Below are 45,611 nucleotides of genomic sequence, written 5' to 3'. Positions count from 1 at the left end.
GGTTAGAGGTTCGAATCCTCTCGGGCGTGTATCAAAACAAGCTCAGTGGTTTTTCAACCGGGGAGGGAAATGCCCCCTACGGGGCCACGAATCCGTCCCGTGTATCTCGCTCCGCGAGAAACGGGACCTTCGCCCTCGCGTAACTCGGGCTCGGCAGGTTAGAGGTTCGAATCCTCTCGGGCGTGCCACTTAAAACAGGTTTCAATATTGAACACTTGAACTCTTGAACACTTGAACGGGAGTTGTGGGGAGGAAGAGGGGGAGGTTCTGGGGTTCAATATTGAACACTTGAACATTTGAACGGGAGGTGGGAGGAGATGGGCCTCGGAAGGTTCAATATTGAACATTTGAACATTTGAACGGGAGGTGGGAGGAAATGGGGTCTGGGCCTTCAGGACTAGCAAAGAAGGCAGCCAAAGAGCTGCCAGCCAACGCTGTAATACTTGATGTCGGCGCAGGTGAGGGGAAAGACAGCATATTCTTTGCCAGCCTCGGGCATCAGGTCTCTGCAGTAGAAGCCTCTGTCAATGCAACAGAGACCATGAAAAAAAGGATTGCAAAGAAGAAGGACCTGGACGTAAAGATTATTGTTGATGATATTACGCAAATGAATTTTAAGCCGGATAGATACGACCTCATATTTGCAAACAACTCTCTTCAGTTCATGACGCGCACACAGAGGAATGAATTGTTTGACAAATTCAGGGCTTCAATCAAGAAGGGGGGCCTCATTGCAATCAGCCAATTTACCGTTGAGGAACCAGTCTGGAAGAGGTTGCAATCGAATAAGGACCATGCAATCGGCTTGTGCACGCTCAAGTTCAGAGACCAGGTCATGAACTTCGCACAGCTAGGTGAGTACAAACAACTATTCATAGAAGATCATATAATCCACCACTGGGAAGGCAGGGTTGAAACTGAGGGGCACCCTGGAGCTGAACAACCGCACTTCCACGAGATTGTGAGTGTAATAGCGAGGATCGTTGCCAAAACACAAACTGACCGGTGAACAAATGGAGTTACTGGAAAAAATCTCAAAACTAGCCATTGAACTCGATTGGGATGTGGCCTTTGCAGGAAAGTCAAGTGGCAATCATCACCTGGAAAGAGTCTCAAAGATAGCCGGACATCTTCTCAGTGAAGTGGGCGAAAAATGTGGCGACAGGTTTGTTGTTCTTGCAGGAGCGTGGCTTCACGGTGTCGGACTGATAAATGGAAACTGGGAGCACGCCTCAAGAGGAAAAACGGTAGCAGGCGCGCTACTCAGAAGCCTGGGCATAGAAGATGCAACAAGGGTAAGAATCGAACATTGCGTCGAGGCCCATGACCGGGGAATGGAAGGTAAGGGTGTGGAGGCAGGGACTGTCGAAGCTCAAATAGTACATGATGCGGATACGCTCGACAAGATAGGTCCACTTGGCGTGCTAAGGCATTCCTGGAAGATGTCGCTGGAACTTACCCCCGCCCAATTACTTACACATCTCCCAAAACACCTTGATGAGCGCAAGGAAAACCTCTATTTGGATGTCTCTAGACGGATTGCTGCCCCGTATGAAGGCGCCCTTCGGGACTTCTTCGCAGACGAAAAGGCCGCCCTGCGCATTCTTGATGTCATCAGCCAGTGTGCCAAAGATGGAATCCCTTCGGAAGATGTTGTCAAGCCTCTCCGAAGAGTCGCATCACAGCAGTTCCTAAAAGTCCTCAAGGGTCAGCTTCAACTGAAAATCCTCGAAACCAAACAACTCGGCTAGGATGCGCGGCGCAAGCCCTTCGATCCAGCTCAGGACAGGCGCCGCTACCCCAGACAAGAAGCTGTCAGCTTTCAGCTATCAGTTGGCAAAAGCAGATTCTTCGGCGCTCTGCGCCTCAGAATGACCCCGTAAGACCGAGGGCGATCCGGCTTGTGGGAGATTGCTTCGCGGCCTTCGGTCGCTCGCAATGACATGGCTTGTTTTGGGTGTCAGAGGGGAGGGGAATCGCTCGAGACAAGGGAAAGGCAGATCCTTCGTTCCACTCAGGATGAAATATGCCTCATCCCGCCTACGCTTCATATAGCTTCGGCGGGCTGGGCCTATTTCATTTTTTGATTCCCCGGGCGGAAGACTCAATGAACTTCACAAGATGTTTAATCTCAGCAGTCTGGGGGAATCCGTTCTTCAACTCATCCAGTGCCTGGGTAGTGTTGAGCTTTGAACGAAATAGAATCTTGAAGGCTTTTTTCAAAAGCCCGATATCTTCATTTGAATATCCCTGTCTCCTCAAACCAACAAGGTTAAGGGTCTTCACTCTTATTGGATAACCAGAAGCGCAGACAAAAGGAACAATATCCATCGTCACCCTGACCCCACCGCCTATGACAGACAGCTTCCCTATTCTGACAAACTGGTGTACAGGAACCAGACCGCTCACCAACACAAGGTCTTCCACAAGCACATGACCGCCGAGCTGCGCTGCATTGGCGATCACTGTACCGTTTCCAATCCGGCAATTGTGTGCAACATGGGCATAGGCCATGATAAAACAGCCATCGCCAACTACGGTCTCTTTGCCTTCGCCTGTGGCCCTGTGAATTGTGACATATTCTCTGATAATTGAGTTCTCACCTATCCTGCAAAATGATTTCTCGCCCTTATACTTTACATCCTGAGGCGGCCCACCTATCACAGCTCCATATCCGATCTTGCTTCCTCTTCCGACTTCAGTCCACCCTTCAAGACATGCTCGAGCCAAGATCTCGACATTGTCCCCGATAACAACATTCTCACCAATGATCGCATATGGACCCACGACTACTCCGGACCCCAGTGTGGCTCCAGGATGGACAACCGCGGTCTTATGAACAACTACGTCGCTCATTTATCAACCATCATTGCAGTGAGTGTGCCTTCACAAACAAGGTCTCTGCCCACAAAGGCCTGACCTTTAATAACACAAAGGTTCTTCTTATACTTAACCAAAGTCACAACAGACCTGAGTTGATCACCAGGCGTGACTGGCTTTCTAAACTTCACATCCGCTATTTTGGTGAAATAAACAATTTTTCCGTCCGATTGATCAACCTTGTGCAGAAGCAAGAAACCACCAACCTGCGCCATCGACTCCACGATAAGAACGCCCGGCATGATCGGATGTCCTGGAAAATGACCCGCAAAGAAAGGCTCGTTAATTGTCACATTCTTGGTCCCCACGACCCTGTTTTCTTCGAGCTCAAGTATTCTGTCCACAAGGAGAAATGGGTAGCGATGAGGCATTATCTTGAGAATGTCTGCTATTTCAAAGGCTGGTTTCAATCCACCGACCTCCTTTCTCAACTTCTTCAGAAACTGAACATTGTGAAGATGCCCGGACTTGAAAGCATAAATATCCGCGTGTAAAGGATAACCCAACATTGCAATGTTCCCAATCATATCGGCTATCTTATGCCTGGCGAACTCATCTTTGAACCTGAGAGGCTCTTTGTTGACCAAACCATTTTCACCGATCAAGATTGCATTTTCAAGACTACCGCCCTTGATGAGACCCTTTTTTCTCAGTGGCTTAACCCATTCATCAAAACTGTAGGTGCGAGCGGGTGCCAGTTCGTTCTGGAAGACTTCAGGGGTTATCTCGAAGCGCGCGTATTGGCTGAGCAGATGCGGATGATCATATTGAATACCGAACGTTATGGTAAGAGAGTCCGAAGGGAGTGCTGCTATGCACACTCCGTCTTTCTCATATTTGACAGGATGCTGGAGCGTCTTCGGGCTGCAGCTGTTTTTTTGATCAACCACGCCAGCATTGTTGAATGCCTCCATGAAGGGTTTGGCGCTTCCGTCCATTATGGGGATCTCAGGGCCATTTATCTCGACAATCATATTGTCGATCTCCATCCCGTAGGCGGCGCAAAGGAGGTGCTCGACAGTCAAAACCTCGGTGTCACCTTCTCTAATAGAAGTCTGATGGATGGTATAGTTGACACTGTCCAGAGTGGGTTTCAAACTTGGAGAACCCTTTAAGTCTGTCCTCTTGAATACTATGCCTTTGTCCGGTTTCGCTGGAAGAAATCGCACTTCAGAGGTCTTGCCGCTGTGAAGGCCAATCCCGGAACAGGCTGTCTCACCTGCTATCGTCTTCTGAGGTCTTTCCACCTTTTTGCTCCAGTTTCTCAATCCTTTTGTCAATTTTGTCCACCTTCTTGATCAGCGAAGGGAGTTTGTTCAGCGCGGCATAGCCTCTCATTGACCTGTTGTGGTCCCTGGCTGGATAGCCTGATATTTTCGAATCTGCTGGAAAGGACCTGGTCACACCGGCCTGTGCACCTATGAAAGCCCTGCTCCCGATCTTTATGTGGTGCACCAAGCCAGCCTGTCCACCGATTAGGACATTTTCGCCTATCTCAGTCGAACCTGCGATTCCCGCCTGGGCAACAACAAGGCAGTTTGAACCAATCGTCACATTGTGCGCTATGTGCACCAGATTGTCTATCTTTGTCCCCCTGCCAATACGGGTCCTACCCATTGTAGCCCTGTCTATTGCAGTGTTGGCACCTATCTCAACATCGTCCTCAACAACGACTGTACCCACCTGGGGTATCTTTCTGTGGCCAACTCCATCCCGTGCATAGCCAAAACCATCAGAGCCCAGCACCGCGTTGGCATGAACCACAACTCTGTCACCCAGGATCACACCTGAACAGATGGTAACATTTGGATGTATCACACAGTCTGACCCTATCTCTGCATCCGGGCCTATGTAGGCAAAAGGGTAGATGACAGTCCTATCACCAACCCTGGTATCATCACCGATGTATGCAAGTGTGGCAATGTGTGAGGACGGGGCTACCCGCGCCGTCTCGGCCACATGGGCTCCCTCTTCTATCCCAGGGCCTATCCTCTCGCGTTTGTAGAGAACCTCCATCGCCTTTGCCAGAGCCAACCTCGGGTTCTCCACCTCTATGAGGTTCTTGCCTTCCACATGAAAGCCTTTGGGCACTATTATGCATGACGCTCCTGAACGCTCGGCGGTTTTGAGGTACTGCTCTGAAGCAGCAAACGCAAGTACACCTTCTCCCGCACTATCAATCGGAGCAACCGAAACCACATCGGCATCAGGGTCGCCCCGAAGCTTCCCGTCCAGAATATGAGCCATCTCTTTCAGTTTCATTTTGCCCTGTACACGTTGGCAAGTCTTGAGGCAAGATCACCGACCATGGGAAGAAGGTCTTCCTGAGTCTCGCTGCGCGTAGTTTTCGCCTGCTCCGTGGTCAGCACATCTGCGGTCTTGACATCTAGCAGCTTTATCTCGACTTCAACGGTCGCCCCGAGTTTCGTAACTGTTCCAATCACTGCAACTTCAGCACCGGCAATCCTGCATACATCCACGGCCCTCTTCTCGTCCGCCTCTTCTTCCTTGTCAATCGCCTCCTGAATGAGTGCAGCGCTGAGGTTTCCCTCCCACAGCTCAAACATCCCCAACTTCACCAGCGCCTTTTCAAGAAGATCCGAGATCTGGCGGCCAAAGTTTCCTTCCATTGCTTGGGGACTCGTCTCCTTGAACTTGAAGACCGCAAGCTTGGCCTTCTCAGCCCCAACATGAATCACCTCTTTGTTCAGCTCCTCAAGCGCCCTATCGGTCAGATCGAGTCCTTCTCTTGAATAGACTATACTACTCTCATCAATGTCCAATATGAGATCGAATCCCTCCTCCTCTGCGAGCTTCTCGAGGATCTTGTCTATTTTGGTGACGAGAGGCTTTGTCAGTTCAATTTCCTTCCTGGCTGCCTTCCCATCCGGACCCCAGATTTCTGATATGAACGCTTCGTACTTCTGCTTCTTCTGCTCCAGCTCAGATCTCTTCCTCTCCTTCGCCTCCTCGCTGAGCATCAAAACCTGGTCCTTGAATTCCTCGGAGAGCCTATTAATCTCCTTCTTCATTTCCTCGGCCTTCTTGCGCCATTCATCTACTTCCTTCTGAAACTGCTTCTGCACGTCTGACGCGCCTACAAACTCTCTGAATATTCGGCCTGAACTGATATATCCTATCTTGGCTGCATCTGCAACAACCAGACTTGACAGAAAAACGAGCGAGGACAACAATGCAACTAAACTTCCTCTTAAATATGTCTTCCTCTTTCGTTTCACGCTTTTTCCCTTGTATGAATCCTACAGTGTGTCGGTCTAAAAGGCAGTTCCAATCTGGAAATGGGGCTCCCAGCCCGGGTAGCGCTTATCGAATCCATAGCCAAAATCAAAGCCCATAATGCCCATCATGGGAATCTCTATTCTAACACCAAAACCTGCACTCTTCTTCATATCATCTCTGCTGTCAAACTCTACCTCCCTCAAGCCTTCCCAGACATTGCCCGCGTCTGCAAAGAAGAGCCAGTAAACACCCTTGGTAAGGGGAATCTTATATTCAGCGTTTAGAACCAGCGCGATCTTCCCTCCCATAGGATTGAGGCCGGACTTGGGCCCTATGTCACGGCCCCAATCGCCATAGCCTCTGACGCCCCAATCTCCCACACCCCCAACAAAAAATCGCTCACTGATCGGAACGGCTTCGACTTCCTGATAACTGCCCACATATCCGCCCCGAGCCCTGAACATAATCACATTCTTCCACACGAGCGGATGGTACCATCTGCTCTCGGCTTCATACTTTTGATACCTTACCTGTCCTCCCAGGTAGCCGCCAGCAAACTCGCCGGAGATCATGTTTCTGGTTCCTATGGTTGCGTTGAAGAAACTGTCTCTGGTGTCTCTAACCAGAGTGAGCCTGGTTGTCGAGGCCCTTCTTTTCCCTTCCCAGTCCAAGAAGGCCTGGCTGGAGGTGGTGTCAACTATGTATTCTACGTCTTCCAGTCTATACATCCAGTAGCCCCTGGTGTATTCCGGCCAGGGAATGGATCTGGAGGCGGTTACAGCACCGCCTATCCGCTTCTCATCATAGCCGTCTCTTATCCGGGTAACATAGAAAAGGTCTGCGCCCACTGTGAGGGGAGTGTCGAAAAGCCAGGGTTCTGTGTATCCAACCTGAACATTCGTTTTTCTCCCACCCCGCTCCAGCTTTATGTAACTGCTTTCACCTCTGCCCATGAGGTTGGGCAACGACAGCGTCAAATATCCGGTCAACTGGTCCACCTGACTGTAGGCGACTCCCATACCTATCTGGCCTGCCATCTTCTCCGTGACCTTGAATATAAGATCTATGTCTCCCTCTTCATTCGACGGTCTGGAATCGATCAGTACGTCCTCAAAGAATCCCAGGTTGAAGACTGCCCTCTGGCTTTTGACCAAAAGAGAACGTTTGAAGATGTCTCCTGGCAGGATTCTTATCTCCCGCCTTATCACTTTCTCACGCGTCTTCATGTTACCTTCAATATCAATCTTCCTCACGTGCGCAGGATTGTTCTCAGTTACCTTGTAATGCACATCTATGATAGTGTCTGAGCGAACAGTCTCATCTGGTATGATGGACGCATAGATGTACCCTCCCTCCCCAAAAATGGAATACATCTCCATCAGAGATTTTTCCATCTTCTCAGAATCGTATATGTCTCCGGTTTTGTACTTCAGCGCCCTCTTCAGGAGATCTGTTCCGAAAACCTCATTCCCTTCAAGAGATATGTTGCCCACTCTGAACCTCTTACCTTCATCCATGGTGATAGTTATGTACATCCACTCTTTTGCGTCATCATACGTTATTTCATGCTCAGTAACCCTGCAATCCGCGTAGCCGCGCTTTCGATAGAACTCCACAATCCGATACAGATCCTCCTCAAACTCCTCCTCACTAAACGATGCAGACCTGTACCAGGTCTTCTCTCTGTTTTTCATGCTCCCTTCAACCTTATTGTCTGGAAAATGTTCGTTACCCAAAATCGTTATCTGCTTGATCCTCACCCTTTTCCCCTCATCTATCAAAAACTCCAGCTTTATCTGCTCGTCTTCAAGTGGGATCTGCCTGTCGGTCACTTCTGCCAGGAGATAGCTCTTATCCTGATAGGCATCCAGTATCCTCTTCTTCCAGAGCAGTATCCTCTGGGAAGATGCAATCTCCCCCTCCACCACCTTGGTCTCTTCCTCCAGTTTCTTATCCGATATTTTCTTATTTCCTGTGTATTTGACTGATGCAACGACGGGGAATTCCTTCACCCGAATTGTCACATCCACGCCGGCGGGCACCAGTGTGGTGTCGATATCCACGTCGGAAAAGAGGCCCAGTCTGTAAATCTTCTTGATGGCATCTCTGGTCACACCGAGCTTCAGCTCGCTACCACCAGTAATCCCGGAAGCAGAGATTATAAAATGGCCATCTGTGTTGGTGTTGCCAGCAACGGTGACGTTCACCACCTGTTGGCCAGAAGCCACCACACAGGGAAAAAGAAGAAAGAAAACGAATACTAACGTCTTGAAAATCCGCATCTTACACCAAACCTTGTTTGAGTTGCAATATATCAGATGGCCATTCCAGAGTCAACAGAAAAAGGCGGAACTCGCTTGCGCGTAAGCCTCCGCCTATCTTAGTTTTGGATAGTATTGTCACACTCAGTGGTTCTCGCCCAGCCTGCCGAGTCTGTCCGCATCCGTCGCGGCCATCTCTTCCTTGCAGACCGATTCGAACTTAAGCTTGCCCCCCTCTCCTCTGGTGATGTAAACACTCATGTTTACAACCAGCTTGCCCCTCAATATTTGTTCAGATAGAGGGTCCTCCAGAAGTTTCTGGATCGCTCTCCTTAGTGGCCTTGCGCCATAGGTTGGATCAAAACCCTCATCAATAAGGAGCTCCTTCGCATCATCAGCTAGAACGAGGTCAAGAGCTTTCTCTCTCACTCTCGACCTGACCTCGTTGAATAGAATGTCAACAATAAGCTTCATCTCCACTCTGCCAAGTGTCCTGAATATGACTGTCTCATCGATTCTGTTAAGGAACTCAGGATTGAAGGTTCTCTTCAACTCTGCCAGAAGCATCTTCTTCATCTTCTCGTATGTTTCCGCCTCATCGGCTTTCCCGAACCCTAGCGTGACGCCCTTCCTGATCTGCCTTGCACCAATGTTGGAAGTCATGATCAGGACAGAGTTTTTGAAGTTCACCTTCCTGCCGAAGGAGTCTGTTAACTGCCCATCTTCAAGAATCTGTAGAAGTATATTGAACACATCCGGATGTGCTTTCTCAATCTCATCCAGAAGAATTACGCTGTAGGGCTTCCTCCTCACCTTTTCCGTCAGCTGTCCCCCCTCGTCATATCCTACGTATCCGGGAGGAGCACCTATCAGTCTTGAAACAGAAAACTTCTCCATGTATTCGCTCATGTCCACTCTTACCAGTGCATTTTCATCGCTGAACAGAAAGGATGCCAGAGTTTTTGCCAGCTCAGTCTTCCCCACCCCGGTCGGTCCAAGGAATATGAACGATCCTATGGGACGTCTGGGGTCCGTCAAGCCTGCACGGCCTCTCCTGATCGCCCTCGATATGACTTTCAGGGCTTCATCCTGGCCAACAACTCTTTTCCTTAGCTCTGACTCCATGCGAAGCAACCTCTCCTGCTCCTTCTCTTCCAGCTTCACAAGAGGGACACCTGTCCACATGGATATCACCTGCCTCACATCTTCCTCAGTAACCTCACCAATCTCAAGTTTCAGCTTCTTTCCCCACTCCTTCTTCATCTTCTCTATTCTTGCCTCAGCGTTCTTCTGCTCGTCCCTGTACTTCGCTGCCGCCTCAAAGTCCTGGTTGGAAATCGCCTCCTCCTTCTTCCTTTTCAGGTCATCCAGTTTCTTCTCTTCTTCCTTGAAATCAGGTGAAGAAGGATACCTGCGTAGCTTCACCCTTGAGCCCGCTTCGTCAATCACGTCTATGGCTTTGTCAGGAAGATACCTGTCAGATATGTACCTGTCAGACAGTCTTGAGGAGGCCACGAGTGCTGCCTCTGTGTACTTCACCCTGTGGTGCACCTCGTACTTCTCGCGCAACCCTTGAAGGATTTCAATAGTCTCATCGACTGAAGGTGACTCTACAACTATAGTCTGGAACCTTCTCTCCAGAGCGCCATCTTTCTCAATGTGTTTCCTGTACTCTTCCATGGTTGTTGCCCCTATACACTGGACCTCACCTCGAGCCAGTGAGGGCTTGAGCATATTGCTGGCGTCAATAGCCCCTTCGGCAGCGCCGGCACCAACGATGGTATGAAGCTCATCTATGAATATGACAACGTTGGATGCTGTCTTTATCTCGTTAAGAACCGCCTTGAGCCTCTCCTCAAACTGCCCTCTGTACTTTGTGCCCGCGACAACAGCAGCCATGTCCAGAGCCAGAACCCTCTTATCAAGGAGTGCATCAGGTACACTTCCTGCGATGATCTTCTGGGCCAACCCCTCCACAATAGCGGTCTTCCCAACTCCTGGTTCTCCTATGAGAACGGGGTTGTTCTTTTTTCTCCTGCTCAATATCTGAACGACCCTTTCAATCTCCCCCTCTCTACCGATTATGGGGTCAAGCTTCCCCTCCTCTGCAAGTTTGGTAAGGTCCCTGCAGAAGAAGTCAAGAGCGGGGGTCTTGCTCTTCTTTGATTTCGGGGGTTGGAATGCTTCAAATGTACCTCCTAGAAGCCTCAACACCTCTTTCCTGACAGCCTCGAGGTCCACTCCCAGACTGGAAAGGACACCTGCTGCAACCCCATGCTTCTCTCTCAGCAGGCCAAGGAGAAGATGCTCTGTGCCTACGTAGTTGTGCCCGAGGGTCTTAGCCTCCTCCACAGCAAGCTCCAGGGCCTTCTTGGCGCTCTGGTTTAAGGGGATTTCTCCAATTGTCATGGTTGAGCCGCCGGCTTCCACAGAGTCCTCGACCGCCTGCCGAACAGATTCGAGGTCCAGCCCTAAGTTGGTAAGAACCATGGCAGCGACCCCTGTTCCTTCTCTTATCAGTCCAAGTAGAATGTGCTCGGTGCCTATATAGTCGTGCTGTAGCCTGACAGCCTCTTCTCTGGAGAGGTACATAACTCTTCTAACCCGCTCACTGAACCTCTCTTCCATATCTTAACCTCCAGTCACCATTCAAGAAAGCTTGTTTCTGACGTATTCAGCTCTTCTTACATCCCTTTCCTGCGGTTCCATCTCGCTGTCGAATATCTTTTGAAGGTGGGCCGGCTGAGTCAGCACCAGAAGCTCATTCAAATCCTTGGTGCTCACAGACCTCATGACTCCCAAGCCTACCCCCAATCTGACCGCTGAGCACAGGTTTATTATCTCATCAGAGGTTAGAGTTCTCGCATTCGCCAAGATCCCAAAAGCCCGCCAGATTTTGTCTTCTACCTCAAGCCTGGCACTCGCCACGAGCATCTCCCTCGCGTTCCTCTCGTATTCTATGATCTGTTTTGCCACCTTGTTCAAACCACTTATTATGTCTTCCTCACTCTTTCCCAGAGTCGTCTGGTTTGACACCTGAAAGAAGTTACCTTCTACTTCGCTCCCCTCGCCATAGAAACCTCTCACCGCGAGGCCAACCTGGCTCACTCCCCTCAAGACTTTGTCTATGTCTTTGGTGAGGACGAGACCAGGAAGATGAATCAGAACCGAAACTCTCAACCCGGTACCGGTATTGGTGGGGCAAGCCGTGAGGAAACCCCACTTCTCCGAGAAGGCGTAATCCAGTCTACTCTCTAAAGCATCATCCAAGTCACTGGCCAGTTCATATGCCCTCTCAACCTGCAGGCCAGATGCAAAAGCCTGTAGCCTCAGGTGGTCCTCCTCATTAATCATAAGGCTCAAGACCTCACCATGGCCCACTATCAGACCTCTGCTCTTTCCATCACCCGCCATCTCCAGGCTTATCAAATGCCTTTCGACAAGAAACTGGAGGTCCACAGGCAAAAGCCTTTTCACATCGACGTAGAAGCCGTCCTTCAGGTGAGAAGTCGCGTCTGCGGCAGACTTGCACCTGGAAATGATCTCCTTGAGGTCCTTCACTCTTGCCCGGTGAACAAAGGGGAAACTCGACAGGTTTCTGGCAAGTCTCACCCGGCTGGATAGGACTATCTCTGAAAACGGGCCCGTGGCCTCGAGCCACTTTGAACCAACCCCCACCAGACCATCAATTCTAGGATTTGGCATCATCAGTGTCCTTAGAACCCAGGCTCTCGTGAATTGCTCTCATCCTATCTCGTAGGCTGGCAGCATCCTCGAAGTTCTCGTCACGAATGGCAGCTTCAAGTCTCTTCTGAATACCGGCAAGTTCCCTCTTAAGCTCAGCCTTGGCTCCAGTCTTAAGGATGAGCTTACCTGCGTGTCTAGTTGAACCGTGGATTCTTCGTAGAAGTGGGTCAAGTCTGCCAGCAAATGAAGGGTAGCAGTCCGCACACCCGAGCTTTCCACCCCTCCTGAATTCAGCATAGGAAAGGTTACAGGTTTTGCACCGAATCTGAGTCTCTTTCTCAAGCTCATCTGCATCCAGACCTTCTGCAAGCCCTGCCAGAAAATCAGCAACCACGAATTTGGACTTAGAGAGCGGCTTAACCAGCCCCTTCCTGTCCGCACACTCGGCACAGAGATGAAGGTCAGTAACGTTCCCTCCAACTACCTCTGTATAATGTACAGTCGCCACCCTTTTTTTGCAAGAGTCACAGAGCAAATTATTCGCCCTCCTCAGTTTTTCCGCCCACCAGCCTGAGCACTCTATCGGCACTCTGTGCAAAGCTCAGATTGTGGGTGACTATCACGAATGTGAGCCCATTATCTCTGGACAGACTCCGGATTAGTGCGTGAAGCATCTCACTAGACTCAGAGTCGAGGTTGCCTGAAGGCTCGTCTGCAAGCACAAGCTTCGGTTCATTTATGAGCGCCCGCGCCACAGCCACACGCTGCCTTTCACCACCGGAAAGCTCATTAGGCCTGTGCCTCTCGCGGTCTATCAGGCCTACATCGCGGAGGGCCTTCCTCGCTTTTGCTACTGCAATCCGGGTGTCCATACCTCTTATTATGAGCGGCATCATCGCATTCTCAAGAGCACTAAACTCAGGAAGTAGATGATGAAACTGGAATATGAAGCCGATATTCTCGTTTCTGAATCTTGCCAGATCGCCGTCAGAGTGGTCAAATAGCTCAGTTGAGCCCAGCCTCACCCGTCCCTTGTCAGGCCTGTCAAGACTGCCAAGTATGTGCAGAAGAGTCGACTTACCGGAACCTGATGGCCCCACAATAGACAGTATCTCACCCTCGCCTGCTGTGAAGCTCACCCCTCTCAGGACGTGTAGATCTTCGTATTTGTTCCGAAAACTCTTATGAATATCTAATGCTTCAAGAACCATAAACTCAACACCTTACCAAATATGACGCCGTAGAAAATCTCATTCATAGCGAATGGCCTCCACAGGCGTAAGCTTGGATGCCCTCAATGCAGGGTAGATTGTAGCCAAAAAACTGATTCCAATTCCAGCAAGACAGACAACTACAAAATCACTCACCTCCATGTGAACAGGGAGTGTATCCAGAAAGTATACATCTGGCGGAAGAGAGATAAAGCGGTATTTTCCGAGCAACCATGATATCAGGAATCCTCCTAGAGCGCCCAGAGCAGTACCTGTGACGCCAATTATGAGACCATCGAGCATGAAAATACCCATGATTGTTCTTGCGGTCGCTCCCATTGATTTCAAGATTCCTATCTCTCTTGTCTTCTTTATCACCATCATGATCAAAGTACTAACAATATTGAATGCCGCAACAATAACTATGAGCGTTAGTATTACGAACATGAAGACCTTCTCAAGTTTCAGGGCTGCGAAAAGATTTCGGTTCAAGTCTATCCAATTCGTCGTTCTGTAAGGGTATCCAAGTTGGTTGGCGATATGGCGGCCCACCTGCGGAGCCTGGTAAACGTCGTCAAGCCTCAACTCTATCCCTGTAACCGCATCTTTCGTATTCAAAAACTCCTGTGCTGTCGATAAGGACATGTACACCAGCCCCGTATTGTACTCATACATCCCAGCGTCAAATAAACCTGCCACTCTCAGCTGCATCATCTTGGGAAACACTCCTACCGGTGTAACCGTCGCCCCAAAGGGAGAAGCCAGCGTCACCGTGTCACCGACGTGTGCTCTGATGTTGCTTGCCAGGTCGATGCCCAAGACAACTCCGGGTGGATCACCCCCAAGTTCGAAATCTCCATCCACAATGTCTCTGCTCACGTTAGCGGTCGACTTCTCGAGCTCAGGATCAAGACCCCTCACCACAACCCCATCTACATAGCTACCCATGCTTATCATCGCCTTGGTGTATATGAACGGAGCGGCAGAGACAACATGCTTGAACTGCACCACTTCAGGCAGGAGCTCTGCGTAGTCTTCAATTGGTTCGTTGAAGTATTTGAGGATGGCAACATGAGCATTCGTCCCCACTATTTTTTCCTTCAAGTCTTCCCTGAACCCGTTCATGGAGGATAGAACTGCAAGAATGGCCGCAACCCCAACAAAAATTCCACCAATCGAAAAAACCGTTATGGTGGAGAGAAAAACAGAGCCCGTTGACTTGAGATACCTCTTGGCAATGAAGAACTGAAATGACATTACTGACCGCCTTGGGGTCTGAGTTGCGGGAAGAGTATCACATCTCTGATTGAGCTCGTGTTGCAGATGAGCATTGCCAGCCTGTCGACTCCCAAACCCAGCCCACCAGTTGGAGGCATGCCGTACTCCAGGGCCATAAGGAAATCTTCGTCGAGCTGTTGAGCCTCCTCACTCCCCTCCCTCCTCATCTTCTGCTGTTCCTCGAACCTCAACCTCTGCTCCAGGGGATTGTTCAATTCACTGAAAGCATTACCAATCTCCACGCCGCAGATGACCGGTTCGAACCGCTCCACAAGATCAGCATCTCCCCTCTTTTCCTTGGCAAGAGGAGATATCTCCTTGGGGTAGTCAACAACGAAGGTAGGCTCAACTATCTTGGGCTGGACAACCTTGCCGAATATCGTATCAAGAAGCTTACCCAGCCTGGCATTTTCAGGAACGTCTATGCCCAATCGACTGCAGATTCCGGCCAGGTCCTCCAGATCCATTCCTCGAATGTCCTTTCCCAGTTCCTTGTTAATTCCATCGAAAAAGGAGAGCCTTGCCCAGGGTCGTTTGAAGTCCACCTCAGCCCCTTGATATTCCAGTTTCGTGCCTCCCTTCACCTCCAGAACTGCAGCCCCAATCATCTCTTCAAACAAATCCATGATGTCACTGTAATCGGCGTAAGCCTGGTAGGCCTCTAGCTGAAGGAATTCTGGATTGTGAAACGAATCTACACCCTCGTTGCGAAAATCCTTTCCGAACTCATAGACACGCTCGAGGCCTCCCACTATCAGCCTCTTCAGGTAGAGTTCATCCGCGATTCTCAGGTAGACATCAATATCCAGTGCTTTGTAGTGGGTTTTGAACGGGGTGGCAAACGCACCACCATACAGGGGTTGAAGTATGGGAGTCTCCACCTCAATAAACCCTTTGGAATCGAGCACGGACCTGATAGACCTGATAATCTTGTTCCGGTTTAGAAACACCTCTCTAGACTCCGGATTCATGATCAAGTCGAGATACCTGCGCCTGAGCCTCAGCTCCTTGTCTCTGAGCCCGTGCCACTTTTCCGGAAGCGGTCTAAGTGCTTTTGCCAGAAGGACAAACCCGTCGACATCTACTGTGGTTTCTCCGGTCTTCGTTTGAAAAGTACTTCCCTCCACGCCTAAGATGTCTCCAATATCAAAGAGCTTGAAGAGCGAGTAGGCCTCTTCGCCCAACCCGTCCCTTCTAAGGTAGATCTGAATCCTTCCGGTTCGGTCCATCAGGTGGGCAAAAGTAGTCTTCCCGTGCCTCCTGACGGACATTATCCTGCCTGCCAGACGGACCCTTGCCTCTGAGGCTTGCAGCTTGTCGGACTGCGCAAGAATCTCAGATGCTGTATGGGTAAGGGTAAAACTATACGGAAAGGGGTCGATGCCCCTCTCTTTCAGTTCCCTTAACTTTTCTATCCTTTTTTCTCTTTGGTCAAGGGTTTCCTCTGACAAACAACCCTCCAAGTGGTTATTATAGTAACACTTCTACCCCATGTCAACCCCAAACAGCCCGCAACCGTATGCTGCAGCAGATCTCAGCGAAAGAAGAAGCCATCAGCTCTTCTTCCTGGCCTTCTGAGCCCTTCCTTTTGCCCCGGTCATCCCCGTCTTGAGAAGATATGCCCTGATAAACCCGTCAATCTCCCCATCCATCACCGCCTCAACATTGCCCATCTGATGTCCTGTCCTATGGTCTTTCACCATGTTATACGGATGAAACACGTAACTCCTGATCTGGTTTCCCCAGCCTATATCAGTCTTCTCCTCTTCAACCTTGCTCAACTTCTTCAGTTCCTCCTCCTTGCGCATCTGGTAGAGTTTCGCCACCAGGATCTTCATTGCATTCTGCCTGTTCTGAAATTGGGAACGCTCCGTCTGGCAGGTGGCGACAAGGCCCGTTGGTATGTGTGTTAAGCGAACAGCAGTGTTTACCTTGTTCACATTCTGACCGCCCGGGCCCGAAGACCTGAAGGTGTCGAGCTTCACATCCGCATCCTTAATTTCCACCTCCACCTGTCTTTCTATCTCCGGATAGACGAAAACAGAGGCGAATGAGGTGTGCCTTCTGTGCGCAGCATCAAAAGGAGAAAGCCTTACCAGCCTGTGAATACCCCTTTCCGACTTCAAGTACCCGTAGGCATACTTGCCCTTCACCTCTATGGTTGCATCTTTCAGTCCAGCCTCTTCCCCTGGAGCATAATCGAGCACCTTGGTCTTGAAACCTCTCCTCTCTATCCACCGCGTGTACATTCTGAAGAGCATTTGGGCCCAGTCACAGGACTCTGTCCCTCCCGCTCCAGGGTGTATCGAAACTATTGCGTCGCGGCCATCATCCTGCCCACTCAGCATCAACCTCAGTTCCAGTTCAGAGATCTTGTTGTCTGCACTGTCTATCTCGGCCTGAAACTCAGCTTTCTCTTCTTCTGTGGAGATGTCCAGGAGTTCCTGCAAATCTCCTGTGCTCGCATCAAGCCTTTCCCATTCTTCAACCCATGTCTTCAGCTCGTTGAACCTCTTCAGCTTCTTCTGGGCAACCTCCTGATCATCCCAGAATTGAGGCGACTCCATTTGCTTGGACAGGGTCGCCATTTCCGATTCCATGGAATCCAGGTCAAAGATAACCTCGCAGATTAGCAAGCCGTTCCCTCAAAGACGAAACCTGCGATTTTAGGCCTTCTGCCATCTTTTCCTCCTCCACTTTGAGAAACTCCAGCCGGTCAAGCCGGCCCGCATACTGAGAAGAGCTCTCTTCCCTTTTTTCTCAGGTCTTCCAGGTCGCCGGAGTTGTCCACCACGAAATCTGCAAACCTTTTTCTCTCCTCATCCTTCAACTGGCAAGCCAGCCTTCTTCTGGCTGCATCCTCACTAATGCCGTCCTCTACCAGACGCCCTACTTTGAGGCTCTCAGGACAGGTGAGGACGATCAACTTGTCAAACCAGTCAGCTATCCCCCACTCAACTATGAGAGCTGCATCGACCACAACTATCTTTGATTCTTTGGCCCGTAGGTCTATCGCCTTTTTCAGTTCCTTCAACAGAGTGGGATGGACAATCCTGTTAAGCTTTTCAAGCTGGTCACGTCCCTGAAAGACCCTCTCACCCAGAAGCCTCCTATCCACGCATCCGGCTTCGTTCACAATTGTTTGACCAAATTCAGAAATCAATGCCTCCCTTATCTCTAGCCTATCCAGAATCTCCCAACCTATCCTGTCAGCCTCTATCAAAGCCGCTCCCCATTCCTTGAAGAAACCTGCCAGAGTCGTCTTGCCGCTCCCAATCGTTCCAGTAATACCAACTACCATAACCCTGTCCTTTGCACAAGAAATAAAAACCACTAATGGTGAGCATCGTACCACGTTGGACCCCACCCAGCATCAACCTCGATTGGCACGTCAAGTTCTAAAGCCGTCACCATCTTTTCCTTTGCCATGGAACAGATTTTCTCTATTTCTTCTTCAGGCACTTGCAGAAGGAGTTCATCGTGTATCTGGATAGTCATTTTCGCTCTGGAATTCATACCTGCCAGTTCCTTGTGTATATTGACCATCGCTAGCTTTATCATGTCTGCGGCGCTACCTTGAATGGGCGAGTTGATTGCAGCTCTTTCAGCAAACTCTCTGCGGCTGCGGTCTGTGGCCCTTATGTCCCTGATGTACCTCCTTCTCCCCATGAGTGTGGTTGTATATCCCTCTTCTCGAACAGAATCCAGATTTGAATCCTTCCACTTCTTCACTTTTGGCAGACTGGCGGAGTAGCCTTGTACAAACTCCATCGCTTCTTCTCTGCTGATTCCCAGACGCCGGGAGAGGCCATAGGCGCTCATCCCGTACAAAAGCCCATAGTTCACCATCTTGGCCGCATTTCTCATCTCGCCTGTTACAGCTTCTGGTTCCACTCCAAAAATGAGTGCAGCCGTCGCCCTGTGTATATCCTCACCTCTCACGTAAGCATCTTTCAGCTTTTCTTCCCCTGTGAGGTGCGCGAGTATCCTGAGTTCCACCTGGGAATAGTCCAGAGAGAGAAGCGCATATCCCTTGTCCGCAATGAACCCTTTCCTTACCTCTCTTCCCAGTTCTGTTCTCATCGGTATGTTCTGCAAATTGGGCTGGCTCGAGGAGAGCCTTCCCGTTGCTACCACAGTCTGATTGAAACTGGTATGAATCTTGCCCGTCTTATCGGATACAAGATGGGGAAGTGCATCCACATAGGTCGATTTGAGCTTGAAGAGCTCCCTGTAGTCCAGAACCCATCTGGGAAGTTCGTGCTCTGAGGACAAGTTTTCGAGCAGATCCTGCGAGGTAGAGTAACCCGTCTTAGTCTTTCTGCCGTAGGGTAACCCTAGCTTGTCGAACAATATGCCTGCCAACTGCTTGTTTGACCTGATGTTGAACTGCTCCCCGGCCAGATCGTAAATCTTTTTCTCTATTTTATTCAAAGCAGTGGAAAGGTTCTCAGACATCCGCAAAAAGAAATCCACATCTATGCGAACGCCTGCCTCTTCCATGTCGGCAAGTACAGCTATCAAAGGTGCCTCAACACGGTTGTATAAGTCGAGGAGGCCATCCTCCCTCAGTCTTCCCTCCAGGGATTCCTGTACCTTCAACACACCCTCCGCTCTCGAACACGCTGGAGGCACAGTCTCTTCACCAAAGAGTCCCGCATCTTCCTTCTTTGCAGCTTTCGTTTGGCTTTTCAACTCAGGAAGAGAAAGACCGTACTCTCCCTCTATCAAGTAGCCGAGGCTGTGGTCACGCCTCTCGGGATCCAGGAGGTAAGAGGCGACACAAGTATCGAATAGAGACCCTTCCATTCTGACTCCAAAACTCAAGAGATATCTCAAAACCCTCTTGAGATCATCCCCAACCTTAATACTCTCTGGAGATGACACCAGGTTCTTCAGCCATGTGAGTATCTCATCTGAGCTTTTCAGCAAAGAGTGCGTGATGTAGTAACATCGCCCATCACCAAAACTGACTGCAATACCATGGTGAACGTCTTTCGATGAACTGAGAACATACAGGCCGACGCTCCCTCCTTTCGGATCCAACTCCGGCAAACCCTCTGAACTACCCACCAGAACATACTCGACACTGAACTCAACCTGCACCTGCAACTTCTTCATGAGAGAGAAGAACTCCAGCCTCCTCAGCAAATCTCGCAGCTTGCTGGTGTCCTTCTTCTTCAAAGAGAAGGTGTCCATGTCAAGATCAACGGGGGTATCAACCTTTATGGTGACCAGCTCCTTGGAAAGAAGCGCCTGCTCACAACCTTCTTCGATTTTTTCCCTCAGACTCTTCTTTTCAATCTCAGGACTCCTCTCCACCAACTCTTCTACTGAACCGAAGGCATGAATCAATTTAGCAGCTCCCTTCACGCCTATCCCATCAATGCCGGGGACATTGTCAATCTTGTCACCGGCAAGCGCCAGAACGTCAACCACTCTTTCAGGGCGAACGCCGAATTTCTCCCTCACCTTGTCAATGTCATAGGTCACCGACTCAGCGCCCATCCTTCCTGGACTTATCACCTTTATTCTCTGGCCGACCAACTGAAGAAAATCCTTGTCAGAGGAAACGAGATAGACCGAATGACCCTTCGCAGCAGCCTCCTTAGCGAGAGTCCCCATGATGTCATCCGCCTCGAATCCATCCATTTCAACAATCGAGATCCCCAGTGCGCTTGTTAGCTCATGGATCATCGGGAGTTGGTTCCTCAGCTCCGGAGCCATCTTTTCTCTGGTCGCCTTGTATTCTGCAAATATCTTGTGTCTGAATGTTGGAGCCGACGTATCAAAACAGACCACCACGTGTGTGGGCTCGTACTCCTCCAGGATTTTCAGGAGCGAATTGGTGTAGCCAAACACCGCACTTGTGTTCTCACCTCTGGAGTTGAAGAGAGGATTCCTTATGAATGCGAAGTATGAACGGTGAACCAGTTCTGAACCGTCTATGAGAAATAACTTAGTTGCCATCTCATTACCTCTGCCCTGCCAGGAATTGAGAAACTACACCCCCACCAACACGAAGATCGAAAACGAAATACGTCCAGCTCGCCGTCGGCGGGATGGGACATATCTCGTCCTGCCTGTCCTTCGCACTCGGCTTCGCCAAGCATAAACTCCGTCGGAGGGAGCCCGTCAAGGGGAATAAAAGAGCGCGTGAGTTTTCGATCTTCGTTCTTAGTTCTGCGTTCTTCGATATTAACACGCTCCCTCTTACTCCCTCCCTCAAGGGACGGAGGTTGGTGGGTGGTGACTTCGCTTCCCCTCGACTTCCCTCGGGATTGAATATGCCGCGCTCTATCTTTGGATAGATCGGGCCTATTCAACTCGCAATGACAGACGGGTCCCCGTCAAAGGTGAGGAAGGGATCGGTTTCGTAATCAGCAATTCCTAATTTCCCCCAGTCCTCTGTACTCCGTACCCTGTACTTTACCTGTGTTCAGTCGCCTGGGTGTACAATCCACGCGAGTATATATAGTCCAGAACAGGTTCTGTGACCAGATATCTTATTGACAACCCAAGGTGCAACCGCTTTCTTATCTCTGTCGAAGAAACGTCAACCTGCCTGACATGGATCACACTCACTTTTCGAGCAAACTCCTCCGGCGTTTTCTTCCCGGTGAACCCCGGGCGCCTCATCGCGATTATGGTGCTCATCTTCACAATCTCTTCAGGCCTGTGCCAGCTCTCTATGGCGTTTGACTGGTCCGTCCCCATAAGAAGGTAAATCGTCTTGTTCTTTCCAAGTGTCTTTGAAACCTCTCTCAGAGTGTCAACCGTGTAGGACCTACCTTCCTTTCTTATTTCAATGTCGGAAGCTTCAAAGCCCGAATTGCCCTTTATGGCAAGCTTTACCATCTCCATTCTGTCCCGTGGGGAAGCCTCTGCCGTATCCTTGGTGGGGGGCACATTACAGGGAACGAAATAGACCTTTTCGAAATTCATCCTCACCCTCACATCTTCGGCAACGATGAGATGGCCTATGTGTATAGGGTCAAAAGCACCCCCGAAGATACATACGGAGCCTCTTCTCAACAAGAAACCTCACTTTTTGGTCTGGGATGTGTCTGACTCGCTTGAGCCAATCTTATCCTGCCACTTATTCAGGAGCCTCTTCGCCTCCTCGCTCCACCTGGTGTCAGGATATTCCAGGACCACCAGCTGGAAATAGAGTACGGCAGACTCATACACTCCAAGCTTGAGGTAGAGCTTGCCGTTCTCCAACTCCTTATGCGCGAGCCTGTCCCTGCACTCTCTGATTCTCTCCTTCGCCATGGAGCTAAACTCGCTCTCAGGGTATCTCACCAGGAATCTGGAAAAGGAGTCTATGGCCTTATGCGTTTCAGACTGATCGTGGTAGTAGGCGGGCATTTGCCTGTAATGTGTCATCCCTGTGTAGAAGAACGCATCATTGGCAAAAGGACTATCCGGATAGTTGACGGCAAGGTGCCTGAACTCGGCTTCAGCCTGTGTGTAGTCTTTCATCTTATAGTAGCACATTGCCAGCCGGAACTGTGCTTCATCCACTCTGGCAGAACCGGGATGTTCGAATGTTAGCCTTCTGAAACCATCGGCAGCCCGGGAGTATTTCCCCTTGTCAAAATCCCTCTTTGCCACAGCGAACTGATCTTCCGCATCAAGACGCACGAGCTGTTCCTTGGATGCACAACTCACCAAAGTCATACAGATGAGAAGAACCAGAAATATCCCGATCCTGCTCAGACTCTTATCCTCCCCGTCACAGAACCGATCAGCTTGGTCAGGATCGGTTCCGATCTATTGGCTGTGGCTATTATCTTCTCAAGATTCATTGGGCCCAGAGCATCTGGTAGACCCATGTCTGTAATAACCGAGAACCCAATCACTTTGATCCCCATATGTCTAGCGGCAATCACCTCTGGTACGGTGGACATCCCTACCACGTCTGCACCTATTATTCTCAGCATCCTGTACTCTGCGGCAGTTTCCAGATTGGGACCGCTCAGGGCGGCGTAGACACCTGTCTTTAGATCTATTCCCTCTTCAAGAGCAACCTTCACGGCGACCTGCGCCAGTTCCCCGTCATAGCAGTTGTACATGTCAGGAAACCTTGGACCGATCGACTCGTCGTTGAGACCAATGAGTGGGTTCTGCCCCAGAAGGTTTATATGGTCAGCAATAAGCATAATATCTCCGGCAGAGAAAAGTGGGTTGATGCCGCCGCAGGCGTTGGAGACTATAAGGACCTTAATGCCGAGAAGCTTCATCACTCTAATCGGGAGCACAATCTCCTGCATGGAGTAGCCCTCGTAGTAGTGGAATCTCCCTTGCATTGCCACGACCTTCTTTCCGGAAAGATTCCCGAAGATGAACCTTCCTGCATGGCTTTCAACCGTGGAAACAGGGAAGTTCGGTATGTCTTCGTATGAGACTTCGTTTACCGCCTTTATGTCTTCGGCCAGTCTGCCCAATCCTGTCCCCAGGATTATGCCTATGCCGGGCTTGAATTGAACCTTCTTCGAAAGCACCTGGAAAACTTCTCTTGCTGCCTTCATCCCCTCTACCATTTTTCTGAACCTCCGCTCGGCCTATCATAAGTCAGAGCAAACCCAAGTCAAGCAATTTCTCCGCTATCTGAACGGCGTTGGTAGCGGCACCTTTTCTAAGATTATCAGCCACAATCCACAGGTTCAGGCCGTGCGGTACAGAACGGTCCCGTCTTATCCTCCCCACATACACAAGGTCAGTGTCGGAAGCCTGTGATGGGAGAGGATAGGATTGAAGTTGCGGTTCATCGACAATCTTGATGCCAGCACAGGCAGACAGCAACCTCTTTGCTTCCTCAGGCCCTATCTCTTTCTCCGTCTCAATGTTGACAGATTCGCTGTGGGAAAACAGGACTGGTACGCGAACGCAAGTTGCAGTAATTTTCAGGTCCGGAAGCTCCATGATTTTCTGACTCTCCTTGATCATCTTCTCTTCTTCCTTCGTATGTCCATCCGTTGTGAAATCGTCGATCTGTGGAATTAAGTTCGAAATCATCCGATGAGGAAAGACCTCCGCTTCTGCGTTGGGACGCAGTGAATAAGGAGAATCTGAAACACGAGGCCTGTACCGCTCCATCTGGGCTGCAAGTTCTTCCAGTGCTTGTCTCCCCTTCCCCGATACTGACTGGTAGGTGGAGACAACAACCCGCCTGAGGGTAGAGTGGGTGTGAATCAGCCAGAGCACCACAACAAGCTGAATCGTTGAGCAGTTGGGGTTAGCAATAATCCCCTTGTGATCACGCAGCCTTTCTGAGTTCACCTCAGGCACAATCAGGGGTACATCCTCATCCATTCTGAAGGCACTGGAGTTGTCTATCGCTACAGCGCCAGCTTTGACTGCTGCGTTAACGTACTCCCTGCTAATCTCCGCCTCAGTGGCAAAAAGGGCAATATCAATCCCTTCAAGGTGAGCTGCGTCCAGTTCTACAATCTCGTGATAGTCTCCCTTGAATTTGAGTTTGGCTCCGGATGACCGTTCAGAGGCCAGGAGCAAGAGATCATCAACGGGGAAGTTCCGCTCTTCAAGAACCTTCCTCATCATCTCCCCGACAAGACCTGTCGCGCCTACTATTGCCACCCTCACTTTGAAACCTCCGATTGGAACAGCTCCTCACCGCCTTTTCTTGGAAGGAGATGAAGACTTCTGACTGTCCTTATCGAGCAGTTTGAACACCCTGGCCATACCATTCACTGCCTTGTCTACCACATCCTGACCAATCACACATGTCACCTTCAGTTCGCTTGTGGACACAGCCTCCACATGTGCGCCTTCTGTCTCGAGACAATCGAACATTTTCGTCAAGGTGTCGTTTGAGGAACCTACTCCCGGCCCCACAATGCTGACGGATGCTACATCATCCCTCCTGGTGAGGCCTTTCCCACCCAGCCTTCTGGAAATTGCGCTCAATATCTCATCACACGTTTTTATGTCCTCGTCAGCAACTATGAAGGATAGATCGCACCTCTCACGACCAGCTCCGTGGAAGAAGAACTTCAGGTGCACACCATTGTCGGTAAGAGTGGTCACTATCTGAGACATACTCCCCGGGCTTCTCGGCACATCCATCATGGTCAAAAGACCGATATGAACATCGCTAGTGACAGCCTTCACCAAAGCCCTCTCCATCTTCTTGCCCTCCCGGATAATGGTGCCTAAGTTCTTAGCGCGGCTCGAACTCACCACCAGCTTCAGATTGGTCTTTGCCGCAATCTCAACGGCACGCGGGTGGAGTACTGAAGCACCAAGGCTCGCAAGTTCAATCATCTCATCATAGGATACCTCTTCAAGCAATTTCGCACCGGCAACAACCGCAGGGTCAGCGGCAAAGACACCCTCCACATCCGTGAATATCTCGCAAAGGTCTGCACCGAGGGATGCTGCTATGGCAACCGCCGTGGTATCGGACCCGCCTCTCCCAAGGGTCGTCACCTCTTTTTCCTTGCTTACTCCCTGGAAGCCAGCAACAATGACCACTTTATCCTGTCTTAAGCCCTCAACTATTCTATCCCCCTTTATCTCCAGTATCTTCGCATCTGTATGGCGTGAATCGGTTATGATCCCGACCTGCGAGCCTGTAAACGATATTGCCTCATAACCCAGGTCATGTACAGCCATGGCCAAAAGGGCCATAGAGATACGTTCACCCGCAGTGAGAAGCATATCCAGCTCCCTCGTGGGTGGGGACTTCGAAATCCTCCTGGCTAGCCCATAAAGACGGTCAGTATCTCTGCCCATCGCTGAAACGACAACTATCACAGAATCCCCTTTCTCCCTTCGATCCACGATTCTCTTTGCCACGCTCTTTATCTTGGCCGGGGAAGCCAAGGATGTACCGCCATATTTCTGGACAATAAGACCCACGGCTCACCTCAGTCTGAGGACATCAAACATATCATAGAGCCCGGGATTCGCCTTGACCACGAATCTCACGGCAAGCAGGGCTCCCGAAGCGAAAGCCCCCCTAGACTGCGCGCAATGAGCAATCTTGAGCGTCTCACCCTCTCCTGCGAAGGTGAGCACATGCTCTCCAATAATCTCGCCCATTCTCAAGGACCTCACCTGTGGATCTTTTGAACCTGCATCTTTCAAGATTCGCATGAGTTTGCGAGCCGTTCCGCTCGGTGAATCCTTTTTCCACCTGTGGTGGGTCTCAACAATCGAAACATCGAACCCTTTCTCCAGGGCCCTTGCCACATCTGGGACAATCCTGAATAGAACATTCATTGCCGGTGACATGTTAGGGGAGAGAACAATCCCAATTCTTTCTGAAACATTTTCTATCAGGCCAAGAGTTTCTCCGCTCAGGTTGGTAGTTCCGACTACAAGAGGCTTGCCTCTTTCATCACTCATTTTTACGAGTTCATCAGTAAAAGCTGGACTGCTGAAATCGACCAGGCAGTCTGCATCCTCCATTGCAGAAGAGATATCTGAGACGATGGGCACACCTTCTAGCGCACTACCCACCTCTGGATGGCCCTTCTTCTCTATGCCGTATCTCACTTCCACGTCTTCAGCAGCATGAAAACAATCTATCACCGCACAACCCATTCTACCGGCAGCTCCGCAAAGCACAACCTTTATCTTTTCACTTTCCATGAATGTGAAGGACTCCGGAGTTAGGCATTCAGGAGGGTAAGGTGTTCACCCCTTCGTCCCCTCTTTCCCAATTAGACCATACCGAGCAAGTGCTCCCCTAAGGAGATGTTTGTTCTTTTCCGAGATTTCAGTAAGAGGCGATCTAGGTTTCCCAGCCGGCATCTTGAGAATATTCATTGCCGCCTTGACCGGGATAGGATTGGACTCAAGGAACATGGCCCTGCACAAAGGAAGAAGTCGCTCATGACCCTGTCTGGCCTCCCTCCCTTTTCCTGAAAGAAAGTCTCTAACCATGCGTGATACATCACCTGGCAGAACATTCGCTACAACGGAAATGACACCCGTCGCGCCCAGAGAAAGCAGGGGGAGGGTCAATACGTCATCCCCTGACAAGAGAACGAGCTGCCCTTTGCAGTCGTTTGCAATCTCACCGGCCTGTGCCAGGTTCCCGCTGGCTTCCTTGACAGCAACAACCTCCTCCAGTCGAGAAAGTCTCAGGACGGTCCCAGGTAAGAGGTTAACACCTGTCCTGCTCGGTACATTGTAGAGAACCATGGGAAATCCGGTCTCGAGGGCCACACTCCTATAGTGCGAGTAGAGACCTTCCTGGGTCGGCCTGTTGTAATAGGGCGTGACGACCAGTGCCGCTGTGGCTCCCAGTTCTCTCGCACGTTTGGTCATTTCAACCGTCTTCTTGGTTGAGTTTGTGCCTGTGCCGGCAATGACTGGCACCTCTCCTTTTGCCTCTTCAACAGTTATGGATACTACCGTTTCCCACTCCTTTTGACCGAGAGTGGGGCTCTCTCCAGTTGTTCCGCAGGGAACGAGTCCGGAAGTCCCGTTTTCAATCTGAAAACGGATATTCTTTCTCAGGCCTTCCTCATCTATCGATTCACCCTTGAAAGGTGTCACCAGCGCAACAAAAGACCCGCTGAACAAGTGGGATTACCTCTTCTTTCTATCTTCGATGGCTATGCGGATTGCCTGATCAATTCGGCCCACAAAGTGGAATTTGAGCCCTTCCCTAACCTCTGGTGGTATCTCCTGGAGATCTTTCTCGTTCTTGTCTGGAAGTATGACCTGTTTGATACCCGACCTTTTGGCAGCCAGTACCTTCTCCTTCACTCCTCCTATTGGGAGGACCTTTCCGCTTAGCGTCATCTCACCAGTCATCGCAATCGCAGGTTTCACTTTTCTATTACTGAGAAGGCTGGTAAGGGCGACAGCCATGGCGATTCCGGCTGATGGGCCGTCTTTGGGGGTGGAACCAGCGGGAACGTGGATATGGATGTCGAATTTCTCAAAGAAGGATTCATCAATCCCAAACTTGTGTGCTTCGGATCGTACGTAGGAAAGGGCAGCTTGCGCGGATTCCTTCATCACCTCTCCCAGATGGCCGGTCAGAGTAAGCGATTTGCGACCCCTCATCTTGCTGGCTTCGACAAATAGTATCTCCCCTCCTGACGGGGTCCAGGCGAGACCTGTGGCCACACCTACTTCTCCTGTCCTTGAAGCAACCTCAGAATAGAACTTGCGCGGACCGAGCATGTCAGAAACCGTCTTCTTGCTAATGACGAACTTCTTCTTCTCACCGGCAGCCACCTTTCTGGCCGCTTTCCTGCAGATGGAGGCTATTTCCCGCTCCAGGTTCCTTACACCTGCCTCCCTGGTATACTCGCCGATAATGGTCGTTATCGCTTTTCCCTGGAAAGTTATCTGGTCTGTGCTGAGCCCATTCTCCTCAATCTGTCTGGGGATGAGAAACTTGCGTGCTATCAGGACCTTTTCCTCAAGGATATAGCCCGGGAGTTCAAGCATTTCCATTCTGTCTCTCAGCGCCGGCGGAATCGGATCTGCAATATTGGCAGTGGTTATGAACATGACCTTGCTCAGATCGAAGGAGACCTCCAGATAGTGATCACTGAATGAGTTGTTCTGCTCTGGGTCAAGAACCTCGAGAAGCGCGGCTGCTGGATCGCCCCTGAAATCGACGCCAATCTTGTCAACCTCATCAAGCATGAAAACCGGATTCATGGACCCTGCCTTCCTTATCCCCTGAATGATTCTTCCGGGGAGCGCTCCAACATAAGTCCTTCTATGGCCTCTTATCTCAGCCTCGTCTCTGACACCTCCCAGAGAAAGTCTGACAAACTTCCTGCCCAGGGCTCGTGCGATTGACTTCCCAAGGGATGTCTTCCCAACTCCAGGTGGTCCAATAAAACAGAGTATGGGGCCCTTGGTGTCATGTTTTAGTTTTCTCACTGCCAGGTACTCCAGCATCCTCTCCTTCACATCTTTGAGATCATAATGGTCCTCATCGAGTATGCTCTCTGCACCCTTTATGTCGAGGTTATCCTCGCTCTCCACAGACCACGGCAGCGAAACGAGCCAATCGAGGTAGGTTCTGGAAACTGTGTATTCCGCGGCCGCTACTGACATCTTGGACAGCCTGTCCAGCTCTGCTAAAGCCACATCTTCAACATCCTTGGGCATTTTGGCGGTATGTATCTTTTTCGTCATCTCTCTCTTTTCTGTCACCCTCTCATCCTCTTCACCCAGCTCTCTTTGTATGGCCTTCAGTTGTTCTCGCAGGTAGTACTCTCTCTGATCTTTGTCCAGCTCTGTCTTCACCTGGGATCTTATCTTCGCACCCAGCTCAAGCACGTTCACCTCTTTTGACAGGAGAGAAATGAGCCTTTTGAACCTTTCCTTCAGGTCCACAGCCTCAAGGATGGACTGTTTGTCTTTCACGTCAAAGTTAACGTTGGAGGCGATAAAGTCCGCAAGCTTACTCTCATCGTGGATGTTCAGAACAACAGCCTGCAGTTCATCCGGTAGATAGAAGGCCATGGAAACAACCTTCTGAAACAGATTTACCGCATTTCTCACGTGCGCTTCCAATTCTAGCGACTTTTCTTTCGGCTCTTTGATCACGTCTACCTTGGCCTTCATGTAAGGAGACATCTGAGTAAACCGGGTCAACTTTATCCTACCAACGCCCTGGACCAGTATTCTCAGACTGCCATCAGGGAATCTGAGCATCTTCACAATGAGGGAAACTGTGCCGTATTTGTGGAGATCGTCAGGCCCGGGATTCTCGATTTCAGGCTTCTCTTGAGTTACCACACCGGCTAGCTTGTCAGATCCCAGGGCATCATCTACCAGTTGTATCAACTGCTTGTCAGAGACTATTAGCGGAACTATCATGAACGGGAAGACCACACCGGTCTTGATGGGCAGAATGGGCAGCCCGGTTGGTATAGTTATTTCAGCTTGCCGCTCACTGAGATCCAGTAATCCATGCTCTTGATCATTCATTCTATTTCAATCTCCGTCGTTTCAGTTGAAGGGCTTGCCAGCTTCGGCAGAATGATTTTCACCATACCACAATGTTCTTCCACTCTCGCCTTAGCGGAATCACAGTGGCATGGCAGGTGAATCTTCTTTTCAAACGGGCCGAAGCTGATCTCCATCTTGTAGTAACTCCTCTTCTCGGCACCTGTCCCCTTCTCTTTCCTGACACCGGAGACGACGAGAATATCTCTGTGTATAGACATGTTAATAGACTCCTTGGGAACGCCAGCCAATTCAATACACACGATGACATTCTCTTCTGTCTGATAAACATCTACCTCAGGTCTCCACACGGCCTCAGGTCTCATGGCAATAGGACTCTTGAAAAAGAAGAAATCGTCGAATATAGACTCAAGATCTTCCTGTGTTCTTTTTACAATATCAAACCAGTCCCTCGGCATGTGATCCTCCAAAGAAATCTAGTTATCCGGGGCTTGAGGTAGAACTATTCGTTCGCTTGCACAAAAACCTCTGCGCCTCTACCCATCCCCTCTATCGAATCTACAGCTCTGCCTTGGCTGACAGCTACCTCCAGATGTCCGTGGCTTCCCCAAACACATACAGGCTCTCCAGGCGGACCATCTGAGTAGGCCCCAGATACTCTCTCAATGACCAAGTCACCAGCCCTTATTCTCACATCCCTGAAGTCCATCACCTGCTCAGATTCATCTCTTTTTATGTCAGTTATCAAATTGCCGAATTGATCGATGTGGATTACATGACCCTTGATGAACCCTTTGCCGTATTCAGGTCTGTAGATGTCAAGCCTTACAGGATCACTTATCTCCTGTCCAAACTGCTCAATGGAAACACCAAGAGAAAGATAAGCTGCCACGGGTGCGAATATGTCTCTCCCGTCAAATGTCGTAGAATCCACCCCCAGTGTGTATTTGGCTTCGGTTATCTCTCTCACATCAAATTCGTTTTCGCCGTATATGTATGTGAATAGCCCGTTATCTGGTCCAACAAAGTAGTACATGTCTGTTCGAACCGCGATTGGTCTCCTCGATCCGCCCACCCCGGGATCAACCACGGCCAGGTGTACGGTTCCCTCCGGGAAGTATCTATAAGCAGTCTTGAGCACAAAGGCAGCGTGGAAGACATCGTGTGACGGAATATCGTGAGCCATATCTATGAATTTGACATTCAAATTGATACAGGCCATAACACCTTTCATGATTCCAACACACCCCTGCGAGTCTCCAAAGTCTGTGGTCAGCGTAACTAGATTAGCCATTCTTTTCAAGAATAAACTGCTGTATTAGTCTTTTGAATCTGCTGCCATAAATCATGTCAAAGGTGCCCATCATATCAGGTATCAAAAGTTCGGCTTTCTCTCTTACCCTAGCGGCCCTACTATTCGCTTCATCCCTACTCAGTTTTCCATTCACTATGTCCATGCAAACACTGTCCACCATACTCTTGAGTACTCCCAGCTTCACTTCTTCCTTCAAAATCTCTGAATATCCGACCATGGTGCTAAACCTTGGAGCCATACTTGTAGCCTTTTATGAAGACCTCATCAAAACTATAAACCTCATGAAAGTCTTCAATGTCGTCAGTGTCCGTCTTGCTGAGCAAGCCATCTTTCACCAGGAGAAAAACCATCTCTCCGAAATCATCAGTGCTCCTGACACCCCAGTGTTCAAACACATTCTTGGACATGGGCCCGAATTTCTCCAGTGCAAGTCCCCTTATTCCCTCCAGAAGTTCTTTCCCGCTGACGTGTTTCTTTTTTTGAAACCTTGCTTGAGCGAACCTGAGGGCCTCAAAAAGAAAGACGTAGCTATCAACGCTGTATCTGCCGTCCTCCTGGGCGATTTCACAGAGTTGTTTCATGGCAGAAGTACGACTTTCACTCTCCATCTATCCCTCTCTCAATGTTACCGTGCCGCTCCCCTTTTCCATGCGGCCGATCTCCCACGCAGGAGCTCCACTACTCTTCAGCCTGGAGAGAATGGCTGCCGATGACCCAGCAGACACGGCAATAATCATGCCTATCCCCATGTTGAACGTCCTGTACATCTCGTCTCTCGGGACTTTCCCTTCTCTCTGTATCATATTGAACACTTCGAGAACCGGCCATGAGCCCAGTTTGATAACCGCATCAAGATTCCCGGGAAAGGTTCTCGGCAGGTTGCCGAAGAAGCCCCCTCCGGTAATGTGAGCGATCGCTTTTATCTGCTGATCCTTCATGATCGCCCTAACTGGATCCAGATAACATCTGTGAATCTTCAGGAGTTCTTCACCCACTGAGGAGCCGAGTTCTTCCACATAGCTGTCAATCTCAAGTCCACAGCCTTCAAAAAAGATTCTTCTTGCGAGGGAATATCCATTGGTATGCAGGCCGTTGGAAGCGAGTCCCACCAGGACATCTCCTTCCTCCACTGTACTGCCATCAATCAGATTAGAGCGACTAACCGCTCCCACAATGAATCCCACCAGATCGTAATCGCTGTCAGCATAGAGGCCGGGCATCTCAGCAGTCTCTCCGCCGATGAGCACACACCCTGCTTCCTTGCATGCTTTGACAAGACCGGAGGCTATGCTTTCAATAGTATCCGGATTCATCTTTCCTGTCGCAATGTAGTCCATGAAATAGAGAGGTGCTGCTCCACAGGCCAGTATATCGTTAACACAGTGGTTGACAATATCTACTCCAACGGTGTTGTGCCTATCTGCCATCATGGCTACTTTCACTTTCGTTCCCACACCGTCCACACTGGACACCAGATAGTTCTCGTCAGCGGGGCTAAAATCTGGCTTGTAGAGACTGCCGAACCCACCAAACTTCAGGGGATGAGAATCACCAAAAGCGTCCTTGACCATCTTGGCTATTCTTCTCTTAGCCTCATCGGAAGCCTCGATGTCCACCCCGGCCTCTCTGTAGCGCATTTGCTAACCTCTTTTGGCACTATAATATATGACGAACCCGGCAATGTCAAGGTGAAAGGGAACGCGCTCTATACGCCAGCTCTCAGCCCTGGCTGGAGAACACGGAACTCCCTCCCCCGCACTCCCCAACATCCGAAATCGGGAATTTCCCATCACGTCTCCCCCGCCCCGTTTCTCGCGAAGCGAGACAGACGGGGAACGAAAGTGAAGGATCTGCTTTTCCCTACTGGAAGTACAAAGTACAGATTGCAAAGGACGAAGGCAAAAAACCATGCCTGCCCTACGAAGCTATGGTAATAGCGAAGGAGGGTCATTGCGAGCCAAAAAGGCCCGGCTTTTCCAAAGAAAAGACGAGGCATTTTTGGTCCTTCATCGGCCTTAGCCGATGGAGGAGAATGGTTGGCGCGACGAAGCAATCTCACACTCCCTGCCTGCCTGCCTGCCCCGTTTCTCGCGAAGCGAGATACACGGGGCCCGGCTCGTCTTACGAGCGCGTGTTTCACGGCCCCCCGTTTCTTGCGAAGCGAGATACACGGGGCCTGCCCGCCCTCTCCGATGGCGTGGACCTATGTCGTTTTCTATTTTCGCAATTTCGTGCTTTTGGGCATGTGGTGACAGGGACAGACTTTAGTTTCGAGCAACGAAGCACAAAGGCCTATGCGTAAAGGAATTCACATTTTTTCAGGGGCGGAGACCCCAATCAGGCTAAGCCCCGTCGTAATGGTTGCCCGCAGGGCGTCACACAGAAGCAGCCGTGCCTGGCTCAGAGGCTTATCATCTGTCACCACCCTGTGTTTGTGATAGAAGCTGTGGAAGGACGATGCCAGATCCTGGAGGAAAAAGGGAATCCTGTGGGGAGATAGTTCTTCCATGCACTCAACAACCAGATCAGTAAATGATGCGATGCGGACCATCAGATCTCTCTCTTCTGGCTTGCTCAACAGCGAAAGATCTGCCTCTTCTAACCCGGGCATTGCCACACCCTGTTGCCCAGCATAATCCAGGATTGAACAAATCCTGGCGTGCGCATACTGAACATAATAGACAGGATTCTCCTCAGAGGTCTTCCTGGCCAGGTCGATATCGAAGTCAAGATGAGATGATGGCCTTCTCATCAAGAAGAGGAATCTAGCAACATCCTTCCCCACATCTTCAGTCAGTTCATCCATGGTTATGAATGTGCCGCCGCGTTTGGACATGCTCAGCTTCTTTCCCTCTTTCACAAGTGTGACCCACTGAACAGTAAGGACCTCCAGCTTCTCCCCGGGATAACCCAGAGCCTTCAGCACTGCTTTCAGGCTGGGCACCTGCGCGTGGTGATCAGGCCCGAAAAGGTCGAGAATCCTGTCGAATTTCCTATCAAACTTATTAGCATGGTAGGCGCTATCAGCAACAAGATAGGTCAGGTCGCCGGTCGATTTCTTGATAACTCTGTCCCGCTCATCTCCGTATCCGGAAGACCTGAACCAGAGGGCGCCACCATCCTCATAGGTGTCGCCCACCTTTTTCAGTGTTTCCAACAGTCTGTCTGTTCCACCCTCACCCCTGAAACTGCTTTCGTTAGCCCAGTTATCAAACTCAACCCCGAATGCCTCCAGTGAGTCTTTCTGAGAAGCTAGCATCTTCTCCAGGGCATACTCCCTGAATCTGGATAACCTCTCTTCCGGCCCCAGAGAAAGAAGATGCTCGGCATCACTCAGGAGCCCCTTTGCAAGGTCAACAACATACTCACCAGCATAGCCATCTTTCGGGATCTTTGCTTCCTGGCCGAGGAGTTGTTTGAGTCTGGCTTCCACAGAAAGAGCGAGCATTTCAACCTGACGGCCTGCATCGTCTATGTAGAACTCAGACTCAGCCTTGTACCCGCAGTGCCTGAATATCCTTGTCAGAGAATCGCCTATGGCTGCGGCCCTGGCATTCACTACCACGAGTGGACCAGTGGGGTTAGCGCTCACAAACTCTATCAGTATTGACTTTCCTTTCCCTGAATCGTTTCTTGCATACTCAAGGCCGCTTCTTGAAGCTTCGCGCACGAACTCGAAAAGGAAGTCACGGCTGAGCGTGAAGTTAATGAATCCTGCGGCAACTTCAACTCTATCAAACATCTCTTTTGGGATAGCATCCACAATCCGTGCTGCCGTCTCCTCGGGCTCCTTCCCGCTCACCTCAGCCAACAAGAAAGGAGAATTGGTAGAGTAGTCACCCCACCTGGGGTTCTTGGGAAGTGAGACACCTACCTTTTCAGTATGCGGCCTATCAAACCCGCAGCTGCGTAAAGCTTCCAGTAGTACATCTTTCACATATGTCTTCGGGGATTTCACTTCTTTTTGCCCTTTTTGGCAGCCGTACTCAGTTTTGCTCGAGGAGCATCTCCCCAAAGCCTGTCAAGACCATAGAAATCTCTGGTTTCCTCTTCGAAAACATGCACCACCACATCAACATAGTCCAGAAGAATCCATTTAGCATGTTCATACCCCTCGACAAACCAGACATCAGCGCCGCTCTTGGAGAGCTCCTCCTGCACGTTATCAGCAACCGCTCTTCCCTGCACATCAGAAGTCACACTGCATATGACGAAATAGTCTGTTATTGACGATAGACCTCTCAAGTCAAGGATGCACGTATTCTTTGATTTCTTCTCCTGCGCAGCCTCCGCCGCTATTTCCGCGACCTCCACAGGCCCCAGATTCAAGCTTCCCTCTCTACCACCACTGCTCCTCCATCGCCCTCGGAAACAACTTCGCACAATCGTTCCCAATGATGATACTCACCTCCAGATAAAGAGACGGATCGGGCTCAGCCATCACTTCGCCGCAGCCAATCCTCTTGGCCACAGCCTTCGCATATCTCATATCGTTGCTCACTCTATCGACGACCACGGTCTTGGGAAAATCATTCGATTTGGCGTTGTCGATATTTACCACATCTACCCCCTCACACCTCAGAAGGACAGCCACCTTCCTAGCCATTCTGTCATGTCTGCTTCCATTCAAGACCTCGACTCTCATCCCTTTGGGCAGAGGTTCTTCTTTCGGCTGCGGGAGTTCGTGCACCATTCTGAAAATGAAGGACGCAGCAAAAAACATCACCAGCAGAGTGACCACCAGGAGTAGTGCAGTGCCAAGCTTCGCTCCCTCCTCAGTCCCCTTCTTCACCCTGCGCATGACTCCAAATCCTACCAGAAAAATAGTACATCGCCTACGTTATTACCTAACCAACGGGGTTGCTCTGCGCCCCTAGCCTTCAAGTCATACCCACCAATCAGCGAGCAACCATCATTCTCGTTTGCCACATTCATCTCGTCTTCTTTTCTATGATTTTATTCCTTTCACCAACGAGGACAACCTTCGGTTTGTATGTGCGCGCATCGCCACTCTCCATAAAGCCATACGAGATGACTATCAGCTCATCGCCCGGTACACCCAACCGCGCCGCGCCGCCGTTTAACCTCGCCACACCAGTTCCGGGTTCGCCCCTCATCACGTAGGTCTCAAACCTCGCTCCAGAGTTCATGTTTATCACGAGCACTATCTCGTTGGGCAAAATATCAGACTTATCTAGAAGGTCAGCATCGATTTCTATCGACCCCTCATAGTTGAGGTTTGAGTCGGTCACCGTTAGCGTGTGAAGCTTTGATTTGCACATCATCCTGAGCATCTAGTTTCGCTCCTTTCTAGAGACTCTGATGTTGTCAATAAGCCTTGCCTTCCCGAACCTGGCTGCTACGACAATAACAGCCTCATCGTCAATTCTCTGCAGTTCTTTGAGCCTCTCAGGGTGAACCACAGACACATAGTCCACTCTGGCAGTATCCTTCTCTTCTATCATCTTTCTGACAGCAAGTTTCACTTCTGAAGCATTGGCCGTCCCGGAGGCGACCATTTTTTTCCCTTTCAAAAGTGACCTGTAAAGGATGGTCGCATCGCTCCTCTCCTTGTCATTCAGATAGAGATTTCTGGAGCTCATGGCGAGCCCGTCCTCCTCCCTTACAGTTGGCCCCATCACAATATCAGTATCGATGTTGAGGTCGCGTACCATCCTTCTGACCACAATTGCTTGTTGGTAGTCTTTGTCACCAAAAACGGCAAAATGGGGTCTCACGATGTTGAGGAGCTTTGCTACAACCGTGGTGACCCCCCTGAAATGGCCCGGCCTGCTTGCTCCGCACAAGACCGAAGTCAAATCCTCAACTTCAACAAAAGTGGAGTAATCTTCAGGATACATCTCCTCTATTCTCGGCAAGAAGACCAAATCTACACCCTCCTTATCCAGGAGCTGTACGTCCAGCTCCATATCCCTTGGATATGAGTCGTAGTCCTCTCCTTCAACAAACTGTGTGGGATTGACGAATATGGAGGCAACCAGAAGTTCGCACTTCTCTCTTGCGATCCTCACCAGACTCAAATGACCTTCGTGAAGATAGCCCATGGTTGGCACAAAGCCGACTGTCCTGTTGGAGGACAATGCTTTCAGTGACAATTCCTTCATTTCAGAGATGTTCTCAACCAGCCTCACAGGTCTCGCCTTCTGAATTCGAACTTACTCCGCAGGTGGTACATAGTACCTGGTGCCTGAGAAGGGCTTTTCGAACTGTTTTATCAGGTCCTTGACTGCCTCCTCATCCTTGGAGAAGTCAAGCGCGTTTGCATTCACCACCAGAAGTGGAGTGCTGAAGTAGTGAAAGAAGAACCTGTTGTACGCTTCACTCAGTTCTCTGAGATATTCGAGTGTAGCTGCCCGCTCGTACGGTCTCTCCCTTTTGTTCATTCTTTCGAAGAGACGATCCGGATTTGCCTGCAGGTAGATTACCAGGTCGGGAAGTATAATTTCGCTTTCAAAGAACGGATATATCTTCTCATAGAGAGAGAGCTCCTCGTCATCCAGGTTCAGATATGCAAAAATTCTGTCTTTTGCGAAGATATAGTCGCTTATCACCCTTTCAAAAAAGAGATCAGCCTGCGCAATCTCTCGCATCTGTCTGTGTCTTGACAGGAGAAAGAATATTTGAGTTTGAAAAGCGTGAGCCCTCATATCTCTGTAGAAACCGGCAAGAAATGGATTCTCCGCGACATCCTCCAGTATCGTTTTCGCCTTCAACCTCCTGGCAAGGGCATTGGCCAGATCTGTCTTGCCCACAGCTATGGGGCCTTCCACGGCGAGAAATCGCGGCTCATTCATCTCATCTCTCTCCGATGTCCTTCAGTGGAAATTCACTATAGAATCTTACGCCGTCTTCATCACCCAATTCAAGTAATATATCACGAACCTTCCTAGCCAATACGGGATGAACGGCTTCTGGAGCTATTTCACAAAGGGGGACGAGTACGAATCTCCTCTGGTGCATACGAGGATGAGGTACAATAAGGTCTTCTTCCTGAATCCTGAAAGAGCCGTACATGAGTAGATCTACGTCCATTATTCGAGGCTCCATCTTCATTCCCTTTTGTCTTCCCATATCCGACTCAAGACCCTGGAGTGAGTATAGCAGTTGATGGGGGGAGAGGGAAGTCATTACTGAAAAGGCGGCATTCAGAAAGCTATTTGCCACCGACATTCCAGCAGGTTCAGTCTCGTATACAGAAGAGGTCTTTTGGAGCCTGATCCCGGGAATAGATTTCAACCTGCTTTTGGCATCAATCAGGTTGTTCAAACGGTCGCCTATGTTTGTCCCCAGCCCAAGATATGCAACTTCCTCATCCATCTTTTCTATTCCGAAGTGAGAGTGCAGACAGGCAATATCATTTCCTCCATTGATATTCCGCCGTGCTGGAAAGTCCCTCTGTATTGCTTTACGTACCGCTGGTAGTGTGTCGGGTATACAAAGTAGTAGTCTTCCTTTGCTATGCAGTACCGCTTGTTTGGAACGTCTGTCGGAAGCATATACTCAACGGGATCCTTTATCACTAAGGCCTGTTTCTCGTCACACCTTATCGAACTGCCGAACTTGTATCTCAAATTGGAGGAGATCTCCCTTCCGCCATAAATGGTGCACGGCCGTTCGCCCTGAATCGAACCGTGGTCGGACGTTAGTATCACATCTACATCTTTCCTGGCAATCCGTCCAAGCAGTTCATATATCCGGCTTCTGGCAAACCATGTATGTGTGAAGGACCTCAATGCGTCCTCATCAGCAGTCATCTGCGTGACCACTGTCGACTCGGATCGGTAGTGGGTGAGAATGTCCACAAAATTGACGACAATGCAAAGAAGCTGATTGTTCAGAAGATGCGGCAGATTTTCGGCGAGTTTCTCTGTATCCTTGGCGCTCAGGACTTTGACATATTCAAACCCTCGGGGCCTCACCATCTCCTTCTTCAGTGCGAGTTCAAGAAACTCTCGTTCATACCTGTTCTGACTCCCTTCTCCTTTGGTGCTCCAGAACTGAGGATGATGCCTGGACATCTCCACGGGAAACAGACCACTGAAGATTGCGTTCCTGGCATAAGGAGTCGCGCTGGGAAGAATGGAGTAGTAGAAATTCCTCTTTATGTTGAAACTTTGCTTCAGGAGAGGTTCGATAGAAAGATACTGGTCCAGCCTCATACAGTCCAGAAGCAGGAACACTACCTGCCGGTTCTTTCTCAATCTAGGAAATACATGCTCCTTGAAGATATGTGGTGAAAGAAGAGGCCCTTCTTTACCCAATACCCAGGAAGTATACTCTGAGGAAACATATTTACAGAAATCACTGTTACAGTCTTTCTTCTGGCCGGCATGGGTTTTGCCAAGCCCCTCATCCTTGAACCTGTCCATCCATACATCCCACTCACAAAGCCTCGAGTATATGTCCACCCAGTCACTCCAGTCAGGACTTGAAAGCCTCATCTGTGAAATCTTATTGAAGTCTGAAGCATAGTCCTGCGGCATCCTTTCCTCAATCATATGCCGTTTCTCCAGGATTCTCTTGCAGGTGGATATCAACTGGCGCGGATTTATTGGCTTCACCAGGAAATCGGCAACGTCCCTGCCAAATGCTTCATCCATGAGGCTCTCTTCTTCGCTCTTGGTCACCATCACTATGGGCACGTTGGAGTCGAGCCTCCTCAGCTCTGCTAGAGTCGTAATCCCATCCATGCCTGGCATCATTTGATCAAGGAGAATCAGGTCAAACGATTCGGACCTCAACAGAGATACACCGTCGTCACCGTTCGTTGCAGTGGACACCTCATACCCTCTTCCCTCCAGGAGGTAGACATGAGAGCTCAGAGCTTCAATCTCATCGTCAACCCAGAGAATTCTCTTTCCTGACTTCTTCACCTTATGTTCCCTTGGGTCCGCATCCGTATGAGAAAACACGTCCCTTTGCCGGGCTGGCTCGATTCAATCAACAGCCGGCCACCATGATAGTTCTCTATGATTCTCTTTGCAAGAGGAAGCCCCAGGCCCCAGCCGAACTTCTTGGTTGTATATCCGGGCATGAAGGCCCTCCTCTTCTCATCCCGGCTCATCCCTCTGCCGTTGTCTCTTACCCTTATCTCAACAGCCGGCTCCGAAGACGAACACCCGGCCGAGATTTCTATCTTCCCTGAACCACCTGCAATCGCGTCAAGCGAGTTCCTGACAAGATTCTCAATCGCCCAGCAGAAGAGTTCCTCATCGACATCGACCTCAGGAATAGGTTCATGATGCTCCACTATTTCAATCCTCTTCCCGTGTTTGGGTAGCCTCAGCCTGAAATAATCGGCAGTCTCGGAAAGCATGCCTGTAAGGTCTTTCCTTTCAAACCTGGGAGGCGAACCTATCCTGTTGAACCTGGAGGTGACTGACTCTAATCTAGCCAGGTCTCTCCCCATCTCAGAAATGATCTCCTCTTTTGTCTTCCTCTTCCCGGAATCCTTGAGCGCCTCGAGCCAACCCAAGAGCGAAGATATGGGCGTCCCCAACTGGTGTGCGGTCTCCTTTGCCATACCAGCCCAGATGAAATTCTCCTCGGCGACCCTGATGGCCTTGAACCCCAAAAACCCCACAATGACAAAAAGGGCAATGACAACAAGCTGGATGATCGGTGCCCATCTCAACTCCCTCACAGCTCTTGACTCACCGTAATGGACATAGCCAACCACGCGGCGGCCAAAATTCATGGGTATGGGTTCATGCTCAGAATCGAGTTTTGTTATCGTATTGAATACCCTCTCCAGAACCCTGGGAGGGTTTTCCGGATCGACCGCCGCAAGTTCTTCTCTGGATATGACATCCGGGCTTATTCCTATGTTCCTCCATGCAGTGGGCACGCCACGCTCATCAGTAAAAATGACCGGGAAAGTAATCTTCATCACTATCTGTTCAAAGAATATCCCGGTTTCCACAGATGAAGTTGCAGTAGCCGGAAGGCTCATCTTCGCGTAGAACTCGGCAAACATCTTGGTGATCGTCTTTGAGGCATCTTCAAGCCTTCTCACCAGGCTCTGTGTATAGAAGAAGGACCCAAGAGCGATTACGAGAGCGCCCAGAAAGATGTAGTTCTTGAAGGCTGTCCTGGATCTTCCCGGAAGTCTGATCATGTTGATATCCTGTTCTTGCCGCCCTGCTTGGCACGGTACAATGCCTTATCCGCCTTGCCCACAAGCTCTTCTCCGTCCGAGGCATCAGCCGGGTAGGTGGCAACGCCCACGCTTATTGTGAATTTGCTCCCTGGGGGACCATCCTCAAGACCTGAATACTCCTCAACGGCTTTTCTCACTCTCTCGCCAACCAAAAGCGCCTTTTCTTTGTTGCATTGAGGAAGAATAATCATGAACTCGTCCCCGCCATATCTCGTGACCAATCCTCTTTTCCTCACATTCGACCTTAAAAGCACTGCCAGCTCACGCAGGAGCTGATCTCCGCCAAGGTGGCCAAACATATCATTGTGGCGTTTGAAGTCGTCCACATCCAGCATCAAGAGTGACAGTTTGCTCTTCTCTTTCCTGGCCCTTTTGACCTCTTGTACGAGCCTTTCCCTGAACAAACGGTAGTTGTATATGCCTGTCAAGTCATCAGTAACGGCAAGCCTCTCTTTTTCTTGATAGAGTCTTGCGTTCTCAGCAGCAAGAGCGATTCTTGAAGCAATCAGGCGCAGAAGCCTTACATCTCTCCTCCCCAGAGAGCCCCGCCCTTCCTTTTCAACGTCCAGGACGCCAACAAGCCTCTTCTTCACCCTCAGCGGCACGGCAATCTCTGACTTCAGCTTCTCTCTGGAGCCAACATAGAGGGGTTCACTTGCAGTATCCCTGACTACAACGGGTTTGCACGCCTTCAAGGCCTGCCAGGTTATTCCTCCTTTGCTTGCCAGCTTACTCTCGGCGCGAGGTATATCCAGATCTTTGTACCCTTCATGGGCCGCGATTCTCAGCGACCCATCATCCTGGAGAAGCAGTACTGCAATGTTCAGGTAGGAGAACTTCTTCCTGACTATCTTTACGGCCTCATTCAGGATCTGTTGAAGGTTGAGAGATGACTGCATTGCCACAGTCAGCTGCTCAAGCGCAGCCAGCTCCGCCCTCGCCCTCTTGTCTTCATCAAGCCTGTGCATGAGATCCGAACTTGTGGGCTCGAGCACAGCCATGTCTTTGTTCGAGCTCCTCTTTCCTCCAGTCACATGCTTGGGCTTTCTAACGTCAACTTTCTGTTCGGCATCCTCAGCCGGTCGTTTCACTGCAACAGAATGTGAGAGAACAGGCTTCTTGCTGGTATCCGGATACGTTTCACCGCTCATGTCCTTGAACTGCAGGTCGTACAAACGTTTGTAGGTTCCTTCATTGGAAAGGAGAGATTGATGGGTGCCAACCTCAACTATCTTTCCATCCTTGACCACGACTATTCTGTCTGCCCGCCTGACCGTGGACAGCCTGTGAGCTATTACGAGCGAAGTCCTGCCTTCCATCAATCTCCCCAGGGCTTCCTGAACCAGCATCTCAGATTCGGTATCAAGAGATGAGGTGGCCTCGTCAAGTATCAATATAGGCGGATTCTTCAATATTGCTCTCGCAATTGCGATCCTCTGTCTTTCGCCTCCAGAGAGTCTCACCCCTCTCTCGCCAATAAGAGTGTCGTAGCCCTTTGGAAGAGTTGTTATGAAATCGTGAATGTTTGCTGCCGTCGCGGCAAGCACCACATCGTCCATGCTGGCATCTGTCCGACCGTAAGCTATGTTGTTTCTCACTGTGTCGTTAAAAAGGATCGTCTCCTGTGTGACGATACCCATCAGGTTCCTGAGGCTGGCCACCCTGGCCTTTCTCAGGTCAATACCGTCAATAGTCACCTTTCCCTCAGTGGAATCATAGAATCTCGGCACAAGGTCAGCGATGGTTGACTTTCCTGCGCCGGACGGTCCTACCAGCGCGACGACTTCGCCAACTCCTATCCGGAGATTAATGTCGTTCAGGATCGTCCTATTGCTTTCGTATCCAAAAGAGACTCCATCAAACACTATTGAATCTCGGAAAGATTCGACCGTGACGGGGTCCTTGACCTCCCGCACCTCTGGCATAACATCAAGGACTCTGAAGACTCGGGAGGAAGCGGCCAGACCTTGTTGTATCTGGGTATTCGCCTGACTTATCCTCTTTATGGGCTGCATCAGAGAAAGGGAAGCGGCAAGGAATAGTATGAATCTATCTGGAGTTAACTCTCCTATGATGAGAATTTGGTACCCACCATATATGAGTATGATGCACGCGGCGATCACGCCCAGAAACTCAGTCATGGGCCCGGCAAGCATGCTGACTCTTTCAAATCTCAGGAAAGCTCTATAGTAATCCCAGATCTGGGACACGAATTTGCCTATCTCAAAGTTTTCCATGGAGAATGCTTTGACGACCCTCATACCAGAGATCGTCTCTGTCAGGGTGGAAGCGATGCTTCCGGTCGCCTCCTGAACGCTGTGACTGCTGCTCCTCAGCCTCCTACCCAGAAGGATTATCATCCATGTGGACAGCGGCACAATCAATATTGCGACTATTGCCAGTTTCCAGGAGGCCCATATGACGATCGCCACATAGACGAGAACAAGCAGAGATTCCCTGATCAGGGCAATGAATCCCTTGTCAATAGCACCCTGTATGAAGACGACATCGTTGGTTATCCTTGATGTGAGAACGCCTGTTCTCTGCGTGTGAAAGAAACTGAGAGATAGGGTGTGCAGGTGTCTATATATGGCTTCTCTTAAGTCCCTGACTGTCCCCTGTTCTACCACCACTGAGAAGTATCTCTGAAGGTATGTGAACAACCCTTTGAAGAAGTAGACCAGGGCTATCAGAGCAGCCAGCCGCCCAAGCGTTACCATCGGCGGAGCAGAAGCTAACCAGACGTTTATCCTGTCGAGTATCCATCCAAGGCCTGTGTGCCCTATTGAGATTTCGACCTCGCCTCCCCTGAAAAGGGCATTAACCAGAGGGATTATCATGCCCAGAGAAAGCCCACTGGACAAGGCCAGAAAACCCATACACAGAACTGACAGGGTGAGTTGCTTTCGATATGGCTTTATGTATGCGAAGAGCCTACTGTGCACTTCTCTCTTTCTCCAGGAGACCTGCGGCAGCCCCCACTATCTCCCCAGAGGGGACCTTCTTGCCCCTCTTGAGTCTGAAGATTCTGACCCACTCAGCCTCTGGTGGATAGAATTTTTCGTCTTCAGGTATCAGTAGAATGCACGGGATACCAAGAGCAAAACCAAGAGAGAAGAGGTCACTTTTTGAGGACAAAATCAGATTGGATTTTTCCATCAAAGATGTTATGCGTGAAACTGGCTCATTAAAGAGTATGACCTGCCTGGTTACATGCTTGCTCAAGTCAAAAAACCCTTTCTTCGTCTCATAGTCCGGCGGAGGAATGACAAACAGCCTGGGACTGCAAAGCTGTTCCAGCCCCTTGAGAATATCGACCAGACTCTCTGTACCCCATCCTCTTCTCGTCCCGGGGATTGTAAGATCTACTATCACACGTTTCTCATCTTGGACCCAAGAACGAGACAGAAGGAAGTCCTCCAGCCACAGTCTGTCGGCAACGCCGACGAAGCGCCCGTCAGGGTGCATCAACACCCGCTTCGATTCATCAATCCATGAGAGCATAGAAAGGTTTCTGTTCACCTCATCCCTCTCGTGGCCCGAAGGCCTCACCTCCCAGTTCAGATACGGAAAATCCCTGCCGTTACTATTGCCAATCCTCACCTTGGCTGCTCCAAGTGATGCAAGAAGCCTCCGGTCTTGATCCCCGGGTCTGTTCAGATCCAGATATAGGTCAAAGCGGAGCTTTCTCAAACCCTTCTTCAGGTCCCTGAACTTGCTACCGAATGGGACCAGTGGTTCACTGTACACGATAATACGGTCTGCAAGCGCTGTCCCAGTCACCAGTTCGATCTTGCGCTCAGGAATGAGAAGGCTCACCTCGGAATCAGGGTAGTTGCGCTTGATCGTTTCTATAGTAGGAAGAGAAAAGAGGAGCTCACCCGGCCCAGAGGGCGGACGAATGAGAATCCGCTCAGCGTTCTTCAAGACATCCGTGAATGGTATTTTATGTCTTCTCAGGAAAGGCCCCGTGAACCTGAGATATAGGCCTACTGCAGCTCTCCTGAACATAAGCTCCTTCTGAGGCGTGGGTGCAATCCATTGTCACTAGTGGCCTTACCGAAGATTCATTATACCACAGCCCCTTCCCTTGTCAACACCGAATCCCGGCACACACCAGCATGGAAACGAAAAAGACCCATGCCATCCGCAGAGGGCATGAGGCCTGCCTCGTTCCACGGGGTATTTTTCGTCCTGTTTACTCTGTGTTAAAGGTCACAAGCAAAGCGTGGTGAGCTTGTTACAGAGAGTTAATCCCGAGATAAATCGAGGGGAGCGCAGTCCGAAGGACGGAGTCCCTTCGATCCTCTCAGGATAAACTCCGGATCTGCTTTTGGTAGATTCTTCGGCCGGTTGGGCCTGACTTCTCCTCCGTCGACTTACGCCGACGAAGGATTAAAAATGCCTCGTCTTTTCTCTCGAAAAGCCGGGCCTTTTTGACTCCAGAATGACAGACGTTATTTTGTCATCCTGAACGGAAGTGAAGGATCTGCTTTTGGGAGATTCTTTCTCTGCTTTGGGGACGGTGCTTGACATTTGACATTTTGCCTCTTTTCCGCCATTTGCTGTTTTTCTTACCCCCTACAATTAAAGTACTTACGCGCTTGCATCAGGGACGGTGCTTGACATTTGACATTTTG

General features: G+C 50.2%; 40 protein-coding genes. 2 read left to right on the top strand and 38 right to left on the bottom strand.

The genetic code is table 11. The features are described 5' to 3' along the window. The first annotated feature begins 376 nt into the window (after positions 1–376). Both E3J62_06145 and E3J62_06140 read left to right on the top strand, forming a co-directional pair. Complete coding sequence (locus E3J62_06145) at positions 377–1,009, top strand: class I SAM-dependent methyltransferase (protein ID TET45910.1); 633 nt, start codon at positions 377–379, stop codon at positions 1,007–1,009. Positions 1,010–1,013: 4 nt separating this feature from the next. After that, positions 1,014–1,751 carry a hypothetical protein gene (locus tag E3J62_06140; GenBank protein TET45909.1) on the top strand — a complete coding sequence of 246 codons (738 nt, stop codon included), beginning with the start codon at positions 1,014–1,016 and terminating at the stop codon, positions 1,749–1,751. A 325-nt stretch (positions 1,752–2,076) separates the two neighbouring features. Here E3J62_06140 and lpxA read toward each other — a convergent pair whose 3' ends face one another. The 38 genes from lpxA to E3J62_05950 form a co-directional block, all read right to left on the bottom strand. Continuing rightward, positions 2,077–2,856 (bottom strand): acyl-ACP--UDP-N-acetylglucosamine O-acyltransferase, encoded by a 780-nt coding sequence (gene lpxA / locus E3J62_06135; protein ID TET45908.1) that lies wholly within the window; start codon positions 2,854–2,856, stop codon positions 2,077–2,079. After that, positions 2,853–4,160 carry a bifunctional UDP-3-O-[3-hydroxymyristoyl] N-acetylglucosamine deacetylase/3-hydroxyacyl-ACP dehydratase gene (locus E3J62_06130; protein TET45907.1) on the bottom strand — a complete coding sequence of 436 codons (1,308 nt, stop codon included), beginning with the start codon at positions 4,158–4,160 and terminating at the stop codon, positions 2,853–2,855. Before E3J62_06130 ends, lpxA begins: the two co-directional genes overlap by 4 nt. After that, the gene (gene lpxD / locus E3J62_06125; protein ID TET45906.1) at positions 4,096–5,142 is read right to left on the bottom strand and encodes a UDP-3-O-(3-hydroxymyristoyl)glucosamine N-acyltransferase; all 1,047 of its coding nucleotides are present in this window, start codon (positions 5,140–5,142) and stop codon (positions 4,096–4,098) included. Before lpxD ends, E3J62_06130 begins: the two co-directional genes overlap by 65 nt. Continuing rightward, on the bottom strand, positions 5,139–6,119 hold the full coding sequence (locus tag E3J62_06120) for a hypothetical protein (GenBank protein ID TET45905.1): 981 nt from the start codon (positions 6,117–6,119) through the stop codon (positions 5,139–5,141). Before E3J62_06120 ends, lpxD begins: the two co-directional genes overlap by 4 nt. 36 nt (positions 6,120–6,155) lie before the next feature. Beyond that, the gene (gene bamA / locus E3J62_06115; GenBank protein TET45904.1) at positions 6,156–8,402 is read right to left on the bottom strand and encodes an outer membrane protein assembly factor BamA; all 2,247 of its coding nucleotides are present in this window, start codon (positions 8,400–8,402) and stop codon (positions 6,156–6,158) included. Between the two features lie 123 nt (positions 8,403–8,525). Beyond that, positions 8,526–11,009, bottom strand: coding sequence for an ATP-dependent Clp protease ATP-binding subunit (locus tag E3J62_06110; GenBank protein TET45903.1), 2,484 nt, complete (start codon positions 11,007–11,009; stop codon positions 8,526–8,528). Between the two features lie 21 nt (positions 11,010–11,030). After that, the gene (locus tag E3J62_06105) at positions 11,031–12,086 is read right to left on the bottom strand and encodes a protein arginine kinase (GenBank protein TET45902.1); all 1,056 of its coding nucleotides are present in this window, start codon (positions 12,084–12,086) and stop codon (positions 11,031–11,033) included. Further along, positions 12,073–12,666, bottom strand: a complete 594-nt coding sequence (locus E3J62_06100) for a hypothetical protein (GenBank protein ID TET45901.1) — start codon at positions 12,664–12,666, stop codon at positions 12,073–12,075. The genes E3J62_06105 and E3J62_06100 overlap by 14 nt, the downstream gene beginning before the upstream one ends. Next, positions 12,605–13,279 (bottom strand): ABC transporter ATP-binding protein, encoded by a 675-nt coding sequence (locus E3J62_06095; GenBank protein ID TET45900.1) that lies wholly within the window; start codon positions 13,277–13,279, stop codon positions 12,605–12,607. The genes E3J62_06100 and E3J62_06095 overlap by 62 nt, the downstream gene beginning before the upstream one ends. A 39-nt stretch (positions 13,280–13,318) precedes the next feature. Then, positions 13,319–14,536 carry a lipoprotein-releasing ABC transporter permease subunit gene (locus E3J62_06090; protein TET45899.1) on the bottom strand — a complete coding sequence of 406 codons (1,218 nt, stop codon included), beginning with the start codon at positions 14,534–14,536 and terminating at the stop codon, positions 13,319–13,321. Next, positions 14,536–16,008 (bottom strand): lysine--tRNA ligase, encoded by a 1,473-nt coding sequence (gene lysS / locus E3J62_06085; GenBank protein ID TET45898.1) that lies wholly within the window; start codon positions 16,006–16,008, stop codon positions 14,536–14,538. The genes E3J62_06090 and lysS overlap by 1 nt, the downstream gene beginning before the upstream one ends. A gap of 102 nt (positions 16,009–16,110) precedes the next feature. Continuing rightward, positions 16,111–17,239, bottom strand: a protein-coding gene (locus E3J62_06080) for a peptide chain release factor 2 (GenBank protein ID TET45897.1) whose coding sequence is annotated in 2 segments (ribosomal slippage) — positions 16,111–17,169 and positions 17,171–17,239 — 1,128 coding nt in all. Because the reading frame shifts where the segments join, the coding sequence is not laid out codon by codon here. Between the two features lie 34 nt (positions 17,240–17,273). Further along, positions 17,274–17,858, bottom strand: coding sequence for a dephospho-CoA kinase (locus tag E3J62_06075; protein ID TET45896.1), 585 nt, complete (start codon positions 17,856–17,858; stop codon positions 17,274–17,276). 32 nt (positions 17,859–17,890) lie between these two features. After that, positions 17,891–20,527: a DNA polymerase I gene (gene polA, locus E3J62_06070; GenBank protein ID TET45895.1), complete on the bottom strand. Its 2,637-nt coding sequence runs from the start codon at positions 20,525–20,527 to the stop codon at positions 17,891–17,893. A 459-nt stretch (positions 20,528–20,986) separates the two neighbouring features. Next, on the bottom strand, positions 20,987–21,595 hold the full coding sequence (nadD, locus tag E3J62_06065) for a nicotinate (nicotinamide) nucleotide adenylyltransferase (protein ID TET45894.1): 609 nt from the start codon (positions 21,593–21,595) through the stop codon (positions 20,987–20,989). Between the two features lie 6 nt (positions 21,596–21,601). Continuing rightward, positions 21,602–22,240 carry an outer membrane protein assembly factor BamD gene (gene bamD, locus E3J62_06060; GenBank protein TET45893.1) on the bottom strand — a complete coding sequence of 213 codons (639 nt, stop codon included), beginning with the start codon at positions 22,238–22,240 and terminating at the stop codon, positions 21,602–21,604. Between the two features lie 35 nt (positions 22,241–22,275). Further along, positions 22,276–23,103: a purine-nucleoside phosphorylase gene (locus E3J62_06055; GenBank protein TET45892.1), complete on the bottom strand. Its 828-nt coding sequence runs from the start codon at positions 23,101–23,103 to the stop codon at positions 22,276–22,278. 31 nt (positions 23,104–23,134) lie between these two features. Continuing rightward, positions 23,135–24,124, bottom strand: coding sequence for an aspartate-semialdehyde dehydrogenase (locus E3J62_06050; protein TET45911.1), 990 nt, complete (start codon positions 24,122–24,124; stop codon positions 23,135–23,137). Positions 24,125–24,193: 69 nt separating this feature from the next. Continuing rightward, positions 24,194–25,444, bottom strand: a complete 1,251-nt coding sequence (locus E3J62_06045) for an aspartate kinase (protein ID TET45891.1) — start codon at positions 25,442–25,444, stop codon at positions 24,194–24,196. A 3-nt stretch (positions 25,445–25,447) separates the two neighbouring features. Beyond that, a complete protein-coding gene (gene dapB, locus E3J62_06040) occupies positions 25,448–26,179 on the bottom strand; it encodes a 4-hydroxy-tetrahydrodipicolinate reductase (protein TET45890.1) in 732 nt (243 codons plus the stop codon). A 45-nt stretch (positions 26,180–26,224) separates the two neighbouring features. After that, complete coding sequence (locus E3J62_06035) at positions 26,225–27,118, bottom strand: 4-hydroxy-tetrahydrodipicolinate synthase (GenBank protein ID TET45889.1); 894 nt, start codon at positions 27,116–27,118, stop codon at positions 26,225–26,227. A gap of 6 nt (positions 27,119–27,124) precedes the next feature. Further along, positions 27,125–29,497 (bottom strand): endopeptidase La, encoded by a 2,373-nt coding sequence (gene lon / locus E3J62_06030; protein ID TET45888.1) that lies wholly within the window; start codon positions 29,495–29,497, stop codon positions 27,125–27,127. Next, complete coding sequence (locus E3J62_06025) at positions 29,494–29,934, bottom strand: Hsp20/alpha crystallin family protein (GenBank protein TET45887.1); 441 nt, start codon at positions 29,932–29,934, stop codon at positions 29,494–29,496. Before E3J62_06025 ends, lon begins: the two co-directional genes overlap by 4 nt. A 44-nt stretch (positions 29,935–29,978) precedes the next feature. After that, the gene (locus E3J62_06020; protein TET45886.1) at positions 29,979–30,779 is read right to left on the bottom strand and encodes a hypothetical protein; all 801 of its coding nucleotides are present in this window, start codon (positions 30,777–30,779) and stop codon (positions 29,979–29,981) included. Further along, positions 30,763–31,029 carry a hypothetical protein gene (locus E3J62_06015; GenBank protein TET45885.1) on the bottom strand — a complete coding sequence of 89 codons (267 nt, stop codon included), beginning with the start codon at positions 31,027–31,029 and terminating at the stop codon, positions 30,763–30,765. The genes E3J62_06020 and E3J62_06015 overlap by 17 nt, the downstream gene beginning before the upstream one ends. After that, positions 31,013–31,399 carry a hypothetical protein gene (locus E3J62_06010; protein ID TET45884.1) on the bottom strand — a complete coding sequence of 129 codons (387 nt, stop codon included), beginning with the start codon at positions 31,397–31,399 and terminating at the stop codon, positions 31,013–31,015. The genes E3J62_06015 and E3J62_06010 overlap by 17 nt, the downstream gene beginning before the upstream one ends. Continuing rightward, positions 31,400–32,428 (bottom strand): phosphoribosylformylglycinamidine cyclo-ligase, encoded by a 1,029-nt coding sequence (locus tag E3J62_06005; GenBank protein TET45883.1) that lies wholly within the window; start codon positions 32,426–32,428, stop codon positions 31,400–31,402. Between the two features lie 671 nt (positions 32,429–33,099). Next, positions 33,100–34,806, bottom strand: a complete 1,707-nt coding sequence (locus E3J62_06000; GenBank protein ID TET45882.1) for an arginine--tRNA ligase — start codon at positions 34,804–34,806, stop codon at positions 33,100–33,102. Next, on the bottom strand, positions 34,746–35,120 hold the full coding sequence (gene rsfS, locus E3J62_05995; protein TET45881.1) for a ribosome silencing factor: 375 nt from the start codon (positions 35,118–35,120) through the stop codon (positions 34,746–34,748). The genes E3J62_06000 and rsfS overlap by 61 nt, the downstream gene beginning before the upstream one ends. A 10-nt stretch (positions 35,121–35,130) precedes the next feature. Further along, entirely contained in the window at positions 35,131–35,592 is a 462-nt protein-coding gene (locus E3J62_05990; protein ID TET45880.1) for a LytR family transcriptional regulator, read from the bottom strand. A gap of 130 nt (positions 35,593–35,722) precedes the next feature. Further along, a complete protein-coding gene (locus E3J62_05985; GenBank protein TET45879.1) occupies positions 35,723–36,085 on the bottom strand; it encodes an aspartate 1-decarboxylase in 363 nt (120 codons plus the stop codon). Continuing rightward, on the bottom strand, positions 36,086–36,943 hold the full coding sequence (locus E3J62_05980) for a pantoate--beta-alanine ligase (protein TET45878.1): 858 nt from the start codon (positions 36,941–36,943) through the stop codon (positions 36,086–36,088). Between the two features lie 24 nt (positions 36,944–36,967). Continuing rightward, a complete protein-coding gene (locus E3J62_05975; GenBank protein TET45877.1) occupies positions 36,968–37,606 on the bottom strand; it encodes a deoxynucleoside kinase in 639 nt (212 codons plus the stop codon). 1 nt (position 37,607) lies between these two features. Next, positions 37,608–38,129 carry a 2-amino-4-hydroxy-6-hydroxymethyldihydropteridine diphosphokinase gene (gene folK, locus E3J62_05970; protein ID TET45876.1) on the bottom strand — a complete coding sequence of 174 codons (522 nt, stop codon included), beginning with the start codon at positions 38,127–38,129 and terminating at the stop codon, positions 37,608–37,610. 5 nt (positions 38,130–38,134) lie between these two features. Beyond that, positions 38,135–39,685: a response regulator gene (locus tag E3J62_05965; protein TET45875.1), complete on the bottom strand. Its 1,551-nt coding sequence runs from the start codon at positions 39,683–39,685 to the stop codon at positions 38,135–38,137. Beyond that, complete coding sequence (locus E3J62_05960) at positions 39,682–40,929, bottom strand: HAMP domain-containing histidine kinase (protein ID TET45874.1); 1,248 nt, start codon at positions 40,927–40,929, stop codon at positions 39,682–39,684. The genes E3J62_05965 and E3J62_05960 overlap by 4 nt, the downstream gene beginning before the upstream one ends. After that, positions 40,926–43,916, bottom strand: coding sequence for a diguanylate cyclase (locus E3J62_05955; protein TET45873.1), 2,991 nt, complete (start codon positions 43,914–43,916; stop codon positions 40,926–40,928). The genes E3J62_05960 and E3J62_05955 overlap by 4 nt, the downstream gene beginning before the upstream one ends. Beyond that, positions 43,906–44,982: a lipopolysaccharide heptosyltransferase family protein gene (locus tag E3J62_05950; protein TET45872.1), complete on the bottom strand. Its 1,077-nt coding sequence runs from the start codon at positions 44,980–44,982 to the stop codon at positions 43,906–43,908. The genes E3J62_05955 and E3J62_05950 overlap by 11 nt, the downstream gene beginning before the upstream one ends. Positions 44,983–45,611: the final 629 nt, after the last annotated feature.

It is taken from the genome of candidate division TA06 bacterium (assembly GCA_004376575.1).
Classification (GTDB): Bacteria; Hydrothermota; DG-26; order E44-bin18; family E44-bin18; genus E44-bin18.
This window is presented reverse-complemented; position numbering and strand designations above follow the sequence as displayed.

What these genes read in the sequence shown, in the direction of transcription:
- E3J62_06145 (TET45910.1), top strand. Translation starts at nt 377, where the DNA reads ATGGGGTCTGGGCCTTCAGGACTAGCAAAGAAGGCAGCCAAAGAGCTG.
- E3J62_06140 (TET45909.1), top strand. Translation starts at nt 1,014, where the DNA reads ATGGAGTTACTGGAAAAAATCTCAAAACTAGCCATTGAACTCGATTGG.
- lpxA (TET45908.1), bottom strand. Translation starts at nt 2,856, where the DNA reads ATGAGCGACGTAGTTGTTCATAAGACCGCGGTTGTCCATCCTGGAGCC.
- lpxD (TET45906.1), bottom strand. Translation starts at nt 5,142, where the DNA reads ATGAAACTGAAAGAGATGGCTCATATTCTGGACGGGAAGCTTCGGGGC.
- bamA (TET45904.1), bottom strand. Translation starts at nt 8,402, where the DNA reads ATGCGGATTTTCAAGACGTTAGTATTCGTTTTCTTTCTTCTTTTTCCC.
- E3J62_06110 (TET45903.1), bottom strand. Translation starts at nt 11,009, where the DNA reads ATGGAAGAGAGGTTCAGTGAGCGGGTTAGAAGAGTTATGTACCTCTCC.
- E3J62_06105 (TET45902.1), bottom strand. Translation starts at nt 12,086, where the DNA reads ATGCCAAATCCTAGAATTGATGGTCTGGTGGGGGTTGGTTCAAAGTGG.
- E3J62_06095 (TET45900.1), bottom strand. Translation starts at nt 13,279, where the DNA reads ATGGTTCTTGAAGCATTAGATATTCATAAGAGTTTTCGGAACAAATAC.
- E3J62_06090 (TET45899.1), bottom strand. Translation starts at nt 14,536, where the DNA reads ATGTCATTTCAGTTCTTCATTGCCAAGAGGTATCTCAAGTCAACGGGC.
- E3J62_06075 (TET45896.1), bottom strand. Translation starts at nt 17,858, where the DNA reads ATGGTAGTTGGTATTACTGGAACGATTGGGAGCGGCAAGACGACTCTG.
- polA (TET45895.1), bottom strand. Translation starts at nt 20,527, where the DNA reads ATGGCAACTAAGTTATTTCTCATAGACGGTTCAGAACTGGTTCACCGT.
- bamD (TET45893.1), bottom strand. Translation starts at nt 22,240, where the DNA reads ATGACTTTGGTGAGTTGTGCATCCAAGGAACAGCTCGTGCGTCTTGAT.
- E3J62_06055 (TET45892.1), bottom strand. Translation starts at nt 23,103, where the DNA reads ATGGTAGAGGGGATGAAGGCAGCAAGAGAAGTTTTCCAGGTGCTTTCG.
- E3J62_06050 (TET45911.1), bottom strand. Translation starts at nt 24,124, where the DNA reads ATGATGAGGAAGGTTCTTGAAGAGCGGAACTTCCCCGTTGATGATCTC.
- dapB (TET45890.1), bottom strand. Translation starts at nt 26,179, where the DNA reads ATGGAAAGTGAAAAGATAAAGGTTGTGCTTTGCGGAGCTGCCGGTAGA.
- lon (TET45888.1), bottom strand. Translation starts at nt 29,497, where the DNA reads ATGAATGATCAAGAGCATGGATTACTGGATCTCAGTGAGCGGCAAGCT.
- E3J62_06025 (TET45887.1), bottom strand. Translation starts at nt 29,934, where the DNA reads ATGCCGAGGGACTGGTTTGATATTGTAAAAAGAACACAGGAAGATCTT.
- E3J62_06015 (TET45885.1), bottom strand. Translation starts at nt 31,029, where the DNA reads ATGGCTCCAAGGTTTAGCACCATGGTCGGATATTCAGAGATTTTGAAG.
- E3J62_06010 (TET45884.1), bottom strand. Translation starts at nt 31,399, where the DNA reads ATGGAGAGTGAAAGTCGTACTTCTGCCATGAAACAACTCTGTGAAATC.
- E3J62_06005 (TET45883.1), bottom strand. Translation starts at nt 32,428, where the DNA reads ATGCGCTACAGAGAGGCCGGGGTGGACATCGAGGCTTCCGATGAGGCT.
- E3J62_05990 (TET45880.1), bottom strand. Translation starts at nt 35,592, where the DNA reads ATGCGCAGGGTGAAGAAGGGGACTGAGGAGGGAGCGAAGCTTGGCACT.
- E3J62_05985 (TET45879.1), bottom strand. Translation starts at nt 36,085, where the DNA reads ATGCTCAGGATGATGTGCAAATCAAAGCTTCACACGCTAACGGTGACC.
- E3J62_05975 (TET45877.1), bottom strand. Translation starts at nt 37,606, where the DNA reads ATGAATGAGCCGCGATTTCTCGCCGTGGAAGGCCCCATAGCTGTGGGC.
- folK (TET45876.1), bottom strand. Translation starts at nt 38,129, where the DNA reads ATGGATGAGGAAGTTGCATATCTTGGGCTGGGGACAAACATAGGCGAC.
- E3J62_05960 (TET45874.1), bottom strand. Translation starts at nt 40,929, where the DNA reads ATGATCAGACTTCCGGGAAGATCCAGGACAGCCTTCAAGAACTACATC.
- E3J62_05950 (TET45872.1), bottom strand. Translation starts at nt 44,982, where the DNA reads ATGTTCAGGAGAGCTGCAGTAGGCCTATATCTCAGGTTCACGGGGCCT.